Below are 56650 nucleotides of genomic sequence, written 5' to 3' on the forward strand. Positions count from 1 at the left end.
CGGCCCTCGTAGAAGTGCGTGCGGCCGAGGAAGACCAGGGCACGCTTCTCACCGATCCGGTACGAGCGGATCGTGCCGCCGTGCCCCTGCACGGCGGGCGCCGGGAAACCGGGCAGTTCGGTCACCGGGAACTCGGCTTCCGGAGCGCCGAGCGCATCGCCCGCAGGTGCCCAGCCGGAACCCATCACGAGGGCGACGTCGTGGGTCTCGGCGCCGGTCAGCTCGCGCAGGCGGGCGGCGGCGTCGGCGGCGGCGGCGTACGGGTCGCCCTGGGTGTTGTCCGGAATAACAGATGCGTTCACGCGGATGAGGGTAGCCGGTGATTCCCTACGCGCGTAGATGTCTACGCACGGAGTCTGCACACGCTTCCTCGTGCATTCACACGAAAGTGCTGGTCCGCCGGGTCAACAGGGGTGCTTGCGCAGTTCCATCACATAGTCGTGCGGCGCGCCCGCGGACTCCGCCGCGTCCGCGATCTCGCCCAGATAGCGGGCGGACGGCAGCCCGCCCTCGTACCCGTTCAGCACATACATCCAGGCCGGCTCCTCGCCGTCCAGGGTGTGCACACGCACCCGCATGCGCCGGTAGACATCGAGGCCGACGCCCTCCCACCGGTCCATGGAGTCCTCGTCCATCGGCGCCAGGTCGTACAGCGCGACGAAGACCTGGGAGCGCGGGGCCTCGACCAACGTGGCGAGTGCGCCCTCCCAGCCCATCTGCTCCCCGCCGAAGGTCAGTCGCCAGCCGTTGAGCCAGCCGGTGCCGCGCAGCGGGGAATGCGGTGCGCGGCGCGTCATCAGCCGCGCGTCGAGGTTGCCGGCGTACGCGGCGTAGAGCGACATGGGATCGAGGGTACGGGAGGTGGCGGGAGGAACGTCGATTCCAGCGCGGAAGACCTCGTACGAGGTTCCGTACGGGTTCCGCTGCCCGCCCCGGAGCCCCGTCGAGAACGCCCCGGCGTACACATGAAGGGCCCCGGGGCGAAGCACCTTGGCACGTGCGGGACAATGAAGTACGTACTGCATTCCCCGGGGCGACCCCCCGGACCCCCGGCCGGGGCAGCAGACGGCCGCGGGATGACACACGCGAGGCGGACTTTTCGTGACCCGGATCGTGATCATCGGCGGTGGACCCGGCGGGTACGAGGCGGCATTGGTGGGCGCCCAGCTCGGCGCGGAGGTGACCGTCGTCGACTGTGACGGCCTCGGCGGCGCGTCTGTGCTCACCGACTGCGTGCCCTCGAAGACCCTGATCGCGACGGCGGAGGTGATGACCACCTTCGACTCTTCGTACGAGGAGTTGGGGATCATCGTCGCCGACGACACGCCGCACAACGAGCAGGCGGCCCGGGTGGTCGGCGTCGACCTGGGCAAGGTCAACCGGCGCGTGAAGCGCCTGGCGCTCGCCCAGTCCCACGACATCACGGCCTCCGTCACCCGTGCGGGCGCGCGCGTGATGCGCGGCCGTGGCCGCCTCAAGGGCCTCCAGGCCGCCGACGGCTCCCGCACGGTCGTGGTGACCGCCGCCGACGGCACGGAGGAGACGCTCACCGCCGACGCCGTGCTGATCGCGACCGGTGGCCACCCGAGGGAGATTCCGGACGCGCTCCCCGACGGTGAGCGCATTCTGAACTGGACCCAGGTCTACGACCTCGACGAGCTCCCCGAGGAGCTCATCGTCGTCGGCTCCGGTGTGACGGGTGCCGAGTTCGCGGGCGCCTACCAGGCGCTCGGCTCGCGCGTGACCCTCGTCTCGTCCCGTGACCGGGTGCTGCCGGGCGAGGACCCGGACGCGGCCGCCGTGCTGGAGGACGTCTTCCGGCGCCGCGGCATGAACGTCATGGCCCGCTCGCGCGCCCAGGCGGCGAAGCGGGTCGGCGACCGGGTCGAGGTCACCCTCGCCGACGGCCGGGTCATTTCCGGTTCGCACTGTCTGATGGCGGTCGGCGCGATTGCGAACACCGCGGGCATGGGTCTGGAGGAGGCCGGGGTCCGGCTCAAGGAGTCCGGCCACATCCGGACCGACAAGGTCTCCCGCACCAGCGCCCCCGGTGTGTACGCGGCCGGTGACGTCACCGGGATCTTCGCCCTCGCCTCGGTCGCCGCCATGCAGGGCCGGATCGCGATGTACCACTTCCTCGGTGACGCGGTGGCGCCGCTGAACCTGAAGACGGTTTCCTCGAACGTCTTCACCGACCCCGAGATCGCCACCGTCGGCTACAGCCAGGCCGACGTCGACTCCGGCAAGATCGACGCCCGGGTGGTCAAGCTGCCGCTGCTGCGCAACCCGCGCGCCAAGATGCAGGGCATCCGCGACGGCTTCATCAAGATCTTCTGCCGGCCCGGCACCGGCATCGTGGTCGGCGGCTGCGTTGTCGCGCCGCGGGCGAGCGAGCTGATCCACCCCATCTCGATCGCGGTCGACAACAATCTGACGGTGGAACAGATCGCAAACGCTTTCACCGTGTATCCGTCTCTGTCGGGATCGATCGCGGAAGTGGCCCGTCAGTTGCACACCCGTAAGCTCACGGGCGAGGCATAGGGGCCTTCGGGATCCCGGCAATCCCCGGCAACTCCCGGCAATTCAGGCGGTCGAGTGACTGTTGGGCGATCAGTACCAAACAACAACAGGGCCGCTTATACCACTTGGCGGCCCCTTGTATGTACAACTTCTACTATTCGGCGCAAACTGCTGAAAACACTCGGGCGGTCACGTTACTGTCAGTTTTGTGTTCGCTGCAGAACGTCGTCAGTTGATCCTCGAAATGGTGCGTGCCAACGGGGCGGTATCGCTCCGTGAGCTCGCCCGCGTCGTCCAGACCTCCGAAGTGACCGTACGGCGGGACGTGCGGGCGCTGGAGGCAGAAGGACTCCTCGACCGCCGACACGGCGGTGCGGTTTTGCCGGGCGGTTTTACGCGGGAGTCCGGCTTTCCGCAGAAATCCCATCTCGCCACCGCCGAGAAGACGGCCATCGCCGACCTGGCCGCCGGTCTCGTCGAAGAGGGCGAAGCCATCGTCGTCGGTGCCGGTACGACCACGCAGGAGCTGGCCCGCCGGCTCGCGCGGATCCCCGGTCTGACCGTCGTCACCAACTCGCTGCTGGTCGCCCAGGCGTTGGCCCATGCCAACCGGGTGGAAGTGGTGATGACCGGCGGCACACTGCGCGGTTCCAACTACGCCCTGGTGGGCAGTGGGGCCGAGCAGTCTCTCCAGGGGCTGCGGGTGTCGCGCGCGTTTCTCTCCGGGAGCGGACTCACCGCGGAACGCGGCCTCTCCACGTCCAACATGCTCTCGGCGAGCGTGGACCGGGCGCTGGTGCAGGCCGCGGCGGAGGTGGTGGTCCTGGCCGACCACACCAAGCTCGGCTCCGACACCATGTTCCAGACGGTGCCGACGGATCTGATCACCCGCCTGGTGACGGACGAACCGCCCGGTCACGACGACCGTGCCGCCACCGAACTGCAGGCCCTGGCGGACCAGGGGGTGCAGATCGCGGTGGCCGGCGCGGGGAGCGGCCCCGCACCGGCCGATGCCCTCCCGCCGGGCCGCCAGGCCCGCCGGGACATGCCGCTGCCCGGGCAGCGGCGTACGCGCGGGGGTGGCCCCGGGGTGCCGGGCCCGCAGCAGCTGCGGAGCGCTGCGGCGCTGGCGGAACAGGGGCAGGGGGATCGGGGGAGAGTGGCGGATCTACGACGCCGGTAGGGGGCGGGGATTTTCCTTTCCCCTGCCCGCCGCCCGCACCCGGCCCTCAACCCCGCTCCGCATCAGGCCCCTTCAGTCCCTGTAGGGTCAGCATCAGCAGTCGGCCCGCCAACTCGGGGTCATCCGGCGACTGCTCCGCAGCCAGCGCGATCGCGTTCGTCAGCTGCATCAGGTCGTCGATGGACACATCCGCCCGCACGGCCCCGCTCGCCTGCGCCCGCGACAGCAGCACCGCCCCTGCCTCGCGCAGCGGGACATTGCACTGCGACAGCGCCGAAGTCTCGTCCCGTGACGTCGACATGAGCGCCTGGGCGAGCCCGCGGTACTCACCCGCATGGGTGATGATCGCGCCCAGCCACTCCACCAGACCACCGCACGGCTGCTCCGCCCCCGCGAGCTCGCGGGAACGGGTGATCAGAGAGGTCAGGGCCTCCTGGAAGACGGCGTTCATCAGTGCGTGCCGGTTCGGGAAGTGCCGGTACAGCGTGCCGATGCCCACGCCCGCGCGTCGCGCGATGTCCTCCAGGGACGCATCGGTGCCGTGTTCCGCGAAGGCGGTACGGGCCTCACTCAGCAGCCGGTCGTAATTGCGGCGCGCGTCGGCACGCATGGGCCGGGCCGGCGTCTGTGCCGTGCTCATCGCCATTGCGCAGTCCTCCCTCTTTCCGCCCCAGGGTCCAGGATGCCATTGCGTATCCGGAGGATGCCTTCGCATCGTTTCGGGGCGTCGCCGCAGGGCCCGAACGCGATCGCGCGCCGGGACTGTTCACCGACCGGCCCTGGTCCTGCCGCTCACCGCGAGGACGGCAGCCGCACCGCCCGCCGAGGAGCGACGCGCGCCGCCGACCCGACGACCGGGGCCCCTGCGGAGTCGTACGACTCCGCAGGGGCCCCGGTCGAACAACGGGTCCCGCTTCGATCAGTCCTTGATCTCGCAGATCGCGGCGCCGGAGGAGACCGAGCTGCCGACCTCGGCGGCGAGTGCCTTGATGGTGCCGGCGCGGTGCGCGTTCAGCGGCTGCTCCATCTTCATGGCCTCCAGGACGACGACGAGGTCGCCCTCCTGGACCTGCTGGCCCTCCTCGACGGCGATCTTGACGATGGTTCCCTGCATCGGGGACGCCAGGGTGTCACCGGAGGCCGCGGAGCCGGTCTTCTTCGCCGCGCGGCGCTTGGGCTTGGCGCCCGCCGCGAGTCCGGTACGGGCCAGGCTCATGCCCAGCGACGAGGGCAGCGACACTTCCAGACGCTTGCCGCCGACCTCGACGACGACGGTCTCGCGGCCGACCTCCTCCTCCGCCTCCACATCGGCGGTGGCGGTGAAGGGCTTGATCTCGTTGACGAACTCGGTTTCGATCCACCGGGTGTGGACCTGGAACGGGGCGCTGGTGAACGCCGGGTCGGCGACGACCGCACGGTGGAACGGAATGGCGGTGGCCATGCCCTCGACATTGAACTCGGCCAGCGCACGCGCCGCCCGCTGCAGCGCCTGCTCGCGGGTCGCACCGGTCACGATGAGCTTCGCCAGGAGTGAGTCCCAGGCGGGGCCGATGACGGAACCGGACTCCACGCCCGCGTCGAGGCGGACACCGGGGCCGGTCGGCGGGGCGAACGCGGTCACCGTGCCCGGAGCGGGCAGGAAGCCGCGGCCCGGGTCCTCGCCGTTGATCCGGAACTCGAAGGAGTGCCCGCGTACGGCCGGGTCGTCGTAGCCGAGCTTCTCGCCGTCGGCGATGCGGAACATCTCGCGTACGAGGTCGAGACCGGAGACCTCCTCGGTGACCGGGTGCTCGACCTGGAGGCGGGTGTTGACCTCCAGGAACGAGATGGTGCCGTCCGTGCCGACGAGGAACTCCACGGTGCCCGCACCGACGTAACCGGCCTCCTTGAGGATGGCCTTCGACGCCGCGTACAGCTCCGCGTTCTGCGCCTCGGAGAGGAACGGCGCGGGGGCCTCCTCGACCAGCTTCTGGTGGCGGCGCTGGAGCGAGCAGTCACGGGTGGAGACGACGACGACATTGCCGTGGGTGTCGGCCAGGCACTGCGTCTCGACGTGGCGCGGCTTGTCGAGGTAGCGCTCCACGAAGCACTCCCCGCGGCCGAACGCCGCGACGGCCTCACGGACCGCGGAGTCGTACAGCTCCGGGATCTCCTCCAGCGTGCGCGCCACCTTCAGCCCGCGACCGCCACCACCGAAGGCGGCCTTGATCGCGATCGGCAGCCCGTGCTGCTTCGCGAACGCCACGACCTCGGCGGAGCCCTCGACCGGGTCGGGCGTACCGGCCACCAGCGGAGCGCCGGCGCGCTGCGCGATGTGACGGGCGGCGACCTTGTCACCGAGGTCCCGGATCGCCTGCGGCGGCGGGCCGATCCACGTCAGACCAGCGTCGATGACGGCCTGGGCGAAGTCGGCGTTCTCCGACAGGAAGCCGTAACCCGGATGGATGGCGTCCGCTCCGGAGTCCTTGGCGGCCTGGAGCACCTTGCCCATGTCCAGATAGCTGGCGGCCGGTGTGTCACCGCCCAGAGCGAATGCCTCGTCGGCCGCGCGTACATGCAGAGCGTCGCGGTCCGGGTCGGCGTAGACGGCCACGCTCCCGATTCCGGCATCCCGGCATGCCCGAGCAACACGGACAGCAATTTCGCCACGGTTGGCGATGAGCACCTTGCGCACGATGGCTCCCTCCTTGAAACAAGCTGAGTTTAGGGACAACCGACACGGCCCTACGACCCGTCCCCAATGGTGAGCTTGCCCACACGGAGTGTGATTCGAGGCTTGCTCAAGTCGCGAAATCCCTTGTGGCACCACGGTACGCCGGGATTCATGACCGCACAGTAGCCACGAGGTGTGGTCCAGGTCTCTGTTCGCGCAAGTAGCCGCGCCTCGTGTTTCTTTGTCGAGTCCCCACTAATGGGCGAACGATTCTTTGCCCAATGCACCAAAGGCGCGACAAGGGGGGTGCGGAGAAAGCGCGCGGGCATGCGTCAGAGGTGCGGGTGGCGGCGAAGGCAGCCGCACCCTTGTTCGGAGCGTTACCCATTAGTAGGGTCCGCGCTATCGCACGTACTGCAGGTAACAGGGGGTGAGCACCGTGGTGCGCAGACCGGTGGCGTTCGTGGCCGCGATCGTGCTGTTCGTGGAAGCCGTGGGCATCGTGCTCATCAACGGCATCCTGGCGACGGTCGTCAAGAACCAGGACATGTCACTGGCCGGGCTGGAACCCGCCGCCATGTCCAACGGCACCTGGGCGATGGGCGGTGTCTTCGGCCTGTATCTGCTGCTGTGCGGGCTGGTCCTCCTGCTGGTCGGCATCCGCGACCGGGCCCCGGGCCGTATTGGCCGGATCGCCCTCATCACCTGCGCCGTGGCGCACGGGGTGCTGGGCGCGCTGACGGTGGGACTGGTCGGCTGGGCCGCGTTCGCGTGTCTGATGGTGGTGCTCGGGCTGATCGTGCTCACCCTGGTGGCGTACGGCCCCGAGGCCGGCCGACCCGTGGATGACGCCGAACCGAGCGCTCCGGCTCCGGCCTGACTCGGACGGGTCCGATTCAGGCGGCCGGACGGGGACAGTCAGGTTCAGGCGGCCGGACGGGGACGGCCCGGTTCAGGCGGCCGGACGAAGGCGGTCCGGCTCGCCCGACAGGCTCTCAGCTCAGACCCACAGTTCGGTGACGGAGATCCCCAGTTCGCCCAGCAGCCGGCGCAGCAGCGGCAGCGAGAGCCCGATGACATTGCCGTGGTCGCCCTCGATGGAGTCGACGAACGGTGCCGAGCGGCCGTCCAGAGTGAAGGCGCCCGCAACGTGGAGCGGCTCGCCCGAGGCCACGTAGGCGGCGATCTCGGCGTCCGTCGGTTCGCCGAAGCGTACGGTCGTGGAGGCGGTCGCCGAGGCCATGCGTCCCGTCGCCGCGTCGATCACGCTGTGGCCGGTCCGCAGCACACCGGACCGGCCGCGCATGGACTTCCAGCGGGCCATGGCCTCCTCGCCGTCGGCCGGCTTGCCGAGTGCCTCGCCGTCGAGTTCGAGCACGGAGTCGCACCCGATGACCAGGGCACCCGCCGCCTCCGGCCGACCGGCCACCGCGGCGGCCTTGGCCTCGGCGAGAACGAGCGCCAGCTCCGCCGGCGTCGGGGCGCTCAGCGCGTCCTCGTCGACCCCGCTGACGATCACCTCGGGCGCGAATCCGGCCTGCCGCAGCAGACCGAGACGGGCGGGGGAGGCGGAGGCGAGCACGAGACGGCGCTGATCAGTCATACGCGCCATCGTAGAAGGGCCTGGCCGGCATCCGACCCGTCCGGGCGCTTTTCAGCCCGTCCGGCGTTCGAGGACCGGGGTCCGGGGCCGAGCCCCGGTTACGGGAGGGGGCGGGCAGGGGAACAAGCCCCGCGCAGCAGCCCCCGCCCCACGCCGCACGCCTCACCGCGTCCCGAGCGCGAACATCGCGACCACCATCGCGAGCGCAAGCACCAGCCCTGCGCGCCGCATCATGTCCTGGGCATCGCGCAGTTCCTTCGGCGGCTTGTTCTCCGGGTCGGACCACAGCATGGGACCGATCCTGCTGCGGCGGCGGATACCGCGCCTGAGTACAGGTACTCAGGCGCGGTGGTGCCTACGGACCAGATCGCGCCCGGACGCGCCGGAGGCCCGGCCCCCTGGAACCACCAAGGGGCCTGAGCCTCCGAAAACGTGCGCGAACGGGCGGACGGGTGCACACGCGAACAGGTGTTTCTGCTGCTACCCGGGCCAGTACGTCCGCGCCCAGGCCCGCGGCCCCGGCAGCCGGCGTTCACGCCGGGCGATACGCTCCGGGTCGGACCACTGTCCGGGCAGCGCCGGCGCGCCGGACGACGCATCGGATGCCGTCGTCGTCGCCGCGGCGCGCGCCCGGACCACTGTCAGTGCGGCAGCCAGCTCCTCCGGGGTCGGGTTGCCCCGTACGACCTTGATCATGGCCAGGACCCTTTCTAGAGGGGGATGTTGCCGTGCTTCTTCGGGGGCAGCGACTCCCGCTTCGTACGCAGCTGGCGCAGCCCCTTCACGATGTGCGCGCGGGTGTCGGACGGCATGATCACCGCGTCGACGTAGCCGCGTTCGGCCGCGACGTACGGGTTGAGCAGCGTGTCCTCGTAGTCGGCGATCAGCTCGGCGCGGGTGGCCTCCTGGTCCTCGGCGGCGGCGATCGTACGGCGGTGCAGGATGTTCACGGCGCCCTGCGCCCCCATGACGGCGATCTGCGCGGTCGGCCAGGCGAGGTTGATGTCGGCGCCCAAGTGCTTGGAGCCCATGACGTCGTACGCGCCGCCGAAGGCCTTGCGGGTGATCACCGTGATCAGCGGGACGGTCGCTTCCGCGTAGGCGTAGATCAGCTTGGCGCCGCGGCGGATGATGCCGCCGTACTCCTGGTCGACGCCGGGCAGGAAGCCGGGGACGTCGACGAAGGTCAGGACGGGCACGTTGAAGGCGTCGCAGGTGCGGACGAACCGTGCCGCCTTCTCGCTCGCGTTGATGTCCAGGCAGCCCGCGAACTGCATCGGCTGGTTGGCGACGATGCCCACCGGGTAGCCCTCGACGCGCCCGAAGCCGGTCAGGATGTTCGGAGCGAACAGGGCCTGGGTCTCCAGGAACTCGCCGTCGTCCAGCACGTGCTCGATGGCGGTGTGCATGTCGTACGGCTGGTTCGCCGAGTCCGGGATGAGGGTGTCGAGCTCGCGGTCCTCGTCGGTCGTGGTGAGGTCCGCCTCCTCCGGGAAGGCCGGCGCTTCAGAAAGGTTGTTCGAGGGGAGGTACGACAGCAGCGACTTGACGTACTCGATGGCGTCCTTCTCGTCGCCCGCCATGTGATGGGCCACACCGGAGGTGGTGTTGTGGGTGCGGGCGCCGCCGAGCTGCTCGAAGCCGACGTCCTCGCCGGTGACGGTCTTGATGACGTCGGGGCCGGTGATGAACATGTGCGAGGTCTGGTCGACCATGATGGTGAAGTCGGTGATCGCGGGGGAGTAGACCGCGCCACCCGCGCACGGTCCGACGATCAGCGAGATCTGCGGGACGACGCCCGAGGCGTGCACATTGCGGCGGAAGATCTCGGCGAACAGACCGAGCGCCGCCACACCCTCCTGGATGCGGGCGCCGCCGCCGTCGTTGATGCCGATGACCGGGCAGCCGGTCTTCAGCGCGAAGTCCATCACCTTGACGATTTTCTCACCGTAGACCTCGCCGAGCGAGCCGCCGAAGATGGTGAAGTCCTGTGAGTACAGGCAGACGGGGCGGCCGTCGACCGTGCCGTAGCCGGTGACGACGCCGTCCCCGTAAGGGCGGCTCTTCTCGATACCGAAGTTGGTGGATCGGTGCCGGGCGAATTCGTCGAGCTCCACGAAGGAACCCTCGTCGAGCAGGAGGTCGATCCGCTCGCGGGCGGTCAACTTGCCCTTGGCATGCTGCTTCTCGACCGCGCGCTCGGAACCCGCGTGCGTCGCTTCGTCGACACGGCGCTGCAGGTCCGCGATCTTGCCCGCGGTGGTATGGATGTCGATCTCTTCCGGCTCGGACATCGGGTGGCGGCTCCCTGCCTGGTCAAGGGGACGACTGTGCTGCTGATCAGGTGCTGAGCACCTACTGATCCGTAGGGTATAGGCGTGGATACGGTTCGGCAGTGCGTCGTTTGCCACACCTAGTCTGGCTTGCATGACACCTTCGGATGCGCCACACAGTCGCTGGTCGGACCTGGACCGACCACCCCTGAACGTTCCCGCACTGCGCCGCGGGCTGCTGCGGCCGGGCGGAGTGTGGACCTCGCTCGATGTCGTGGAGACCACCGGGTCCACCAACGCCGATCTTGCCCGGCGTGCTGAGGCGGGGCTCGCCGAAGGCGCCGTGCTGGTCGCCGAGGAGCAGACCGCGGGCCGCGGCCGCCTCGACCGCACCTGGACGGCTCCTGCCCGTTCGGGCCTGTTCTTCTCCGTCTTCCTGACCCCGGGCGATGTGCCCGTCCAGCGGTGGGGCTGGCTGCCGCTGCTCACCGGCGTCGCGACGGCGACGGGTCTGGCTCGCGCGGCGGGCGTCGACACGGCCCTGAAGTGGCCCAACGACCTCCTCGTGACCGTGGAGGGCGAGGAACGCAAGGCGGGCGGCATCCTCGCCGAGCGCGCCGGGAACGGCGTTGTCGTGGGCATCGGCCTCAACGTCTCCCTGCGCGCCGAGGAACTCCCCGTCCCCGCGGCCGGCTCGCTGGCCCTGGCCGGAGCCGTTTCCACCGACCGGGAGACGCTGCTGCGGGCCGTACTGCGCTCGCTGGAGCACTGGTACGGCCAGTGGCGCGCGGCGGACGGCAACGCTGCGGCGAGCGGCCTCCAGGAGGCGTACGCGGCGGGCTGCGCGACGCTCGGCCGGACGGTACGGGCCCAGCTGCCCGGCGACCGCACGCTCACCGGCGAGGCCGTGGCGATCGACGGCGACGGCCGACTGGTGCTGTCCACCGACGACGGCCTCCAGGAACCCGTATCGGCGGGCGACATCGTGCACCTACGAGGGATCGAGGGCGGCCTGACCTGAGAGCCTGCCTGTCGGGTGACCTCCGACCGGGTGGACACGTACCGGGGGCATGGATCCATGCCTTCCCGGCAAGCACCCACCGGCTGAGACCGCCCACGCCCCCGGCCCACCGAGCGTTCCCGGACGACCGACGGACGTGAGCTACGGCACACCTGTCGTATCGTTGAGGCGATCCACCGACAGATCGGCAGGGCAGTGCGCAGGGAACGGGCAGGAGGCGGCTGGTGACCGTCGACGACACGACCTCCGGCGCGGGCGAGGAGCCCCCGTCGGGCCCCTCGGTCCACCCGACACCGCATCACGAAGTCGACCATACGGCGGAACCGACCGACGATCCCCTCGCGATCCGGCTGGAACAGCTGATCCTGGGCGCCGACCGTCGTTACACGCCGTTCCAGGCGGCCCGTACCGCCGGTGTCTCGATGGATCTGGCCTCCCGGTTCTGGCGGGCCATGGGCTTCGCCGACATCGGGCAGGCCAGGGCGCTCACCGAGGCCGATGTGCTGGCGCTGCGCCGGCTCGCCGGTCTTGTCGAGGCGGGGCTGCTCAGCGAGCCGATGGCGATCCAGGTGGCCCGGTCCACCGGGCAGACCACGGCCCGGCTCGCGGAGTGGCAGATCGACTCCTTCCTGGAGGGGCTGACCGAGCCGCCCGAGCCCGGAATGACCCGGACCGAGGTCACGTATCCGCTGATCGAGCTGCTCCTTCCGGAGCTGGAGGAGTTTCTGGTGTACGTGTGGCGGCGCCAGCTCGCCGCCGCCACCGGCCGGGTCGTGCAGGCCGCCGACGACGAGGAGATGGTCGACCGGCGTCTGGCCGTCGGCTTCGCCGACCTCGTCGGGTTCACCCGGCTGACCCGAAGGCTGGAGGAGGAGGAGCTCGGCGAGCTGGTCGAAACGTTCGAGACCACCTCGGCCGACCTGGTCGCCGCCCATGGCGGCCGGCTCATCAAGACCCTCGGTGACGAGGTCCTCTTCGCCGCCGACGACGCGGGCACCGCGGCCGAGATCGCGCTGCGCCTGATCGAGGCGATGACCCAGGACGAGACCATGCCCGAGCTGCGCGTCGGCATCGCGTTCGGCACGGTCGCCACCCGAATGGGCGATGTCTTCGGTACGACGGTGAACCTCGCCAGCCGGCTGACCTCGATAGCGCCGAAGGACGCCGTGCTGGTGGACGGGGCGTTCGCCAAGGAGTTGACCCGTACCGGCGACGCCCCGGCCTCCGAGGCGCAGGCGGCGCAGGAGGCCGCGGCAGCGGAGAAGGAGCGCCAGGAAGGCGTGGAGCCGGCGTACGTGCCGAAGTACCGCTATGGGCTGCAGCCGATGTGGCAGCGGCCGGTGCGCGGACTCGGCGTCGTGGAGCCCTGGCTGCTGGCGCGCCGGGGCGCATCCTGACCTCACCCGGGACCGCTGTCCTGGGCGCGCCATAGGATCCCTCCGGTAACGATCGTTAACCGGAGGGGTGCAGTCATGACCGTCACGTCCGAGCAGCGGTTCGGGGAATTCGTCGTCGTACGGGTCCACGAGGGGCAGGAACACGTCGCCGAGCTGGTCCTCGACCGGACCGAGGCAATGAACGCCGTGTCCACGGACATGGCCCGCTCGATCGCCGCCGCCTGCGCCGCGCTCGCCGCCGACCCGGACGTACGGGTCACCGTCCTGACCTCCAGCCATGAGCGGGCCTTCTGTGTGGGCGCGGACCTGAAGGAGCGGAACTCCTTCACCGACGCCGAGCTGCTGCGCCAGCGCCCCACCGCCCGCGCCGCGTACACCGGCGTACTCGAACTGCCGATGCCGACGATCGCGGCCGTGCACGGCTTCGCGCTCGGCGGCGGATTCGAGCTGGCCCTGTCCTGCGATCTGATCGTCGCCGACCGCACGGCCGTGGTGGGCCTGCCCGAGGTGTCGGTCGGTGTCATCCCGGGCGGTGGCGGTACGCAATTGCTGCCGCGGCGGATCGGCGCGGCGCGCGCCGCCGAGCTGGTCTTCACGGCCCGGCGGGTCGAGGCGGCCGAGGCGCGCGATTCGGGGCTGGTGGACGAGCTGGTGGAGGCGGGGCAGGACCGCGAGGCCGCGCTGGCGCTCGCGGGCCGGATCGCCGCCAACTCCCCGGTGGGGCTGCGGGCCGCCAAGCGGGCGCTGCGGCTCGGGCAGGGCCTCGATCTGCGGGCCGGTCTCGAAGTCGAGGACGCCGCCTGGCGGTCGGTGGCCTTCTCCGGCGACCGGGCCGAGGGTGTTGCCGCGTTCAACGAGAAGAGGAAGCCGAACTGGCCCGGCGAGTGACGTTGTGTGCCCAAAGGGACACGCAGCGAATCCTTTCGATGTCCCGAGCTGATCAGATCACCACAAAACTGCATAAGCTGTAGCGATGGGTGGTGATGATACGCGGCTGCGGGCTGTGGTTTCGCTTGCGCAGACGATGGCGGCGACGCACACCCCGCGGGGGTCGTGGCGAGCGGCTGCGCTGGGGGTGTGCGAGGCGCTGGGCGGCAGTTTCGCCGCGCTCTCCGTGTGGGAGCGCGGGCGCGGACAACTGCGCGTGCTGGTGAACGCGGGCGAACGGGCCGAAGGGGAGGAGGAGTTTCCCGAGGAGGAGACGTACCCGGTGTACCAGTTCCCGGAAATCACCGAGTTCCTGCACGAACGCTGGGCCGGTGGCGGTGAGCCGGACGCCTGGGTGGAGACCGCCGACGGCCCGGTGGACCGGGTGCCGGGCGGGGACGCGGAGGTGCGGGGGTACGGGGGTGTGTACCGCCGGCAGCGGGTGGCCGCCCTGCGTCGGCGCGGGCGGGGCTGCTGCGTGGTCGCGCCGATCGTGCTGCACGGGCGGGCCTGGGGCGAGCTGTATGTGGCCCGCCCGGTGGGGGAGCCGGTGTTCGGGCGGGAGGACGCGGACTTCGCGACCGTGCTGGCCGCGGTCGTCGCCGCGGGGATCTCCCAGACCGAGCGGCTCGAAGAGGTCCGCAAGCTCGCGTTCACCGATCCGCTGACCGGGCTGGCCAACCGCCGCGCCGTCGATGTGCGGCTCGACGAGGCGGTGGAGCAGCATCGGACGGACGGTTCCGTGGTCAGTCTGGTCGTCTGCGACCTCAACGGTCTGAAGCGGGTCAACGACACCCATGGTCATGCGGTCGGCGATCGTCTGCTGGAACGTTTCGGCTCGGTGCTGTCCCGCTGCGGCGCCATGCTGCCCGGCGCGCTCGCGGCCCGGCTCGGCGGCGATGAGTTCTGTCTGCTCGCGGTGGGTCCCGAGTCGGACGACGTGATCCGGGTGGCCACCGAACTCTGCGAACGGGCGGCCGAGTTGGAGCTCGGTGACGGGGTGGCCTGCGGTATCGCGTCGACCGGTGATCCGATCGGCCCGGTGGCATCGGCGCGGCGGCTGTTCCGGCTGGCGGACGCCGCCCAGTACCGGGCGAAGGCGGCCTGCTCCACGAAGCCGGTGGTGGCGGGGCGTGACGGCGAGGTGATCCGGCTGGCCGACGCCCCGCCCAGGTCCCCGCACGACCGCCGCCACCTGCGCGGCAGCAGCCCCTGACCGTGTGACCGGATCGGTAAGGGGTCCACCGTACGACCACTAGTGACATGAAGGGATTCAATCCGTACGCTTCTGAATATGGATATGCATACCGTCGTGGTGGGGACGTCCGGTACCACCGCCCAGGACGTCATCGCCGTGGCCCGCGGCAACGCTCGCGTCGAGCTTTCCGCGGCCGCCGTGAGCGCACTCGCCGCCGCCCGCGAGATCGTGGAAGCGCTCGCCGCCAAGCCCGAGCCGGTCTACGGCGTCTCCACCGGCTTCGGGGCGCTGGCCAGCCGGCACATCAGCCAGGATCTCCGCGCACAGCTCCAGCGCAACATCGTCCGCTCGCACGCCGCAGGCATGGGCCCGCGGGTCGAGCGCGAGGTCGTCCGCGCCCTGATGTTCCTGCGGCTGAAGACGGTCGCCTCCGGGCGCACCGGCGTACGCCCCGAGGTCGCGCAGACCATGGCCGACATCCTCAACGCGGGCATCACCCCCGTCGTCCACGAGTACGGCTCGCTCGGCTGCTCCGGCGACCTGGCCCCGCTCTCCCACTGCGCCCTGACGCTGATGGGTGAGGGCGACGCGGAGGGCCCCGACGGCACCGTGCGCCCCGCCGGTGAGCTGCTCGCCACCCATGGCATCACCCCGGTCGAGCTGCGCGAGAAGGAGGGCCTCGCCCTCCTCAACGGCACCGACGGCATGCTCGGCATGCTCGTCATGGCCCTGGCCGACCTGAAGAACCTCTACACCTCGGCCGACGTCACCGCCGCCCTCACCCTGGAGGCGCTGCTCGGCACGGACAAGGTGCTCGCCCCGGAGCTGCACGCCATCCGCCCGCACCCGGGCCAGGGCGTCAGTGCCGACAACATGCTGCGGGTGCTCGCCGGATCGGGCCTCACCGGTCACCATCAGGACGAAGCGCCCCGCGTGCAGGACGCCTACTCGGTGCGCTGCGCGCCCCAGGTCAACGGCGCCGGACGCGACACCCTCGACTACGCCGCGATCGTCGCGGACCGCGAGCTGGCCTCCGCCGTCGACAACCCCGTCGTGCTGCCCGACGGGCGGGTCGAGTCCAACGGGAACTTCCACGGCGCGCCCGTCGCGTACGTGCTCGACTTCCTGGCGATCGTCGCGGCCGACCTCGGTTCGATCACCGAGCGCCGTACCGACCGGCTGCTGGACAAGAACCGTTCGCACGGGCTGCCGCCGTTCCTCGCCGACGACGCCGGTGTCGACTCGGGCCTGATGATCGCCCAGTACACCCAGGCCGCCCTGGTCAGCGAGATGAAGCGACTCGCCGTCCCCGCGTCGGCCGACTCGATCCCGTCCTCCGCGATGCAGGAGGACCACGTCTCCATGGGCTGGTCGGCGGCGCGCAAGCTCCGTACCGCCGTCGACAACCTCACCCGCATCGTCGCCGTCGAGCTGTACGCGGCGACCCGTGCCATCGAACTGCGCGCTGCCCAGGGCCTCAGCCCCGCGCCCGCCTCGCGGGCCGCCATCGAGGCGCTGCGTGCGGCAGGCGTCGAGGGGCCGGGGCCGGACCGCTTCCTGTCGCCGGACCTGGCCGCGGCGGACGCGTTCGTCCGTGCGGGAAAGCTGGTCGCGGCGGTCGAGCCGGTGACCGGGGCGCTGGCCTAGAGCGTGGGATTCAGGCGGACAGGGCGTCGGCGCGGCGCATCGAGTAGGTGACGAAGGCCGCGCCGATGCCCAGGAACGCCGTGCCGCCGATCAGATACGGGGTGGTGTCGACGCCGACCCCGGTGTCGGCGAGCTTCGGACCGGTCGAGGTGTCCACGGCGGTGGTGACCTGTCTGCTCCGTGAGCCCGGTGCGCCGGCCGACTCGTCCGTCGCGTTGGCGGACGGGACGAACCACAGGGCGGCCAGCAACGTGCCCGCAGCGGTGGCGGTCAGAAGCGGGCGGCGAGCAGTGGCCACGGAATCGATCCTCCTTGTCACAGCCGTGAGTTAGGCGTGTACACCGATGCTAGTGAAAGCGGCGGGTCGCAGGAAAGCCGGGAGGGCGGGGAGCCTACGCTCCAGCACATGAGCACTGCTGAGACATCACGGTTTGTTCGACTTCGGGTCGAGATGGTGTTGGAGATCACGGACCCCGCCGCCCTCAGCGGTACCGCACTGGAGTCCATCGCCGCCGAATACGGGGAGCCGGGCGGCGAGTCCGCCGAGGAACGCATGCAGGCCGAGGCGGCCGTACGGGAGGACGACGCGGAAGCCCTCGCCTCCCTCGTCGATCCGTTCGACCTGATCAGCGAGGTGCCGGGGGTCGAGCTCGCCCAGGCGTCCTGGAGCAGCGAGACCGTCGAGTACGACCCGGACGACCCGGGCGGCTGGGACCTCGACGAGGAGGGCGACGGCGGCGTCCCGCACAATGGGGAGGACGACGACGAGCACAGCGGCGTGAGCGGCGGTGCGCAGCGGCGGGCCTAGCCAGGTGAAAAGCACTGGCCCGGCCCGCTTTCCGCGGGCCGGGCCAGTGCCGTGGTGCGTATCGGGTCGCGCATACGCGGTCGGCAGCGGGAACCACCGCTGCCGCGGATGCGTCGATGAGTGTTGTTCCCCACATCTTTCGTGGATGTGGAACGGAGGAGCCCTTCCATGGGTTCTAGGAACATTGACGGGTTTCGCCGGCTGGCGGCGACTCTGCTCGGGGTTTTGGGGATTCGGCAACGATGGAGAAGCGTGTGATGACGGACAGTAAGCGGCGCAGGCGTCTCATGGCCGCGTCCGCACTGCTCGGCGGCGTTCTGGTGCTCACTGCCTGCAGCGGCGGCGGGGACAAGAGCGGCAGCAGCGCCGAGAGCTCGACGAATTCGCAGGCGGCCGAGGTCGACAGGGCGGCCGCCCAGGACGCGTCGGAAGCGCAGATCACGATCTCGCCGAAGAACGGCGCGACCAACGCGAGCATCAACAACGACGCCAAGGTCACCGTTGCCAAGGGCACGCTGTCCCAGGTCGTCATGACCACGTCGGCCGGTGCGAGCGTCAAGGGCACGGTCGCCGCCGACGGCAAGAGCTGGAAGCCGGACGCCCAGCTGGAGCGCTCGACCACGTACAAGATCAATGCGACGGCCAAGGACGCCAAGGGCCGCGAGGCGCACGAGAACTCCTCGTTCACGACCGTTTCGCCCGCCAACAGCTTCATAGGCAACTTCACGCCCGAGGACGGCTCCACGGTCGGCGTCGGCATGCCGGTCTCGATCAACTTCGACAAGCCGATCACGGACAAGAAGGCCGTCCAGGACGCAATCACCGTGACGTCCAGCAGCGGTCAGGAAGTCGTCGGCCACTGGTTCAACTCGCAGCGTCTCGACCTGCGTCCCGAGGAGTACTGGCAGAGCGGTTCCACCGTCACGCTGAAGCTGGCGCTGGACGGCGTCGAGGGCGCGGACGGCGTCTACGGTGTGCAGGAGAAGACGGTCACCTTCAAGGTCGGCCGCAACCAGGTCTCGACGGTCGACGCCAACACGAAGATGATGACCGTCACCCAGGACGGCAAGACGATCAAGACCATCCCGATCTCTGCCGGCTCTCCCGAAAACCCCACCTACAACGGGGAGATGGTGATCTCCGAGAAGTTCGAGGAGACCCGGATGAACGGTGCGACGGTCGGCTTCACCGACGACGACGGCAAGGGCGAGTACGACATCAAGGACGTGCCGCACGCCATGCGGCTGTCCACCTCGGGCACCTTCATCCACGGCAACTACTGGGGCGCGCCGTTCGGCAGCGCCAACACCAGCCACGGCTGCGTCGGCCTCGCCGATGTGAAGGGCGCGAACGACCCCAACCAGCCCGGCGCCTGGTTCTACAACAACTCCTTGATCGGCGACGTGGTCATCGTCAAGAACTCCCCGGACAAGACCATCACTCCGGACAACGGCCTCAACGGCTGGAACATGAGCTGGGAGGAGTGGACGGCGGGCTCCGCGGTCTGACCCGCACGCACCACCTCCCCTCCCGCAGTCCCGAATTCCGCACGAAGGCGGCGGCACCCGGATCCCCTCGGATCCACGGTGCCGCCGCCTTCGGCGTTCGTACGTGTGCTCTCCTGCTGCCCCATACACCGCATTAGTCTCGCAGTCATGACCGCCGCCATCACCGCCATGATCACCGCAGTAGTCGGGGTGCTCGGCACCCTCTTCTCCCCGGTGCTCGCACAGCGTTTGACCGTACGCCAGCGCGCCGAAGAAGCCCGACTGGCCGATGAGCAGCGGAAGTTCGAAGAGCGACGTGCTCAGTACACGGCCATGAACCGGGCCTCCCGGCAGTTCCACACACTCCTCAAGGACGCTCTGCACCGCATCCGCGACGATGTCTACACCGAGCAGGAACGTGCCCAGCTCGAAGAGGCCCGCCTCGACCACCGCGACCGCTACGCCGAGGCTCAGATGATCGTCCCCGAACGGATACTCCAGGCCTCCCGCGACCTCAATCGGTTCCTCGCCGCAGGTGACGCCGCCATCAAACGCCTGGACCGGGGCCTCGCTCGTGACGGCGAAAGCGTCGAACGGGCCCTTGAGGGCCTGAGAGCGGCCGACCCCTGCCTCGACACGATGCGGGAACTGATGCGTCAGGACCTCGGCGTCACCGACTGAACCGTCCGGGCTGTGCCTGCCGGCAAGGAACACTCGGCCTGCTTCCATCAGCTCAAGACCGCGAATCGGTGCTATCCGGACAACGCTCGACTCGTCCATGCACGGTAGCAATGGAGCTCTGGGGTGGCCCTCGCCCTGGTCTCCTGCCTGGTGCTCGTAGGGGGTTCACGCCGCCTGGTCCTGTCCGGTGTCTTTGGCGCGCTGGCAACTATGGCCAGTCCAGTTGCCGGACTCTTCCTGTTGGTCGCGGGCGCGGGTTGGCTGCTGGATCGAGACGTGCGAAGAGCCGCCGTGCTGTGTGCCCTGCCCGCGGTCGTGGTCGGACTGGCCACCCTGCTGTTTCCCTTCAGCGGCGAGATGCCGATGGCGACGAGCGATGTCTGCGCTGAGCGTCGTCTCCGGCGTGGTCGTCCTCGCGTCCGGAGCGGGGCTGTGGATGCTGCGCCGCCCGGCCGAGTCGTAGACCCGGCTCAGAATACGGACGCGGTGAACGAGTCTCCGGGGCCATTGGGACAATCGATATGCCACAACGGTTCTGTACGTCGCTTTCGTGAGCCGCAGAGCGTGCGATGTCTGGGCGACGCCCTCAATGGGGAGGGGGACCGCTGGTGCCCCGGGACGGGGCACCCACGCGCGCGATGCCTACCCACGGAAGGTATGACCACATGAGTGTCATCGAGCCGCTGTACGCGGAGATTCTCCGCCGCAACCAGGGCGAGAAGGAATTCCACCAGGCGGTACGGGAGGTCCTGGAGACCCTCGACCCCGTCCTCGAACAGCGGCCGGAGTTCGTGGACGCCCGGATCATCGAGCGTGTCTGCGAGCCGGAGCGCCAGCTCATCTTCCGGGTGCCGTGGTCCGACGACTCCGGCGACATCCATGTGAACCGCGGCTTCCGCGTCGAGTTCAGCAGCTCGCTCGGACCGTACAAGGGCGGGCTGCGCTTCCACCCCTCGGTCAACCTCGGCATCGTGAAGTTCCTCGGCTTCGAGCAGATCTTCAAGAACGCGCTCACCGGCATGCCCATCGGCGGCGGCAAGGGCGGCGCGGACTTCGACCCCAAGGGCCGCTCGGACGCCGAGATCATGCGGTTCTGCCAGTCGTTCATGACCGAACTCCACCGTCACCTCGGCGAGTACACCGATGTCCCCGCCGGTGACATCGGTGTCGGCGGCCGGGAGATCGGCTACCTGTTCGGCCAGTACAAGCGGATCACCAACCGTTACGAGTCCGGCGTACTCACCGGAAAGGGCCTCGGCTGGGGCGGCGCCCAGGCGCGCACCGAGGCGACCGGCTACGGCTGCGTCCTGTTCACCGCCGAGATGCTCCGCAGTCGCGGTGAGTCCCTCGACGGCCAGCGCGTCGCCGTGTCGGGCTCGGGCAATGTCGCGATCTACGCGATCGAGAAGGCCCAGCAGCTCGGCGCGACCGTGGTGACCTGCTCCGACTCCAACGGGTACGTCGTGGACGAGAAGGGCATCGACCTCGCCCTGCTCAAGGAGATCAAGGAGGCCGGCCGCGGCCGCGTCTCCGACTACGCACAGCGCCGCGGCGAACACGTCACGTACGTCCCCGGCGCCGGTCTCTGGAACGTCCCCTGCGATGTGGCCCTGCCCTGCGCCACCCAGAACGAACTGCACGAGGCCGACGCCCTGGCCCTCGTACGCAACGGCGTGAAGGCGGTCGCCGAGGGCGCCAACATGCCCACCACCCCGGAGGCCGTACGCGTCCTCCAGGACGCGGGCGTCGCCTTCGCCCCCGGTAAGGCGGCCAACGCGGGCGGCGTGGCCACCAGCGCGCTGGAGATGCAGCAGAACGCCTCACGCGACTCCTGGACGTTCGCCCACACCGAGGAGCGGCTCGCGGCGATCATGCGCCACATCCACGACTCCTGCTACACCACCGCGGAGCGCTACGGCAGCCCCGGCAACTACGTGGTGGGCGCCAACATCGCCGGCTTCGAACTGGTCGCGGACGCGATGCTGGCGCAGGGTCTCATCTGACCCGGCCGGTCCGACACCGCCCGGCCGCCCCTTGCGGCCGGGCGCTGCGCGGCCACAGTAATTGCGCTCAACGCATGGAAAGATGAAGCCGTGTGGTCACGACTGCCATTAGGAGAGAAGCTCAGGGCTGAGCTGGGTTCGCCCCGACGAGCCCGCAGGTTGGGCAGCAGCCCGCGATCACGAGTATGGCGAGCCGAGCTGTCGGGCACACCCGTGGTGGTCAAGCAGCTCATCGACGGCCCGGAAGCAGCCGAGAGGTATGCGCGCGAGGTGGCTGCCCTGCAGCTCGCGTCCAGGGTCGACCCGCCCGTGGTGCCGATGCTCCTGGGCACCAATCCAGGCGAACGGGTGCTGGTCCTGGAGTACTTGGACCATCAGGAGCCGGGCGAGGACTGGATGGTGGACTACGCGGCGGCGCTGGCCCGGCTCCACGCCGCCCCCAGCGCTGACGCCGCGGGCAGTCTTCCGACCTGGTCGGGCCCGACCCAAGATGATGTCGACTCCTTCCTCCGGCTTGCCCAGACGCTCGGCGTGGTGGTGCCGGCCGGCGCTCGAACCGAGGTGGACGGCCTGGTGAACCGCCTGACCCGGGCGGAGGGCCATGCCCTGCTGCACGGCGATCCGTGTCCCGGCAACGACATGCACACCAGCACCGGCGTGCGGTTCATCGACTTCGAACAGGCCGCGTTGGGCAACGGGCTCGTGGAACTTGCCTACCTGCGCATCGGCTTCCCGACCTGCTGGTGTGCCACCGCTCCCGACCCCGACATGCTGGACGCGGCAGAGACCGCCTACCGCACGGCATGGCGCAACGCGATCGGCACCGAGGTCCAAGGCGATCTCACGGACGCGTGTGCCGGCTGGCTGCTACGGGGCGACGCCTTGGTCCAGCGAGCCCAGCGCGGGACCGTCGACCACCTGGGCAAAATCCCGAACCGCGACTGGAAGTGGGGCACCGCGACCGCCCGCCAGCGGCTAGTACACCGTCTCCGGATCGTCAGCCAGATGACCGCTGGGAGCAGCGAGCTGAAGGATCTCGGAAGGCTCGCCACGGCCATGCGCAAGAGCATGCTCACCCGTTGGTCCGAGCTTCAACCGCTGCCCTCGCAACGGCCATAGAGGACCTTCCGCCCGGCAGCCCGGCCAGCAGCACGAAACCTGAACCAGTTCTTGACAATATCTCACCGCAAGAACCAGGCCAGGCCCTTCCAGACCGCGCCTGTCAGGGACACGGACCAGCAGGGCCCGGGACCCACAATCTACCGGCCCGCCCCCACATCCCCGCCACAGACACTCCCGTCCGGACGCTTGCTGTCGCCCATCGCCCACGCGTCCGGCCCGATCTTCGCGAGGGTCACGCACGCCTCGCCGTCCGGGTGCGCCGCTCGTGTGCCGGGTCGGGGAGCAGGGCGCCGCTCACTCCCCCCCCCCGGGCGCTTCGGCGATGCCGATGGGGCAGGCTACGCCCGTCCCGCCGATGCCGCAGTAGCCGTTGATGTCGCGGTCGAGGTACTGCTGGTGGTACCCCTCCGCGGGCCAGAACGTGCGGCCCTCGGCCGGGAGGATCTCCGTGGTGATCTCGCCGTAGCCGGAGCCCGTCAGGACCTTCTGGTAGGCCTCGCGGGAGGCTGCCGCGGCCGCCGCCTGCTCGGGGGAATGGGTGTAGACCGCCGAGCGGTACTGCGTGCCCACGTCATTGCCCTGGCGGAAGCCCTGCGTCGGGTCGTGGGACTCCCAGAACAGCTTCAGCAGCTCGGCGTACGAGACGGTCTTCGGGTCGAAGACGACGCGGACCGCTTCCGTGTGGCCGGTCAGGCCCGAGCAGACCTCTTCGTATGCGGGGTTCTCCGTGTAGCCGCCCTGGTAGCCGACGAGCGTCGTCCAGACGCCGTCCCTCTGCCAGAACTTGCGCTCGGCGCCCCAGAAACAGCCCAGCGCGAAGTCCGCGACCTCCAGGCCCTCCGGGTACGGGCCCAGCAGCGGGTTGCCGAGGACCGTGTGGCGGGACGGGACGGTGAATTCGGGGGTGGGGCGGCCCTTCAGGGCCTCCTCGGGGGTGGGGAGCTGGGGGGTACGGCGTTGCAGGAACATGCGGGGGCTCCTCCTGGGGTCGGTTTGCCCTTGGTGCAACGCACCCGCAACGTCATGGATTCCGCACCCGGCTACCGCGGCAGCGTCGCCGGGCTGCCGCCGTTCGCCTCGTAGCCGGCCACCGCCAGCGCCCGGTAGACCGTGTACTCGGCGGCCGGGTCGGGGCTCTGGGTCCAGGGCAGCGCGCCCACATGGCCGTCGATGTGGACGAGCTGGTTCATCGCCTCCGACCAGCGCTCCATCCGGACCAGGAACAGCACCAGCAGATGGCGGACGTGCGCGAGCATCGGGTCGTCGGCCCGGGCCGCCTGCACCGCGAACAGGGCGCCCTCGACCGCCTTGGTCACCACCGCGCTCCGGTAGAAGCCCTGCACGAGATTGACCTCGGGCAGATGCTCGTACACCGCGAAGAGCGGCAGTGCGGCCAGCAGCGAGCCCTGCGGGGCGCGGGCGGCGGCCGTGGTGGCGAAGCGGTCTGCCTCCTCGCGGGAGCCGTGCCACTTCTCGCACCAGTAATGCAGCGCGGCGATGTGCGCGCCCATGTGGGCCGGGGCTCGGTCGATCACCTTCGCCCAGAGCTGATCGAACTCCTCGTGCGAGTAGCCGAGCCCACGGGCGACCGCCAGCTCGACGAGGTACGGAACGGGGTCGCCCGGCGCCAGCAGCGCCGCCTCCCCGCAGACCGTACGGGCCTCCTCCAGGATGATCCGGAAGTCGTCCGTCCCCGCGGTCGACGAACGCCACGCCTGCTGCACCAGGAACTCCGCGTGCACCGCCGCACCGCCCGCGTCCTTCGGTGCCTCGGCCCGCCACATACGCAGCCACGCACCACCGACACCGGGCTGCTGCGCCAGCTCCAGCGAGGCGGCACCGGCGAACGCCTGCACCCGCTGCCACCGCACCTCGTCCTCCTTGGGCGTACCGGCCAGCAGCTGCGAAGCCGCCCGCCAGTCCTGGGAGCGCTGCACGACATCGATCACATCGAGAAGATCCTGGTCCGGTCCGGGCAGCCGGATGTCCAGCTCCTCCTGGCGCACGAAGCCGTAGGTGTCCGGATCGGCGGCGTCCGGTGAACCGGGCGCGACCTGACGGATGCCGCCGCGGCGGCGCAGCACGAAGGGGCCGATTATCGCGGCGAGCATGCACAGTGCGATCAGGATCCAGAGAATCTCCATGCCCCCATTGTCACCGGACGGCCCGGAAGCCGGGTGAGCGCCCTCGTGACGAACTACGCTCGGGCCCCATGAGCGACCAGCACAGCTTCGAGACTCTCGCGATCCACGCGGGAAACACCGCCGATCCCCTCACCGGCGCCGTTGTTCCGCCCATTTACCAGGTGTCCACGTACAAGCAGGACGGTGTGGGCGGACTGCGCGGCGGCTACGAGTACAGCCGCAGCGCCAACCCGACCCGTACCGCCCTGGAGGACAACCTCGCGGCCCTGGAGGGCGGTCGCCGCGGACTCGCCTTCGCCTCCGGCCTCGCCGCCGAGGACTGCCTGCTCCGTACGCTGCTCACCCCCGGTGACCATGTGGTCATCCCGAACGACGCCTACGGCGGCACGTTCCGGCTGTTCGCGAAGGTCGTCTCGCGGTGGGGCGTGGAGTTCTCGGTCGCCGACACCTCGGACGTGGCGGCGGTGCGGGCGGCGATCACCCCGCGCACCAAGGCGATCTGGGTGGAGACCCCGTCCAACCCGCTGCTCGGTATCACCGACATCGCCGCGATCGCCGGTGTGGCCCGCGCGGCGGGTGCGCGACTGGTCGTCGACAACACCTTCGCCAGCCCCTACCTCCAGCAGCCCCTCGCCCTGGGCGCCGACGTCGTGGTGCACTCCACCACGAAGTACATGGGCGGCCACTCGGATGTCGTCGGCGGCGCACTGATCGTCAACGACCCCGAATTGGGCGAGGAGTTGGCGTACCACCAGAACGCCATGGGGGCGGTCGCCGGACCGTTCGACGCCTGGCTGGTGCTGCGCGGCATCAAGACCCTCGCGGTCCGCATGGACCGACACAGCGAGAACGCCACCAAGATCGCCGATCTGCTGACCCGGCACCCCAAGGTCACCCAGGTCCTCTACCCGGGGCTGCCCGGGCACCCGGGCCACGAGGTCGCCGCCAAGCAGATGAAGGCCTTCGGCGGCATGGTGTCCTTCCGGGTCGTGGGCGGCGAGGACGCGGCGGTCCAGATCTGCAACCGGGCGAAGCTGTTCACCCTCGGTGAGTCCCTGGGCGGCGTCGAGTCCCTCGTGGAGCACCCGGGCCGCATGACGCACGCCTCGGCGGCGGGCTCCCCGCTGGAGGTGCCGGCCGACCTCGTCCGGCTCTCCGTCGGCATCGAGTCCGCCGACGACCTGATGGCCGATCTGACGCAGGCGCTCGGATAGGGCCTTTCGACTGATCGGGGTCGGACTGATCGGCGTCGGACGGATCGGCGCCGGATTGATCGGTGTCGGACTGATCGGTGTCGGACGGATCGGTGTCGGACGGATCTGGGTCCGAAAGAGGCGGACGGACGGGCTTGATCGCTCAGGCCCGTCCGCCCGCCTCAACGTCAGGCGCTGGCCTTCTCGTCATCCAGTGATGCCCGGATCTGTTCGCGCAGTTCCGGGCTGTCGGTGTGCTCATGGACGGAGACGGCGTGCTCCGCCGCGGCCCGTACGACTTCCTCTTCCTCGCCCGAGATGGTGAGCGAGCAGTTCGTGACGCTCGGATACTTGCGGCAGTCAGCGACTTTCCTGGTCATCGCAGCCTCCTCGGCCGGTTTCCCCGGGACGCTCCGTTCCAGAATAGTTCGCCCAGGATCGGCCCTCACCAGCCGTCCAGCGGCGGTGTCGTCTCGGCGGGCGGCACCTGCCACGGCTGCGCCGCGACCGCCCACACCGCGAAGGCGACCACCGCGGCGAACGCCACCAGCAGCACCAGCCGACGGGCGATACGGCGCCGGTGCAGCAGCCGGCCGCCGCGCTCCGTCGCCCGCTGTGCCAGATCGGCGGGCACCTGCGGATGCGGACCGTCCAGCATGCGCCGGACCTCGTCCTCCCGGCTGCCGTTACGGCTCACGGTGCGACCCCCAGCGTCCGTTGCGGCCCGCACCGCGCCGTGGGCCGGCGGGTGCCGCGCATCGTGGCGACCGAACGGTTGCAGATCGCCTGGATCCGCTCCACCGGCAGCCCCAGCAGCGCCGCGGCCTGCTCCTCCGCGACACCCTCGTACAGCCGCAGCACGAGAACGAGACGCTCCTGCGGTGTCAGCCGGTCCAGCAGACCGCCGCGCGGCCGGTGGTGCCGCCAGACCTCATGGGCGAACCGGACGGCCAGCTCCCGTCGCGTGCGGTCGTACGGGTCCTCGCCACGCAGCCGTCCCCACTGTGCGTACGTGCGTGCCAGCGCGGCCGTGAGCATCCGCTGGGCCCGGGGGTTCGCTCCGGGCGGCTGCATGGGCTCGGCGGTGAGCAGTGTGGCCGTGTGCAGCAGTCGGCCGGCCGCGCCCGCCACGAAGGTCTCGAACTCCTGGGCGCGGCGCCGCTCCCGGCCCGCCTGGCGCTCTCGCACGGTCCTTATCCGAGCCGCTGCGGGGCCGCCCGGTCAAGAGGCGTGCGCCCGACAGCCTGCGCAGCACCGTCAGGCGTCGCCGCTCCTGCTAGCTGGCCGGGGGCACCTGGGGCGAGGTCTGGCGGGCGGCAAGTGCCAGATTGAACCGGGTGAGCAGCGTGCAGAACGTCTCGCGCTCCTCGGCCGTCCAGTCGCCCGTCACCTGTGTCATGAGCTCGCGCCGGGATGCGCGGACCTCGTCCAGCCGTGCCTGGCCGCGCGGCGACAGGTGGAGCACGACGGCCCGGCCGTCCTCCGGGTGCGAGGTGCGCTTGACCAGACCGGTGTCGACGAGCGGCGCTACCTGCCGGGTCACGGTCGAGGAGTCGATCCCCATGCCCGCGGCCAGTGCCTTGACGCCCATCGGGCCTTCCCGGTCCAGCCGGTTGAGCAGCAGATAGGCGGCCCGGTCCATGGAATTGCGCACCTGGCCGATACCGCCGAGGCGGGTCTGCTCGGCACGGCGGGCGAATACCGCGACCTGGTGCTGCAGCGAATCGAGGACGTGGTCGGAACCCGTGGGTTCGGGGGTGGCGCCCCCGGAAGGAGACGCAGCTGTCGTCATGTCCTGAGGGGGCATGGCCGGGGGCTCTCTTCGTGCGGTGTCGGATGGGTGGGGGACAGAGTACGCGGCCACGGGGCAACGCGTACCAGCGCTGCACAAACCTGTGGACAACGGCGCAGGACGGGACCGCGCAAGGAGTCCGATGCCCTGCCGAGCTGCGAGACTTACGTTATGAAGTTCCGCGCGCCCGGCCACTTTCCCCCGGTGATCCTCGACGACATCCGTGGGGCGCAGAAGATGCTCTCCGGTGTGGCCAGGGTGACCGCCATGGAAGGCAGCCGCCACCTGACCGAGCTGGTGGGCGCGCCGGTCCACTTCAAGTGCGAGAACCTGCAACGGACCGGTTCGTTCAAACTGCGTGGCGCGTATGTACGGATCGCGGGCCTGTCCCCGGTGGAGCGGGCGGCCGGAGTCGTAGCCGCGAGTGCCGGAAATCATGCGCAGGGTGTCGCACTCGCCTCTGCTCTGCTCGGCGTACGGTCGACGGTCTTCATGCCGGTCGGCGCGCCGCTGCCGAAGGTGGCCGCCACCCGCGAGTACGGGGCGCAGGTCCGGCTGCACGGCCATGTCGTCGACGAGACGCTGGCAGCCGCCCAGGAGTACGCGCAGGAGACCGGGGCGGTCTTCATCCACCCGTTCGACCACCCCGACATCATCGCCGGACAGGGCACGGTGGGCCTGGAGATCCTCGAACAGTGTCCCGAGGTGCGCACCATCGTCGTCGGGATCGGCGGCGGCGGTCTTGCCGCGGGCATCGCGGTGGCGGTCAAGGCGGTCCGGCCCGACGTACGGATCGTCGGCGTGCAGGCGGCGGGCGCGGCCTGCTATCCGCCGTCGCTCTCCGCAGGGCACCCGGTGTCGCTCGGCTCGCTGAACACGATGGCGGACGGCATCAAGGTGGGGCGCCCCGGCGATGTGCCGTTCGAGCTGGTCAGGGAGCTGGTCGATGAGGTTCGTACGGTCTCCGAGGACGAGCTGTCCAGTGCGCTGCTGCTCTGTCTGGAGCGCGCGAAGCTGGTGGTGGAACCGGCCGGTGCGAGCCCGGTCGCGGCGCTGCTGAGTGATCCGAAGTCGTTCCGGGGGCCGGTGGTCGCGCTGCTGTCGGGCGGCAATGTGGACCCGCTGCTGATGCAGCGCATCCTGACCCACGGCATGGTGGCGGCCGGCCGCTATCTGAGCCTGCGGCTGCGGCTGACGGACCGCCCCGGCGCGCTGGCCACGCTGCTGGCCGTGCTCTCGGTGGTCGACGCCAACGTTCTCGACATCGGCCATGTGCGGACCGATCCCCGGCTCGGGCTCACCGAAGTCGAGGTGGAGCTGCACCTGGAGACGAAGGGCCCGGAGCACTGCGAGGAGGTCTCGGCGGCGCTGCACGACGCGGGCTATCTGGTGATGAGCTGAGCCTGTGTGTCGCGAGGTATCGCGGTCCGGGCGTCGCTGCTCCGGTCGCTGCTGATCCCGGTGGCCTTCCGCACGCCGGCGGTGCGCAAGTACCGGCAGGTCGCGGTCCGAGGGAACGCGGCACATGCGGGGAGCCTCCGCACATGCGGGGAGCCTCCGGCCCGACGGGCCGGAGGCTCCCCGCATGTCCGGTGCGGGATCAGCCCGTGTAGGGCTTCGCCGCGAGGATCTTCACGGTGGCCGTCTTGCCGTTCGGCAGCTCGTAATCGGCGTCCTCGCCCATCTTCTTGCCGTTCACGCCGGTGCCGAGCGGCGACTGCGGGGAGTACGTCTCGATGCCCGAGCTTGCGTACTCGCGCGAGGCGAGCAGGAAGGTCATCGTGTCGTCCGGGTCGCCGTCGAAGGCGATCGTCACAACCATGCCGGGCTCGACCACGCCGTCGTCGGCAGGCGCCTCGCCGACCTTCGCGTGCTCCAGGAGCTGGGTGAGCTGGCGCACCCGCAGCTCCATCTTGCCCTGCTCCTCCTTGGCCGCGTGGTACCCGCCATTTTCTCGGAGGTCACCCTCCTCACGGGCCGCCGCGATCTTTACGGAGATTTCCGTGCGCGCGGGACCAGACAGGTACTCCAGCTCGGCCTTGAGCTGGTTGTACGCCTCCTGCGTGAGCCAGGTGACGTTTTCGCTGGTCTGGGTCACAGGGTGCTCCTCGTCGGTACTGGGAATACAAAGCATCGCCCTACCCGTAAGCATGTGCCTCCACGGGTGGGCGAAACCACGAGCCTAACAATTCCCCGGGAAAAGGGGGAGAAGATAAGCCGTCAGAACCGCGTATGTGCAGGTCAGCGGCTAAAACAACGGTTCAGTGTCGGCGTGCTGCGGTCACTGTGCCGCCCCGCCGTCCTCGGTGCAGCCCAGCAGCTCGGCGGTGGTCGCCCTGGACGTCGTACGCAACGACACGACGCGGTCGATACGGTCCGTGTGCTCGTCGAAGCGGAAGTCCTTGCGGGCCACGTCGCTGCCGTCCTCGTGCTGCGAGCGGAGCGTGCAGTAGCCCTTGGCGTCGGTGTCCTTGCGCACCTCCAGGTGCACATCGACCCGCTCGTCCGAGACGACCTTGAACTTGATCACCTCGGCGCTGATGCTCTGGCCGGTGATGTAGTCGTATCCGATCCAGCCGGTCATACCGAGCAGAGCGACGCCCAGCACCGAGCCGATGATCTTGAGCTTGCGGTCCGCGCGACGGTCCGCGGGGCGGCCGTAGCGGTTCTCCGGAAGCGCTTCGCGCACCGCAGTCATGATCGTTCCTCCCGTACCGGGGATCGAGGAATTTTCCACCCCCCGGTTCGGTCACTATAGAAGCCGCCTACCCGCCACCCGACCGCCACCCCGAACCGACGTCCCTTCGGGACGGCACCATCTAATTGCGACGAATCACTGAGGATCGAGCTTTGACTGAGCAGCTGCGACTGATGGCCGTTCACGCCCACCCCGACGACGAGTCGAGCAAGGGCGCGGCCACCATGGCCAAGTATGTGTCCGAGGGGGTGGACGTGCTGGTCGTGACCTGCACGGGAGGCGAGCGCGGCTCCATCCTCAACCCGAAGCTCCAGGGCGACGCGTACATCGAGGAGAACATCCACGAGGTGCGCAAGAAGGAGATGGACGAGGCCCGGGAGATCCTGGGTGTCGAGCAGGAGTGGCTCGGCTTCGTCGACTCGGGTCTGCCCGAGGGCGACCCGCTGCCGCCGCTGCCCGAGGGCTGCTTCGCGTTGGAGGACGAGGAGAAGGCCGCGGGGCGTCTCGTCCGCAGCATCCGTGCGTTCCGGCCGCAGGTCGTCACGACGTACGACGAGAACGGCGGGTACCCGCACCCCGACCACATCATGACCCACAAGATCACGATGATCGCGTTCGACGGTGCGGCGGACACCGAGACCTTCCCCGAGTCGGAGTTCGGTCCGGCCTGGCAGCCGCAGAAGCTCTACTACAACCAGGGCTTCAACCGGCCGCGCACGGTGGCGCTCCACGAGGCCCTGCTGGCCCGTGGCCTGGAGTCCCCGTACGGCGAGTGGCTCAAGCGCTGGAAGGAGTTCGAGCGCGTCGAACGCACGCTGACCACGCATGTTCCGTGTGCGGACTTCTTTGAGATCCGGGACAAGGCGCTGATCGCGCACGCGACGCAGATCGACCCCGACGGCGGCTGGTTCCGTGTGCCGATGGACGTCCAGAAGGAGGTCTGGCCGACCGAGGAGTACGAGCTGGCGAAGTCTCTCGTCGATACCTCCCTCCCCGAGAGCGACCTCTTCGCGGGCATCCGCGACAATGCCTGATATGTACGCGACTCAGGCACTGACCCATCTCGTCCCTCTTGCCCAGGAGCTCGACGAGGACAAGGTGACCCCCGGCGTTCTCGGCTTCCTCGTCTTCGCGGCGCTCGCCGGCGCCGTGTGGCTGCTGATGAAGTCCATGAACCGGCACATGGGCAAGGTCGACTTCGAGGAGGCCCCGGACCCGGAGGCGGCGCTTGGTGACGCCGCTGCCGCGGGAGCGGGGTCCGCGAAGCGGAAGTAAGGCGTAGGCGCGGGCGGGCACCGGGGCGTCCGGTGGCCGCCACGCGCTGGACGGGCCGGTCATGGCCGGCTCGCGCTGGACCAGCCAGTTGTGACCGGCTCGGCTCGAAGGCGTCCTCGATCGGCGGACCAGCCAGTTGTGACCGGCTCGGCTCGAAGGCGTCCTCGATCGGCGGACGGGCCGGTTGTGGCCCGCTCGGCTCGAAGGCGTCCTCGATCGGTGGACGGGCCGGTTGTGGTCGCCACGCGCTGGACGGGCCGGTCATGGCCGGGCCGGTACGCCCATCACCTCCCGGGCATGGCGTGTCGGCGTCATGCCCAGGCGCCACGCCTGCCAGCCGTCCTCCAGGTCCACGCCGCGGTTCAGCACCACTGTGAACGCCTCCGCGCAGTCCTCCAGCTTGCTGTCGCGCGTCGAACGGCCGACCCGGAGCAGATCGGCCAGTTCCTGCTGGGCCACCACCGTGCCCACCTCGCTGCCGCCCGCTGACGCGTACGGCAGCAGTGTGCAGCGCAGGAAGCGGGCCCAGTCCGCGCCCCGCGTGTCGCCGTACGAGTCGAACAGCCCGGTGGCCTCGTCGCACAGCTCGAGCGCCTGCGGGGCGCGGTTGTTGCCCGCGTCGATCAGGGCCAGCTCCAGGCACGTCCAGGCCTCCCCGTGGGGGACCCCGATGCGCTGGAAGTCGGCCCGGGCGTCGACCAGGAGCTGGCGGGCGAAGCCGGAATTGAGCAGGTTTCCGGTCTGGGCGGCCCGCTGGTCGCGGGTGACCCGGCCCGAGTGGTGCCGGGCGCACGCCAGCCCGTACGCGTCCCGCATCCGGGAGAACATCGTGCGGGCCCGCTCCAGCTGCCGCACCGCCTGATCGGTGTCGCCGCTCTCCTCCAGGGCCTGACCCAGGTAGTACAGCGTCCACGCCTCGCCGCGCGCGTCCTCGTTGTCGCGGTGGCGGGCCAGGGCCAGGTACAGCTCCTCGGCCGCCGGGCCCGGGTCGCCGTCCAGCAGCCGGGCGCGGGCCAGCTGGGTCAGCGCCCACGCCTCGCCGCGCTCGTCCCGGGTACGGCTGTACAGCTCCAGTGCCGTACGCAGCGCGTCCTCCGCCCGCTCCACATCGCCCATCCGCAGCAGGGTCTGGCCCAGCTGGAACTGGGTCCACGCCTCGCCGTGCAGCGACTCGCCCTCCCGGTGCAGGGCCAGCGCGGTGTCCAGGAGGGTCAGCGCCCGGGCCGGATGGGCACGGTCGCGTTCGACGGCGGCCAGGGCGTGCAGCGACCAGGCCCGGTCCCCGGCCTGCTCTTCGGAGGACTGCAGCTCGATCGCCTCGCGCAGCCGCGCCGCCGCCTCGGTCAGATTGCCCTGGTGGTGCAGGGTGATGCCGAGCGAGCAGAGCGCCAGCGCCGTACCCGAATCGTTCTGCGCCTCGCGGTACAGCCCGACGACCGACGACAGGGTGGAGCGCGCCTTGTCCAGCTCGCCGAGCTGACGCGCCGCGATGCCGGTACGCCACTGCACGGACCGCTCCAGCAGCCCCTTGTCCACGGCCTGCGTCAACTCGCTGATCTCGCCCAGCCGGTAGAGGTCGCCGCGCAGCAGACAGTAGTCGCACAACGCGCCCAGCAGATCCAGTACGGCCTGCTGGTCGACGCCCTCCGCGTGGCGCAGCGCCGAGGTGATGAAACTCGACTCGTCGTCCAGCCAGCGCAGCGCCGAGTCCAGCGAACCGAACCCGTGCGGGCCGAACTGGCCGACCCGGGTGGACATCTTGCCGTCCACCATGCGGATCACGGCACCGGCCAGCTCCGCGTAGTTCTGGATCAGCCGCTCCTGGGCCGCCGTACGGTCCGCCGCGGTCTCCTCGTCCCGCAGCCGGGCCAGGGCGAAGCCCCGCACGAGATCATGCAGCCGGTAGCGCGAGCCCCGCACATGGTCCAGGAGCCCGGCCCCGGCCAGGGCCCTCAGCAGCTGCTCGGCCTCCTGCTCCTCGGTCGAGAGCAGCGCGGCCGCCGCTGCGGCGCCGAGGCTGGCCCGCCCGGCCAGCGCGAGTCGGCGCAGCAGCCGCTGTGTCTGCTCGGGCTGGTCGGTGTAGCGCAGCCACAGCGCTCGCTCGACCGGTGCGACCGGGCCGTACGCGGCGAGGCCGGTGGCGAGAGCGCTCCGGGTCCGTGGACCGAGCGAGGAGCCCGCTATGCGCAGCGCCAGCGGCAGCCCGCCGCACAGCTCGGCGACGGTGTCCGTCGACCGGGAGTCGTACGGCCCCTGTTCCGCCGCCCCGGCCGCCTCGCGCAGCAGCTCCTCCGCGCCGGCCGCGTCCAGTGCGCCGACCGGCAGCTGATGGACCCGGGCCGGGATGTCGGCGGGCAGCTCCAGGGGCTCGCGGGCGGTGACGAGGACGAGGCTGTCGGAGCGCTCGGGAACCAGTGTGCGGACCTGGGCCGCGTCGGCGGCGTCGTCGAGGACGATCGTCACCGGGGTGCCGGTCAGATGCTGGTGGTACAGCTCGCTCAGCCGCCGCACCTGTTGCTCGGCGGAGGCTCTTCCCCGAGCGCTCGATCCCGCTCGGCCAGGGGAGCCCCCATCCCGGAACAGCAGCTGCTCGCGGGGCGCGCCCAGCCGGTTGAGCAGATGCAGCAGCGCGTCACGGGTCGGCAGCGGTGTCTCCCCGGCCACATCGCCGCGCAGGTCCACCACGCACGCGCCCCGGAACTGGTCCTTCAGGCTGTGCGCCGCCCGTACCGCGAGCGTGGTGCGTCCGGAGCCGGGCGTGCCGTGCAGGACGACGACGGTCGGCTTGGTCTCCGTCGACGCACGGGCCTCGCGCACCCACTGAGCGATCTGTGCCAGCTCGGCCCGCCGCCCGGCGAACGGCCCCTCGGTGGTGGGCAGATGGCCGAACGACTGATCGAGGAGTGCGCGCGTGCGGGCCGCTGCACTGCGGTCCTGGCCGCGCAGCGACGGGGCGGTCCGTGACTGCGCGGAAACCTTCTTCGTCGGTGTGCGCGACGATGCGGTGAGCATCCGCTGCTGGTCAAGGAACGGGCGGATGCCCCGTACCTCCAGTGCCGCCAGCCATTGCAGCCGCAGCTGTTCGGCGCCGCCCGGCTGCCCGAGCGCACCCGCCCGCCGGTGGGCGGCGGGCCAGTGCGATGCGGTGACCTTGGCGACGGTCGCCGTGGCCCCCGCGACCGCGACGACGGCGCCCGCGCCGAGGGCGGGCCCCGCCGCCGTACCGAACGCGATATCCGCACCGAAGGCGGCGACCGCGGCAACTCCGGTGACCAGCAGAGGAGTTCCCATGGCCGCTCGGTTGAACCGCTGCGACAGCGGCTGCTGTCCGGCCTCCGCCGCGTCCAGCGCTTGGAGATACGCGGCGTACTCGTCGCCCGCGCAGGCCGCCAGGGAATCGAGCGCGGCCCGCCCGCGCGCCATCAGCGCACCGGCGTCGGCCCGGCCGCCCGACTGTCGCACCTCTTCCTCCACGGCGCGTACCAACAGCCGTTCCGCTTCCGCCCGATGGCTGTCCCGCATGTGCGTCCCCCTCCGGATACGACGAATGCAACTGCCTCAGCCGGCATCGCCGCCCAGTGTCCTGCGTACGGCGCGGCAGCGCGAGAGTGCCCGCGCTGCCGCGCCGAGTGTGTGACGGACCCCGAATCGGGGGTGGCCTTTCTGCCTGCCGTGCGGCGAGCCCGTCGCCCCTCCGGCACCCCCGCCATGTCCCGGTCGCGAACCGTGGTGAGGCAGGGCCGCGCAGTCGCCGTACCGGCCGCGCGAGCACTGAGCCGGCACAGCCGGCAGCCCTTCGCCCCGTTCGTGTGCTGCCCCCGTGGCACATGGGCGGGGCTTCGGTGGGTGCGCAAGGATGGGGGTATGCCCAACCGACTCGCGCAGGCCACGTCCCCGTACCTCCTCCAGCACGCGGGCAACCCCGTTGACTGGTGGCCATGGGAGACCGACGCGTTCGAAGAAGCCCGGCGGCGCGACGTCCCCGTGTTCTTGAGCGTCGGCTACAGCGCCTGCCACTGGTGTCACGTCATGGCAGACGAGTCCTTCGAGGACGACGACACCGCCGCGTACATGAACGAGCACTTCGTGTCCGTCAAGGTGGACCGTGAAGAGCGTCCCGACGTGGACGCCGTCTATATGGAGGCCGTGCAGGCCGCCACTGGGCAGGGCGGCTGGCCCATGTCCGTGTTCATGACGCCGGACGGGGAGCCCTTCTACTTCGGCACCTACTTCCCGCCCGGGGCTCGCCACGGCATGCCGTCCTTCCGCCAGGTGCTTGAAGGTGTGCACAACACCTGGACGAGCCGACGGGACGAGGTGGGAGAAGTCGCGGGGAAGATCACTCGGGACCTTGCCGGGCGGGAGCTGAGCACCGGGGATGCCGGGACGCCCACCGAGGAGACTCAGGTCCTGGCCCTTCTCCAACTGACCAGGGACGTCGATCCCGCGAGCGGCTGGTTCAAGGGAGACACCAAGTTCCCGCCGTCGATGGTGATCGAGTTCCTGTTGCGCCACCACGCGCGCGCCGGTTCCGTGGCGGCTCTGGAGATGGCAGAAGGGCTGTGCGGCGCGATGGCTCGTTCGAGCCTGTACGACCAGGTGGGAGGCGGGTTCCACCGGTACGTACTCACGCCGAGGACTGGTGGGCCTTTGGTACCCCACTTCGAGAAGATGCTCTACGACAACGCGCTGCTCTGTCGCGTGTACGCACACCTGTGGCGGTCGACGGGCTCGGAACTGGCCCGCCGCATCGCTCTGGAGACGGCCGACTTCATGGTGCGCGAGCTGCGCACGCCGGAGGGCGGTTTCGCCTCCGCTCTCGACGCCGACAGCGACGGCGGGACCGGCCGGCATGCCGAGGGCGCGTACTACGTATGGACGCCCGAACAGCTGAGGGAGGTCCTCGGCGATCAGGACGCGGCTTTCGCCGCCGAGTACCTCGGGGTGACGGAGGAGGGCACATTCGAGGAGGGCACCTCGGTCCTCCGGCTCGCGCGGGCGGGCGCCGTGGTGGACGCGGACCGGGTCGCCGACGTACGGGCCGAGCTGCTGGCCGCCCGCGAGCTGCGCCCGCGTCCCGGCCGGGACGACAAGGTGGTCGCCGCCTGGAACGGCCTGGCGATCGCCGCGCTCGCCGAGACAGGGGCGTACTTCGACCGGCCCGATCTCGTCGAGCGTGCCACCGAGGCCGCGGATCTGCTGGTACGGGTCCACATGGGCGACGTCGCCCGGCTGGCCCGTACGTCGAAGGACGGGCGGACCGGCGGGCACGCCGGGGTCCTGGAGGACTACGGCGATGTCGCGGAGGGTTTCCTCGCCCTGGCCGCGGTCACCGGCGAAGGCGTTTGGCTGGAGTTCGCCGGCTTCCTGCTCGACATCGTGCTCCAGCACTTCACCGGCGAGGGCGGGCAGCTGTACGACACGGCGGACGACGCCGAGAAGCTCATCCGCCGTCCGCAGGACCCCACCGACAGCGCGACCCCGGCAGGCTGGACGGCGGCGGCCGGTGCGCTGCTCTCGTACGCCGCATACACCGGCTCGGAGGCCCATCGCACCGCAGCGGAGGGGGCGTTGGGCGTGGTGAAGGCGCTCGGCTCGCGGGTACCGCGGTTCATCGGCTGGGGGCTCGCGGTCGCCGAGGCGCTGCTCGACGGGCCGCGCGAGGTCGCGGTCGCCGGGCCGGTCGGCGGCGAACTGCACCGTACGGCGCTGCTGGGGCGGGCGCCCGGTGCGGTGGTGGCGGCGGGGGAGACGGCGGGGACGGAGTTCCCGCTGCTGGCGGACCGGCCGATGGTGGGCGGGGCGCCGACGGCGTATGTGTGCAGGCACTTCGTCTGCGATGTGCCGACGACGGACCGGGAGGCACTGGCGCGGAACCTCGGATCGGGCCCGTCCGACGACTGAGGACGGAGCCGTCCGGGGACTGAGGGTGAAGCCGTCCGGGGGCTGAGGGCGGAGCCGTCCGGGGACTGAGGGTGAAGCCCCGGCTACAGCGTCAGCCCGCCTTCGAGCGTGTCCAGCGCCTGGTTGATCAGCGCGATCAGGTCGCCCTCCTGACCGTGCTCGCCCCAGTACAGCGTCACCTCGCGCAGCGCCCCCAGCACCGCCGCGATGAACACCCTGACCTCCAGGTCGTCGGGGCTGCGGCCGCTGCGGTCGGCGAGTGCCTGGGCCAGCACCTTCGCCGTGTCCGACATGGTCTCCGTCATCCGTGCCCGGATGGCGGGGACCTCCACCATCAGCCGGGTGCGCTGCCGCAGTTCCTCCTCCTCGCTCGCGAGGAACGCCGTCAGCGCCTCGGCCATGATGAACCGCAGCGACTCCAGCGGAGGTTCGTCAGCCGGCCGGTTGCGCAGCTCGGCCTCCATGATCGGGTCGTACTCGTCCGTGAGGACGATGTCCTCCTTGGTCGCGAAGTACCGGAAGACGGTGCTCGGCGACACCTCGGCCGCCTCCGCGATCTGCTCGATCGTCGTCGCGTCGTACCCCTGCTCGGAGATCAGCCGGTACGTCGCCCGACGGATCGCGATCCTGGTCTTGAGCTTCTTCCGCTCGCGCAGCCCCATCGTGGGAGGCGTTCCAGGGGCGGAAACGGAAGGGGTACGAGAGGTGGCGGCCATGGTCGCCATTGTCAGGCATCGACGGGCGCCGGCACCCCGAGAGCTTCGGGAACGGTCGCCGAGCGATCCGGCCCGGGGCATCGGCGCGGCGAGGCGACGACGTAGGCGTCGGCCATCCACTGCTGCTCATCGGTGGTGGCACCGAGCTGTTCGGCCGTGATCGGCAGCGCCTCGTCGAGGATCGTCGTGTCGAATCCGAGGACGAGCCCGCTCGCGACCAGCGGGCAGCCAAGTGAAATCAACTCTCAAAAGATGGTTGGTTTCACTTGGCTGCCCCTGTCCGGGCCCGACATGGTGGATGGCCGCGGCTTTCAAGCCACGGCCATTGCGGGGGAGGGGCGGAAGGGGGCGCGCAGCTGTGATTGCGCTCAGCCGTAGTTGTAGGCCACCAGCGAGATGCCGACGTAGTGCACGACGAAGGCCGCCAGGGTGAGTGAGTGGAAGACCTCGTGGAAGCCGAACCACCGCGGTGACGGGTTGGGCCGCTTGATGCCGTAGATGACACCGCCGGCGCTGTAGAGCAGCCCGCCGACGACGATCAGCACCAGCACCGCGATCCCGCCGGTCCGCATGAAGTCCGGCAGGAAGAAGACCGCGGCCCAGCCCATCGCCAGGTAGCAGGGCGTGTAGAGCCAGCGCGGGGCGCCGACCCAGAACACCCGGAAGGCTATGCCCGCCGCCGCTGCCGCCCAGACGGCCCACAGGAGCGGCGTCCCGGTGGCCTCGGGGAGCAGGAGCAGGGTCAGCGGGGTGTAGGTGCCCGCGATGATCAGAAAAATATTCGCGTGGTCGAGCCGGCGGAGCACCGCCTCGCCGCGCGGACCCCAGGTGCCGCGGTGGTAGAGCGCGCTCACGCCGAACAGCAGGCACGCGGTGAGGATGTAGATGCCGCAGGCGATCCGGCCGCGGACGCTGTCCGTCAGTGCGATCAGCACGATCCCCGCGACGATCACGGCGGGGAACATTCCGGCGTGCAGCCAGCCACGCATCCGTGGCTTCACCGGGGCGGTGTCGGACTCGGCTGTTTCCAGCCCGGCTGGCTCGGGCGCGGCGGCGGCAGTCATCCCCGCATCGTACCTACGCCACCGTAGGTAGCAGCCATGAGTGGCAATGCTCACGTGGGCGCTCCCCTGGACATATGGGCAGATCGGTCGGATGATCAAATGAGTGCGGTCGGCACCGGATGAGCGCCAACGAGATTCGAAGGGGTCGAAGCATCCGGGTCGCAGCCCCCACGGGGCAACTACCAAACAGACACCCTCATCAAGGAGCGATCGTGGCGCGCGACATCGCGGCTCCCCTCACTGCCCCCACCAACCACCAGGAGCTCGTTTCCTGGGTGAACGAGATCGCAGCCATCACCGAGCCGGACCGGGTGGTGTGGTGCGACGGCTCCGAGGCCGAGTACGAGCGCCTGTGCGAGGAACTCGTGGCCAAGGGCACGTTCACGAAGCTGGACGAGATCAAGCGCCCGAACTCCTACTACGCCGCGTCCGACCCGAGCGACGTCGCCCGCGTCGAGGACCGTACGTTCATCTGCTCCGAGAAGGAGGAGGACGCGGGCCCGACGAACCACTGGAAGGCCCCCGCCGAGATGCGGGCCATCTTTACCGGGGAAGAGGGAAACAGCGTCACCGGTGAGAAGGGTGTCTTCCGCGGCTCCATGCGTGGTCGCACGATGTACGTCGTGCCGTTCTGCATGGGCCCCGTCGGCTCCCCGCTCTCCGCGATCGGCGTCGAGATCACCGACTCCGCGTACGTCGCCGTCTCGATGCGCACCATGACGCGCATGGGACAGGCCGTCCTCGACGAGCTCGGCACCGACGGATTCTTCGTCAAGGCCGTCCACACGCTGGGCGCACCCCTGGAAGAGGGCCAGGAAGACGTTCCGTGGCCGTGCAACTCCACCAAGTACATCTCGCACTTCCCCGAGGACCGCGAGATCTGGTCGTACGGCTCCGGCTACGGCGGCAACGCCCTGCTCGGCAAGAAGTGCTACGCGCTGCGCATCGCCTCCGTCATGGCGCGCGACGAGGGCTGGCTCGCCGAGCACATGCTGATCCTCAAGCTCACGCCGCCGCAGGGTGAGGCGAAGTACGTCGCGGCCGCGTTCCCGAGCGCCTGCGGGAAGACCAACCTCGCCATGCTGGAGCCCACGATCTCCGGCTGGACCGTCGAGACCATCGGCGACGACATCGCCTGGATGCGGTTCGGCGAGGACGGCCGCCTCTACGCGATCAACCCCGAGGCCGGTTTCTTCGGCGTCGCGCCCGGCACCGGCGAGCACACCAACGCCAACGCCATGAAGACCATGTGGGGCAACTCCGTCTTCACCAACGTCGCGCTCACCGACGACGGCGACGTCTGGTGGGAGGGCATGACGGAGACCGCTCCGTCCCACCTCACCGACTGGAAGGGCAACGACTGGACGCCCGCGTCCGAGACGCCGGCCGCCCACCCCAACGCCCGCTTCACCGTCCCGGCCGGGCAGTGCCCGATCATCGCGCCCGAGTGGGAGGACCCGAAGGGCGTGCCGATCTCGGCCATTCTCTTCGGTGGCCGCCGTGCCTCGGCCGTACCGCTGGTCACCGAGTCCTTCAACTGGCAGCACGGCGTCTTCCTCGGAGCCAACGTGGCCTCCGAGAAGACCGCCGCCGCCGAGGGCAAGGTCGGCGAGCTGCGCCGCGACCCGTTCGCCATGCTGCCGTTCTGCGGCTACAACATGGGCGACTACATGAACCACTGGATCAAGGTCGGCGCGGACAAGCCGGACCAGTCGAAGCTTCCGAAGATCTACTACGTGAACTGGTTCCGCAAGAACGACGCGGGCAAGTTCGTGTGGCCCGGCTTCGGCGAGAACAGCCGCGTACTGAAGTGGATCGTCGAGCGCCTGGAGGGCAAGGCCGAGGGCGTCGAGACGCCGATCGGCATCCTGCCGGCCAAGGGCGCCCTGGACACTGACGGCCTGGACCTCTCCGAATCCGACCTGGACTTCCTGCTCAACGTCGACAAGGAAGTCTGGCGCGAGGAGGCGGGGCTGATCCCCGAGCACCTCAACACCTTCGGTGACCACGCGCCGAAGGAACTGTGGGACGAGTACCGCGCGCTGGTCCAGCGCCTGGGCTGACGCCCCCGGGCGTACCCCGTGCGGGTGCGCCCCCACACACCCCGCGGCCGGGTCTCCGGACATCCGCCCTGACCTGTGGGGTCAACGACCCGCCGCGGTACGGCCCCCGGAATCCCCTTACGGTTCCGGGGGTCGCCCTTTCCCGCCCCTTTTATAAAGAACGTCCAAGCATCGCCGTATCCTTGCGCACGACATCTCCACAAGGCTTTGATGATCCTTCACATCGCCTCCGATCGGTCGACCGGAGGCCAACCGGGCCTGTGGGGGACTCAGTTGAACAAGATCCGGCACCATGGACGCATCGCGGCGACACTGGCCGCGCTGACACTCACCACCGCGGGACTCACCGCCCTCGCGCCGCCCGTAGCCCGCGCGGCCGACGGCCCCGTGGTCGGCGACACCGTGGCAAAGCTGCCGATCGCTTCGTACTCGGCCATGGTCGTCGACTCTGTGCACGAACGGGTCTACATCACGGACGACCGCAGGGACCGGGTCGCGAACCAGGTTCACGTCTACAACTTCGAGGGGCAGAAGGTCGGTTCGCTGCCCACCGGTACCGCGCCGTCCGGGATGGCCCTCAGCACGGACAGCGGGACGCTCTATGTCGCGCAGTCCTCGGGGATCCTCGCGTTCGACACCGTGACACAGGAGCGCACCGGCTTCGCCTTCACCACCGCCGACGTGGGCTGCCCGCGCGATGTCGCCTTCGCCGGCGGCAAGGATTGGCACACCGGGACGCCGACCTACTCCGACTGCGACACGTACCGGACCTGGCTGTACGGCACGAACGCCACCCAGGCCGTCAACACCGGCTGGAACGCCGCGGGCCGGCTGCGGCTGGCGAGCGGCCCCGAGGCGCCCGACCGTTTGGTCATGGCGCAGTCCCGCAGCGCGGGGGAGCCGAACCCGTTCCTCACCACGTTCGACGCGAGCGGCGACACCCTTGTGCGCGGCCCGGAGCGCCGGTTCGCGGACAGTGAGGGCCTGGGCGCGCTCGACATGAAGGACATCGCGCAGTCCGCCGACGGCCGGCGCATAGCCGTCGCCGACGCCGCCTATGGCGCCGGCACCCGGCTCCTGGACGCCGCCGACCTGTCCGACGCGGCGACCGCGTACCAGCCGCTGCCCGATGGGGCCAAGGCGTCCGCGGTCGCCTTCGGCGGCGATGGCAAGTACATCGCGCGGGGCGCCGCCGCGACCGGGTCCACGGCCGACCTGCTGGTGCAGCCCGCGGACCCGGCGGACGGTACGGCTCCGCTGGAGTTCGCCTTCGAAGGCGCGCTCGACGGGGACCGGATCGCACCGCGCGGGCTCGGCTGGTCGAAGGACGGGTCGCGCCTGTTCGCCGTCACCGCCAACACGTCCGGCAACGAGTACTGGCTGCATGTCATCCAGCCCCCCGCCGCCCAGTACGACTCCCGCTTCACCGGTGCTCTCTCCACCACCCCGGGGCAGCCGGTCGTCGGCGAACCCCTCGGTATCCGGGGCCGGTTGGAGCTCGACGGGACCGCGCCCACCGAGCCGGTCCGGGTGTCGGCCGTACGGCACGACGCGAACGGCGACCGCGAGCTGGCTCCCGTCGAGGTCGACGCCGACGGTTCGTTCACCGTTCTCGACGTCCCGTCACTGGTCGGCGACGCCACGTACACCGTCTCCTTCACCGGCGATGTCACCCACCGCCCGGCCGAGGACGTCGCCCTCACCGTTGCGGTTGCCAAGGCCCCGACCACCATCACGCTCACGGCTCCCGCGGAAGCGACGAAGAGCGAGGGCCTCACGATCAACGGCACTCTGACCGGTCAGGGGCGTGCGCTTCCCGCCGGCATCACCCTCTCCGTACAGCGCACCGACAAAAGCGGCACCGGCACGCTGACCTCGGCCGCCGTCGCGGCCGACGGCACCTTCACGATCAACGACCTGCCCCGGGCCGCCGGCCAGGTGACGTACGAGGTCGGCTACTCGGGCGACGACCTGCACAGCGCATCGACGGCGTCGGCGACGGTACGCGTCCGCAACTAGTGCCCTCGCGGCAAGCTTGGCCCCGTCGTGCCGCCCAGCGCGTACGCTCGCGGCGTTGGCCAAAAGCCCGGCGAGTATGAACGGATGGCGCCCGGTCCACGTGTCCCGGTGGCCCGTGGACCGGGGCCGTCAGAGGGCGCCGACCAGTCGTGCCGGAGCGGCGGGGGCGGTGGCAGCGGCGACCGCCGCCGCGTGGGCGTCCATGCGCTCGGCCGTGAGAATCGCGACGGCCGTGTCGGCGCGGGACGCGGCCACCACCAGTGCGCGACCCGCGAGGGCATGCGCACGGCGGTGCAGCGTGAGTGCCGGTGCATCGGTTCGACCGGCGTGCCGGGCGGGCGGTGCACCACGCAGCCTGGTCACCTGCTCGGCGATGCGGTCGCCCGCCTCGCCGAGGTCCAGCTCGTCGGTGACCGAGAGAAGGGCGGCCAGGTGTCCGGCGAGCTGGATGTCCAGCTCTTCCTCGCGGGAACGGTGCGGGAAGTCGTCGGCGTGGTCAGCCGGTGTGTGGACCGATTTGGTGCGGATCGGTTCGTACATGGATGGCCTCCTGATGTTGCTGTGCCACCATCCTAGCTTGGATTTAGTCTAAAGTTGTCTATGGTCGACCGGGGTGCGGCCGCCCGTTAAGGCTGGGCGTATCCGTCCAGGAAGTTCGCGATCCGGGTCACCGCGTCCGTCAGATCCTCGGTCGAGGGCAGCGTAACGACGCGGAAGTGATCGGGCTCCGGCCAGTTGAACCCCGTACCGTGCACGACCATGATCTTCTCGGCCCGCAGCAGGTCGAGGACCATCTGCCGGTCGTCCTTGATCTTGTAGACCTTGGGGTCGAGGCGCGGGAAGAGATACAGCGCCCCCTTCGGCTTCACACAGGTCACGCCCGGAATCCGCGTCAGCAGGTCGTACGCGACGTCCCGCTGCTCCAGGATCCGCCCGCCCGGCAGCACCAGATCATTGATCGACTGCCGCCCGCCGAGCGCGGTGGCCACGGCGTGCTGCGACGGCATATTGGCGCAGAGCCGCATATTGGCGAGGATCGTCAGCCCTTCGATGTACGAGGAGGCGTGCGTCTTCGGACCGCAGACCGCCAGCCACCCCGAGCGGTACCCGGCCACCCGGTAGTTCTTGGAGAGCCCGTTGAAGGTGAGCACCATCAGATCGGGCGCGATCGTCGCGGTCGGGGTGTGGGTCGCGCCGTCGTACAGGATCCGGTCGTAGATCTCGTCGGAGCAGACGACCAGATTGTGGCGCCGGGCGATCTCCGTCAGCCCGCGCAGCATCTCGTCGTCGTACACCGCGCCCGTCGGATTGTTCGGGTTGATGATCACGAGCGCCTTGGTGCGGTCGGTGATCTTCCGCTCGATGTCGGCGAGGTCCGGCATCCAGTCGGCCTGCTCATCGCACCGGTAGTGCACGGCCGTACCGCCGGCCAGCGACACCGAGGCGGTCCACAGCGGATAGTCCGGGGCTGGTACGAGGACCTCGTCGCCGTCGTCGAGCAGCGCCTGCATCGACATCTGGATCAGCTCGGAGACGCCGTTGCCCAGATAGATGTCCTCGACGTCGAGGTCGATCCCCTTGGTCTGGTAGTGCTGCATCACCGCCCGCCGCGCGGACAGCAGCCCCTTCGCGTCGCCGTAGCCGTGCGCCCCGGAGAGGTTGCGCAGTATGTCCTCAAGAATCTCGGGCGGGCACTCGAACCCGAACGCGGCAGGGTTGCCGGTGTTCAGCTTGAGGATGCGGTGACCGGCTGCTTCCAGCCGCATCGCCTCCTCGAGCACGGGTCCCCGGATTTCGTAACAGACGTTGGCGAGCTTCGTGGACTGGATGACCTGCATGTCCGGGAGCTTACGACCGCGCTGCGCGCGCCGCCCGACCTTTCCCCTCCGGTTGCCCCACCTGGGTAACCTCCCCGTCTTCCATAGCCATGCCCCCACCGGTCCGGCACCGAGGGAACGCCAGGCGGTGACGGCGACGGGGCTTCGAAAGCGGCGGGACAGGGGCGTGACGGACACGGGCGGGTGAGATGCGCCACGACGCGGGAGGCGGGCGGGGCAGGTGGGGTTACTCGCCCTTGTCCTCGGCGAGGGTGTGCGCGACCAGGGCGTTGGCGTGGCCGTGTCCCAGGCCGTGCTCGGACTTGAGCCAGCCGACGATCTCCATGTGCTTGGCCAGCGGCGAGGACCGGATCAGGTCCTTCCAATCCGCGACCGGACGGCCGTACTTCTTCTCGATCGAGGGGAAATAGCTGGCGGGACCCTTCACGGCATCAGTCTGTCAGTCGGGTATGACAGTCACCCCATCAGAAATCGCACGACGTGCCGGGCGCCCCCGCCGTAAGGCTGAAGAAGGTGTGGCACTGCCTGGCCCGCTTCGGCGCACCGCCGCGCCCGACCCGACCGCACCGGGCACAGGATGTCGGGCCCACGGGGGTGCGTGGTTCCTAGCGTGGGTGCTCGTAAGGGAAGGAGGCCGAGGTGCTGGAGAAGCTGAACCAGGCCATGGAGTACATCGAGGGCCGTCTCGATCAGCGGATCGAGGCGGCCGAGCTGGCGCGGATCGCCATGACGTCGGAGTACCACTTCCGGCGGATGTTCTCCGCGCTGGCCGGGATGCCGCTGTCGGAGTACGTACGGCGCAGGCGGCTGACGCTCGCGGGCGCCGAAGTGCTCCACGGGGAGCGGACCTTGCTGGAGGTCGCCGTGCGCCACGGCTACTCCTCGGGGGAGGCGTTCGCGCGGGCGTTCCGTGCCATGCACGGCGTCGGTCCCGGCGAGGCCCGGCGGGCCGGTGCGGCTTTGCTGTCCCAGCCCCGGATGTCCTTCCGTCTCGTGGTCGAAGGGAGCAGCAGCATGGAGTACCGGATCGTGACGAAGGACGAGTTCCGGGTGGTCGGCAGGAAGGCGCGGGTCCCCCTGGTGCACGAGGGGGTCAACCCGGCCATCGCCGAGTTCGTCCGGGGCATCGACAAGGAGACCGTGGCGCGCATCGCGGCGCTGTCCGACCAGCAGCCGGAGGGCATCGTCCAGGTCAGTGACAACCTCGCGGAGAGCCGCGCGGAGGGGACCGAACTCGACTACTACCACGCCGTGGTGACCGGTGCGCACGCGCCGGACGACCTGGACGTGCTGGTGGTCGCGGCCGGTACATGGGCGGTCTTCGAGAACTCCGGGCCCTTCCCGGAGGCGCTCCAGTACCTGTGGCGGGACGTGTTCACCCAGTGGTTCCCGTCCAATCCGTACCTGAGCAGGCCCGGTCCCGAGATCCTGCGTGTCGGGCCGTCGCCGGTCGCGGGGGAGGCCTCGGCCGAGCTGTGGATCCCGGTGGAGCCGGACGCCGTCTGACCGGCCCCGGGTCCGGACGGCTTGAAACCGCCCCTTGTGGGGGTCCCCTCAGTGCGCCAGCATGCGCATGTCAAGTCTGACGAAACTTCGTTGGGCGGGGGCCATCAGGACCCTGCCCAAGTCACTTGAGGGGACCCCCACATGAAGAAGCCTCTCGTCGGTGCGCTGTTCGCCGTCCTGCTCCTCGGGGCAGGTGTCGCGCCCGCAACCGCGGCAACCGGCCACGAAGCGACGGCGCCCACCGCGGTCAAGGAGAAGGTCAGGCCCAAGGCGGTCAACTTCGCCGGGACCGTGGCGCTCAGCAACTGTTCCGGCTCCGTCGTCCGTACGCCCGACTCCCAGCCCTCCGACCCCGCGCTTGTGCTCTCCAACGGGCACTGCATGGAGACGGGATTCCCGGGCCCCGGTGAGGTCGTGTTCGACCAGCCGTCCACCCGGAGCTTCACCCTGCTGAATGCCTCGGGCAGTGGTGTCGGCACCCTGCGGGCGAGCAAGATCGCGTACGGGACGATGACCGACACCGACATATCGGTGTACCAACTCACCCGCACCTACGCCCAGATCGAGAGCAGCTACGGCATCAAGGCGCTGGAGCTCAACGCCGCGCATCCGGTCCAGGGCACCGCGATCACGGTGGTCTCCGGCTACTGGAAGCGCACGTACGCCTGCAATGTGGACGGTTTCGTCTACCGCCTCAAGGAGGGCGAGTGGACCTGGAAGGACTCGGTCCGCTACACCTCCGCCTGCCGGACCATCGGCGGTACGTCCGGCTCCCCGGTGATCGACAACGCGACCGGCAAGGTCGTCGCCGTCAACAACACCGGAAACGAGGACGGTCAGCGGTGCACGGACAACAACCCGTGCGAGGTCGACGAGAGCGGCAATGTGACGGTGCGCCAGGGCATCAACTATGCCCAGCAGACCTACGGGATCGTGCCGTGCATCGGTACCGGCAACAAGTTCGACCTCGACCGGCCGGGGTGTGCCCTGCCCAAGCCGTGAGTTCGTGAGCCACAGCGCCGCCGCGATGCCGACCGCGCATCGCGGCGGCGACGCACTCGTGGGGTCACGGCGCGTCCGTGCGCCGGGCCGCAGTTGAGTTCAGCGGCTACTGGCGGGCGAGCCTCACCCAGGACGACGCCCCGACCGAGGAGGACCTGGCCTGGGCGAAGGAGAGGGCGGCGGAGGGCCGGGACCGGGCCTAGCCTCGCCGGTATTGGCCAGGAAGCAACAGCAGCGGGTGGAAGCCGAAGCCGCCCTATAGCTCCGGTACACGGGCTGCTGCGGGAAGCCGGTCCTCAGTGGCCGCGGGGTGCTCCGTCATCGACCGGCTGGACGATGCGGGAGGGAGAACGTTCGGTGGTCGCGTCGTCGAGCTGGTCGTCGGGGGTTCGGACTCGCCCGGGAGGTGGCTGAGTGCTGTGTCCCCGTCGGAGTCCGTGCACGAGCTGCCGTCGGCGGTGTGGTGTTTCCTCTTGGTGAGCAGGTCCGGGACCCACTGTGCCGGTTCCATCGGGAACACACCCTCCTATCTGGACCTTTTGACGGGGGTGCTGCGGGACGCACGCCCGGGTGTCCGGGGTGCGTCCCGCTCGCGATCGACGGGATCAGATCCGGTCGGCGGCGATCAGCAGGTACTGGAAGCTGCCGTTCTTGTACGCGGTCAGGAACGTGTCCTCGATGCCGGTGCCCAGGGAGGACTTGGCGCGCAGCTCCCAGTACGGGATGGTCGCCGCGGTGAGGTCCACCACGCTGATCGGTACGAGCCGGTTGTTCGCCATCTCCTTGAAATAGGCGGAGCGGGGGGGGATGTCGCAGATGTAGTGGGCGTTGATCGTCGAGACCTCGCGGGAGGGCAGCCCGTACGTGTCGTTGTAGCAGCCGGTGATGGTGACGTACCGGCCGCCGCGTGCGAGGAGGCGGGCGTATTCGCCGAACAGTGTCGACAGGTCGACGTACATCGTGGACTCGTTGTTCCAGATGGCGCGGAACGAGCCGGTCTCGAAGCCGGTGTCGAGCATGTTTTTGAGGTGGTAGCGCACCTTGTCGTCCACGCCGTGCTTCTTGGCCTGGGCATTGGCAAAGGCCACCTGGGTCTCTGAGATGGAGATCCCGTCGACGTGGCAGTCGAACCGCTTGTTGGCGACCAGGCTGCCGCCGCCCCGGCCACAGCCGGAGTCCAGCAGGCGGTCGTTGGGGGTGATGGCACCGAGGTGGTCGGCCAGGAAGTCGGCCTGCGCGCTCTCCAGGCGGTGCAGTTCGGCGATGACGCGCTCGTCGCGGGTGTCCTGGGGGCCCTCCAGGACCGACCAGCCGACGTCGCCGATGCCGTAGTGGTGGTGGTAAAAGCCGTCGACCTCGCCCAGCCGGAGGTTGACGGGGTTCTTCTCGCGGTTCCAGTAGTCGGCCACCGACTCCTGGTAGTGGCTGATGGCCGGGGCTGTTGCCACGCCGGCGCGGTGGGCTGTGGTGGTCATGCGGTTGCCTTCTCTCACCAGTAGTTGGGCAGGGAGTAGCGGTAGGTGTTGGTGTGGTGCCATTCGTGGTTGCCGGCGACCCAGGCGGCGAGGCCGGTGGTGTAACGGGCCAGGGCCGGGTCCTGGGCGGCCAGGGTGGAGGATTCGTCCTCGAAGGCGTGCATGATCTCGTTGTGGACGTCGACGGCCTTCAGGTAGGCGTCCTTCAGACCGCGGCGCTCCTCGGCGGCGATCACCACCGGGAGGTTCAGGTGGTGCTCGTCGATGGCCATCTCCTTGGTGAAGGAGTACAGGTCGTTGACGAGCGTGGCGGCGTTGCAGGCCAGCGCGGTGACGCGCTGGACCTCCGGGCGGGAGTAGAGCGGCTCGGGCAGTTCGTAGCCGTCCATGGCGTCCACGATGGACAGGCAGGGGCGGAAGTTGTTGAACTGCCGCATCACCAGGTACTTCCACACCGGTGGGGTGGTACGGGTCTGCGCCCAGGCGCCCTCGGCGAGATACCCCAGGTGCAGGCGCGCGACGTCGTGGATGAACCGGGTGACCTGGCTGGGAGTGGCGATGTCTCGGAAGGAGCGGATCGCATCGGCGTAGGAGCGCAGCGGAGCGTCCGCACCCAACCCCTCGTGCCACTGCTGCTGGTAGCCGTCCGCGGTGTGCAGGGGGTCCAGGGCACTCTGCGCGATGATGAGCCGGCCGCCCAGGCCGACGGGAGATCCGCCGTAGTCCTCGCAGTAGCAGTCATCAACGACGTTCTCCGCGACCAGCAGTTTGCCCGCGACGACGAGACGCTCCAGGTCGGCCGCCGCCGGGTGCTGCAGGACGACCGCACGGCCGACCTGGAATCCGGCGAAGTCCCCCGCCCATTCAGGGGGAAACAGGGCGAGCTCACGAGCCCAGGCTTCGAGTCGCCGGTCCACCTCGGCGACCTTGGCCGGGTCGGCCGGCACGGCGGGCGGGCAGTGCAGGCCCGGAATCGGGTCACCGGCGCGGGGCCGGGCCGCGGGGGCGGACCGGCTTTGGCCTGCGGGCGGCGGAAGAAGATCCCTGGCCGCTGATGTGCCCAAGCCGGTCGGGCCGCCGGGAAGCCACGCCGCCGCCTGGTTCGCCGGGGTGGCGGCGCGCACGGCCGTCGGCTCCGGCGGCGGGGCGAACAGATCCCGTTGCCCGGGACGTGCCGGGTCGGACAGGAAGGCGCGCACCGGGCCCGCCACCTCACGGATGGCGGAGGCGGCGAACGACGGGGACAGAAACGACACCGTCTCAGCCCTCCTCCACTAGCCGAACCCTGTGCTCAGTCACGGGGTCGCACCTCGACGTTTTCGAGAACACCGATCGCATCCGGGACGAGGACGGCGGCGGAGTAGTAGGTGCTGACGAGGTAGGAGATGATCGCCTTCTCGTCGATTCCCATGAACCGGACGTTGAGTCCGGGCTCGACCTCGTCGGGCAGACCGGTCTGGTAGAGGCCGATGACGCCCTCGTTGTCCTCGCCGGTACGCATGGCGATGATCGACGAGGTCTGGTGTTCCGAGATCGGGATCTTGCCGCACGGCAGGATCGGCACGCCCCGCCATGCGGGGATGTGGTGGCCGTCGACATCGGTGCTGCTGATGGAGAGGCCCCGCTTGTTGCACTCCTTGCCGAAGGCGGCGATGGCGCGCGGGTGGGCGAAGATGTACTTGGTCCCACGGCGCATGCTCAGCAGGTCGTCGAGGTCGTCCGGGGTGGGTGGGCCGGAGTGGGTCGGGATGCGCTGGTCGAAGTCGGTGTTGTGGAGCAGCCCGAACTCGGGGTTGTTGACCAGCTCCTTCTCCTGACGCTCGCGCAGCGCCTCGATGACGAGCCGCAACTGCTGCTGCGTCTGGTTCATCGGCTGGTTGTAGAGGTCGGCGACCCGGCTGTGCACCTTCAGCACCGTCTGCGCCACACTCAACTCGTACTCACGCGGGTGGAGTTCGTAGTCCGCAAATGTGGTCGGCAGGGTCGGCTCGCCCTTGTGGCTGGACAGGAACTCGATCGCGGCCTCACCGGCCTTGTTCGTCGGCCTCTGCGCGTCGGCGCTGCGCTTGTGAACGTGCGACCGCAGCGCCTCGTACTGGTCGGCGACCGTTTTGTACGCGCTGTGCGGCAGCGCCAGGAGCGTCGTCGCGGTCACCGCACGGGCCGTGGAACCCCACTTGCCGTCCGCCCCCGCCAGCACGTTGCCGCCGAAGCTGTCACCGTCCGACAGCCGGCCCATGATGGCCTCGCCCTCGTACTTCGCGGGCCTGACCTCGTCCACCCTGCCGTGCACGATCAGGTAGACGTGATCGGCCTTCCGGCCCTCCTGCACGATGACCTGGCCGGGCTCGAACTCCTTCTGGACGAACTTGTCGGCCAGCGCGCCCAACGCCGGGCCGTCGTAGAACCCACGCAGCAAGGGCAGCTCGGCCAGCTCCTGCGGGATGACACGAACCTTGGAGCCGTTCTTCTCGAACGTCACCTTCCCGTCCCCGACCGTGAGCGACAGGCGCCGGTTGACCCGGTAGGCACCGCCGGGAACGTTGACCCACGGCAGCTTCCGCAGCAGCCACCGCGAGCTGATCCCCTGCATCTGGGGTTCGGACTTGGTGGTGGTCGCGAGATTCCGCGCCGCCGCAGTGCCGAGGCTGAGCTGCTCCTGTGCTTGTTCCTGTGCTTGCCCTTGCGCCTTCGTTTCTTCTGACGGGCGTGTCTCGACAGTCATCGACTACCTCTCCCAATTCATGAGATGACCCGCCTGGCTCCAGCAGGGCAGACTTCACCAACAGCAAGCGGGGTTACGTACCGTAGACATTGGTAACGCGTCGTGATGAATAGGTGCGGCAGGCGCGCCTGTGCTCCAGAGGAGAGGGGAACTTCGCGACCCCTGGCACCGGACTTCGCTCGCCGATGCGGCCCGGTCCGGCCCGGTCCGGCCTGGTCCGGATGGGAGTCTTGACTTCTTTGGCCGCGCCCCCGTGGCGCTGCCATGGTTCGAAGTCCGGGTGCACGCCCGTCAGTTCGCGATTGGCGTCCCGCATACATGCCGCGACGAGGGTGTCGGCGAAGTGGCCGCGGACGGGCTCCAGCCGCGGCCTGCCGCGCAGGTCGAACACGCGCGGCCCCCACAAGTGCCCTCCCCTCGCCCCAGGTGCGGGTAGGTGTCGAGGGAAATGTCCGCGCCCGCGTCGAGGGCGCCGTCGAGCAGGGCGAGGAGCTGAGGCGTCCTGCCCTTGTTCACGCCGAAGTTCATGGCGGCGTGGGTGAAGGCGTGGGGATCAGAAGAACGTGCGGATGTAATCCGTGACCGTGCCGTCCGCCTCCACCAGCGGAATCAGCTGCCACTTGTCGAAGCTCGTGCACGGGTGCGACAGACCCATCCCCACCCAGTCACCCACCTCCAGCTCGGCGCCCGGCTCCGTACGCAACCACGTGTGCTGGTCCGACAGGCCGCTGACCGTGAGACCCGTCGCGGGCCGGACCGTGCCGTCGCGGCCGGACCGAACGACCTGCGCCTGCGGGAGGTCGAGGTCGTACGCCGCATCCCGCTTGCCCGCGTTGAGAAACGCCTGCTCGGGGGAGGGTCGGGAGACAACCTGCGCCCACAGCCGGAAGGCGGGCTGCAGGGCCCCCTCCTCCGGGACGCGGTTGAACGGGGTGAGGTGGCGGTAGTGACCGTCGTCGTGCGAGACGTACGCCCCCGAGCGCAGCAGCTTGAGCACCGGGCCGGAGAGTTCCGGGATCTGGGCGAACACGTCCGCCACCGCGTCGAACCACGCACTGCCGCCCGCGCTGATCACGATCCCCTCGTCGGCCGCCGACGCCGCGAACCGGCCCGCGCGGTCGAAGTCGACGGCCAGCGCGACGAGTCGGCGCAGCCACTCCCGTACCCGCTCGCCCGATGCGTCCGGCACCTCGCCCTCGTATCCGGCTACGCCCACCAGACGCAGGGTCCCGGTCGCGGCTACCGCGTCGGCGACCGCCGCGCACTCGGCCTCGGTACGGGCACCGGTGCGCGCACCCTCGCCCGCGCCCAGCTCCACGACGACGTCCACGGGGCGGGGAGCCCCCGCCGCCCGCAGCGCCTCGTCCATCAACTCCACGCCGCGCACCGAGTCGACGTAACAGATGAAGCGGAAGTCCGGATCGGAGTCCAGCTCAGCGGCGAGCCAGCGCAGGGCCACGGCGTCGACGAGCTCGTTGGCGAGGAAGATCCGCCGGATCCCGTACGCCCGGTAGACCCGTGCCTGGTGCGGCACGGCCGCGGTGATGCCCCAGGCGCCGTGCTCCAGCTGGCGGGCGAAGAGTTGCGGGGACATGGAGGTCTTGCCGTGCGGGGCGAAGGCGAGCCCGTGGTGCTCCGCGTACGTCTCCAGGAGGGCGAGGTTGTGCTCGACCGACTCGGCGGACAGGGCGAGCACCGGGGTGGTGAAACCGCCCGTGAAGAGATTGCGTCGCTCGGCGGCGAGGGCGCCGACGGTCAGGCCCTCCGCGTCGGGCGGGAGGGCCTTGAAGCGGTGGTCGACCAGCTCGTCGGCAAGTCCGGCCACAGGATGCGTGTCCAGTCGGCCGTGACTCCGTTCGGCATGCCACGCACGGTCGGCGGCCAAGGGGGCCTCCTCGATCGAAGTGTTCGTTGCGTCATGCGCAACAGTCATTGCGCATATCGCTCAACGCTGTCTAACATCCGAGCCGACGCCTGGTCAATGCCGAGAGCCGACGGCCGAGAGCCGAGAGCCGACAGCCGGCGCCGCCCCTCCCTGAACCGCTGCCCCGGCACATCCGCCGAATCACCGAATCCGCCGACCCCGCGAGGAGCCCCGAGTGTCCGCAATCCCGGCCAGGACCGCCGACGCCGCCACGGCCGCCGAAGTCGTGTGCCTCGGCGAGTCCATGGTGACGTTCCTGCCGTCGCAGCCCGGACGCCTCGCCGACGTACCCTCCTTCGGCCGCGGTATCGGCGGCGCCGAGTCCAATGTCGCCTGCGCGCTGGCCGCCGCCGGACACCGGGCGGCCTGGGTCAGCCGGGTCGGCGCGGACGGCTTCGGTGACCATCTCGTCGAGGCGATCGTCGGCTACGGGGTCGACACCTCCGGCGTGCGGCGCGATCCGTCGCGGCCCACGGGGATCTACTTCCGTACGGCGACGGACCGGGCCACCGAGGTGCACGAGGTCGCGTACTACCGGGCCGGGTCCGCCGCGTCCGCGATGTCCCCGCAGAACATTCCGTACGAGACGCTGCCCGCGACCCGGGTCCTGCACCTGTCCGGCATCACCGCGGCGCTCTCCGCCGACTGCCTGGCCCTGCTCCACGAGCTGACCGCCCCCCGGCCCGGTCGCCCGCTGATCTCCTTCGACGTCAACCACCGGCCGGGCCTGTGGCGCGACGCCGACGCGGCCCCCGATGTGCTCCTCGACCTGGCCCGCCGCTCCGACCTGGTCTTCGTCGGCGAGGACGAGGCGGAGGAGGCATGGGGGGTGACCGGCGCGGAGGCGATCCGCACGGCGCTGCCGGAGCCGTCCGTCCTGGTCGTGAAGCGGGGCGCGGAGGGCGCGACGGTCTTCTCGGGCACCGGCGACGTCACCACCGTCCCCGCCCTCCGCGTCGACGTCGTCGCCCCCGTCGGTGCCGGTGACGCCTTTGCCGCCGGGTTCCTCTCCGCCACCCTCCGCGGCCTCCCCGTACGCGACCGCGTCCGGCACGGCCACCTCATGGCCGCCGCCGTCCTCACCGTCGCCGGCGACCTCACCGATCCTCCGGCTCGCGCTTACGCCGACGCCCTTGCCGCACTGGACGACGACGCCTGGGGGAGACTTCGTCTCGGCCCCGGGTGGACGGGGGACGACCAGGAGGTACGTACGACATGAGTCAGACCGTCGACCGGGCGCTGAGTATTCTGCCGCTGCTCGCCCAGGGGCCCGCCGACCTCGGCCAGGTCGCCGAGCGGCTCGGCGTCCACAAGTCCACGGCGCTGCGTCTGCTCCGTACGCTCCATGAGCACGGACTCGTCTACCGCCAGCAGGACCAGCGCTACCGCCTCGGCGCCCGCCTCTTCGCGCTCGCGCAGGAGGCCGTCGAGAACCTCGACGTACGGGAGATCGCCCACCCCCACCTCGTCGAACTCAACGAGAGCTGCGGCCACACCGTGCATCTCGCGGTGTACGAGGAGCACGAGGTCCTCTACATCGACAAGGTCGAGAGCCGCTACCCGGTCAGGATGTACTCGCGGATCGGGAAGCCCGTCGCGATCACCGTCGCCGCCGTGGCGAAGCTGCTCCTCGCCGACCTCACCGAGCCCGAGCGGCGCGCCATCGCCGAGAAGCTCGACTACCCCATGTACACGTCCCGTTCGACCCCGAACGCCGGTGCCTTCCTCAAGGAGCTCGCCGTCGTCCGTGAACAGGGCTGGGCCGCCGACCTCGGCGGCCACGAGGAGTCCATCAACTGCATCGGCGCCCCCATCCGGGGTGCGGACGGGCGGGTCGTCGCCGCGATGTCGGTCTCCGCACCCAATGTCGTCGTCACGGCCGAGGAACTCCTCACCCTGCTCCCCCTGGTGCGCCGCACCGCCGACACCATCAGCCGGGAGTACTCCGGCACCAACCAAGCCAAGAAAGCCTGAACGGCCATGACCGAGAAGATCGCTCTCAAGGCGGCCCCCGCCGCCCGTACGACGGTCTACGTCGGCCTCCCCAAGGGCCTGCTCATCGAGATCGACGCGCTCGCGGTGCCCGGCTGATCCACTTGCTGCACCCGTTCCACCGCACCACCGTGCACGGCACGGCGCCCCGCAGTCCCCGTCCGCCCCGTCATCCACCCGCGAACGCCCCTCGCGCGCTCCGCAACGGCCTCGGTCCCCCGAGGAATTGACGTTTTGTTGACCTCGTGTGCCCCTCGTGCGGGTGATGTGGTGAAAGTGCTCGGACAGTGACGACCCGGCGCCCGTCGGAGGGGCGTCCGCAGGTTCCGCATCCGGTCTGACGTGCGGAGATGAATTCCGGGTCGCAGGTAATCGCAGGGTGGATTCGTAACCCTCCGCAGTGGTACGGGGGTTAACGATTCTCGATTTGATCCGATTTAGCACGGGGCCGTTACGTGGGCGACTCGCACACGTTGCCGTACTGGCCTCCGAAAAGTGTTCTCTACCAGGTAGGACGTGGATAAAGTGCTGAAGCAGATCCGCGGAGCAGGAGCGATTGCGGCCTACGTCATGACCGGCGTTTGGCCGGAGCCGAAACGGGGAAGAGCGTGCCGACCGCAATAGCAGTGACCAGTGCTGATTTGGTACTACCTCCGACCGACCAGCAGACGCCGACAGCCGCCCTGCTGCAGGCTCCCGACGCCCAGGCGTTGGAGATGGCCATCGGCGACATGCATGTGCTGCTCGAACAGCACGGGTACGTCGTCGCCGTCTACCCGACCAGCATCGCGCCCGCC

Annotated in this window: 52 protein-coding genes and 4 pseudogenes (2 of these 56 only partly in view); 28 read left to right on the forward strand and 28 right to left on the reverse strand. The window is 69.9% G+C overall.

Annotated elements, in window-relative coordinates; all coding sequences use genetic code 11:
* Positions 1-302, reverse strand: partial view of a purine-nucleoside phosphorylase gene (locus ACZ3IC_RS02490; RefSeq protein ID WP_467411739.1) — the 5' end (the start) only. 523 nt of this gene lie to the left of the window's left edge; the window shows 302 of its 825 coding nt (coding positions 1-302); it begins with the start codon at positions 300-302; its stop codon lies off the left edge, out of view.
* Positions 303-404: 102 nt separating this feature from the next.
* Positions 405-842, reverse strand: a complete 438-nt coding sequence (locus tag ACZ3IC_RS02495; protein WP_467411740.1) for a gamma-glutamylcyclotransferase family protein — start codon at positions 840-842, stop codon at positions 405-407.
* Between the two features lie 259 nt (positions 843-1101).
* Here ACZ3IC_RS02495 and ACZ3IC_RS02500 point away from each other — a divergent pair, with 259 nt between their 5' ends.
* The gene (locus ACZ3IC_RS02500; protein ID WP_467411742.1) at positions 1102-2541 is read left to right on the forward strand and encodes an NAD(P)H-quinone dehydrogenase; all 1440 of its coding nucleotides are present in this window, start codon (positions 1102-1104) and stop codon (positions 2539-2541) included.
* Between the two features lie 187 nt (positions 2542-2728).
* Positions 2729-3703, forward strand: a complete 975-nt coding sequence (locus tag ACZ3IC_RS02505) for a DeoR/GlpR family DNA-binding transcription regulator (protein WP_467411743.1) — start codon at positions 2729-2731, stop codon at positions 3701-3703.
* A gap of 46 nt (positions 3704-3749) precedes the next feature.
* Here the strand turns inward: ACZ3IC_RS02505 and ACZ3IC_RS02510 are convergent, their stop codons facing one another.
* Positions 3750-4349 (reverse strand): TetR/AcrR family transcriptional regulator, encoded by a 600-nt coding sequence (locus tag ACZ3IC_RS02510; protein WP_467411744.1) that lies wholly within the window; start codon positions 4347-4349, stop codon positions 3750-3752.
* A 273-nt stretch (positions 4350-4622) separates the two neighbouring features.
* Positions 4623-6377 (reverse strand): acetyl/propionyl/methylcrotonyl-CoA carboxylase subunit alpha, encoded by a 1755-nt coding sequence (locus tag ACZ3IC_RS02515; RefSeq protein ID WP_467411746.1) that lies wholly within the window; start codon positions 6375-6377, stop codon positions 4623-4625.
* Positions 6378-6786: 409 nt separating this feature from the next.
* On the opposite strand from ACZ3IC_RS02515, the gene ACZ3IC_RS02520 reads away from it, so the two are divergent.
* Positions 6787-7236, forward strand: coding sequence for a hypothetical protein (locus tag ACZ3IC_RS02520; RefSeq protein WP_467411748.1), 450 nt, complete (start codon positions 6787-6789; stop codon positions 7234-7236).
* A gap of 120 nt (positions 7237-7356) precedes the next feature.
* Here ACZ3IC_RS02520 and ACZ3IC_RS02525 read toward each other — a convergent pair whose 3' ends face one another.
* The 4 genes from ACZ3IC_RS02525 to ACZ3IC_RS02540 all read right to left on the reverse strand — a co-directional run bounded on the left by ACZ3IC_RS02525 (position 7357) and on the right by ACZ3IC_RS02540 (position 10253).
* The gene (locus ACZ3IC_RS02525) at positions 7357-7968 is read right to left on the reverse strand and encodes a Maf family protein (RefSeq protein ID WP_467411749.1); all 612 of its coding nucleotides are present in this window, start codon (positions 7966-7968) and stop codon (positions 7357-7359) included.
* 153 nt (positions 7969-8121) lie between these two features.
* Positions 8122-8250, reverse strand: coding sequence for a morphogenic membrane protein MmpB (gene mmpB, locus ACZ3IC_RS02530; RefSeq protein ID WP_467411752.1), 129 nt, complete (start codon positions 8248-8250; stop codon positions 8122-8124).
* A gap of 189 nt (positions 8251-8439) precedes the next feature.
* A complete protein-coding gene (locus ACZ3IC_RS02535) occupies positions 8440-8655 on the reverse strand; it encodes an acyl-CoA carboxylase subunit epsilon (RefSeq protein ID WP_467411753.1) in 216 nt (71 codons plus the stop codon).
* Between the two features lie 14 nt (positions 8656-8669).
* Positions 8670-10253, reverse strand: coding sequence for an acyl-CoA carboxylase subunit beta (locus ACZ3IC_RS02540; protein ID WP_467411755.1), 1584 nt, complete (start codon positions 10251-10253; stop codon positions 8670-8672).
* A 133-nt stretch (positions 10254-10386) separates the two neighbouring features.
* Between ACZ3IC_RS02540 and ACZ3IC_RS02545 the strand changes: the two genes are divergently transcribed.
* The 5 genes from ACZ3IC_RS02545 (at position 10387) to hutH (ending at position 16422) form a co-directional block, all read left to right on the forward strand.
* Entirely contained in the window at positions 10387-11253 is an 867-nt protein-coding gene (locus tag ACZ3IC_RS02545) for a biotin--[acetyl-CoA-carboxylase] ligase (RefSeq protein ID WP_467411757.1), read from the forward strand.
* 224 nt (positions 11254-11477) lie between these two features.
* Positions 11478-12650 (forward strand): adenylate/guanylate cyclase domain-containing protein, encoded by a 1173-nt coding sequence (locus ACZ3IC_RS02550; protein WP_467411758.1) that lies wholly within the window; start codon positions 11478-11480, stop codon positions 12648-12650.
* A 75-nt stretch (positions 12651-12725) separates the two neighbouring features.
* Positions 12726-13538 (forward strand): enoyl-CoA hydratase/isomerase family protein, encoded by an 813-nt coding sequence (locus tag ACZ3IC_RS02555; RefSeq protein WP_467411759.1) that lies wholly within the window; start codon positions 12726-12728, stop codon positions 13536-13538.
* Positions 13539-13623: 85 nt separating this feature from the next.
* The gene (locus ACZ3IC_RS02560) at positions 13624-14793 is read left to right on the forward strand and encodes a GGDEF domain-containing protein (RefSeq protein ID WP_467411761.1); all 1170 of its coding nucleotides are present in this window, start codon (positions 13624-13626) and stop codon (positions 14791-14793) included.
* Positions 14794-14871: 78 nt separating this feature from the next.
* The gene (gene hutH, locus ACZ3IC_RS02565) at positions 14872-16422 is read left to right on the forward strand and encodes a histidine ammonia-lyase (protein ID WP_467411763.1); all 1551 of its coding nucleotides are present in this window, start codon (positions 14872-14874) and stop codon (positions 16420-16422) included.
* Between the two features lie 10 nt (positions 16423-16432).
* On the opposite strand, the gene ACZ3IC_RS02570 is transcribed toward hutH, so the two are convergent.
* Entirely contained in the window at positions 16433-16720 is a 288-nt protein-coding gene (locus tag ACZ3IC_RS02570; RefSeq protein WP_467411764.1) for a hypothetical protein, read from the reverse strand.
* A 108-nt stretch (positions 16721-16828) separates the two neighbouring features.
* Between ACZ3IC_RS02570 and ACZ3IC_RS02575 the strand changes: the two genes are divergently transcribed.
* The 6 genes and pseudogenes from ACZ3IC_RS02575 to ACZ3IC_RS02600 all read left to right on the forward strand — a co-directional run bounded on the left by ACZ3IC_RS02575 (position 16829) and on the right by ACZ3IC_RS02600 (position 22520).
* A complete protein-coding gene (locus ACZ3IC_RS02575; RefSeq protein WP_467411766.1) occupies positions 16829-17230 on the forward strand; it encodes a hypothetical protein in 402 nt (133 codons plus the stop codon).
* 242 nt (positions 17231-17472) lie between these two features.
* The gene (locus tag ACZ3IC_RS02580) at positions 17473-18738 is read left to right on the forward strand and encodes a L,D-transpeptidase (protein WP_467411767.1); all 1266 of its coding nucleotides are present in this window, start codon (positions 17473-17475) and stop codon (positions 18736-18738) included.
* Positions 18739-18885: 147 nt separating this feature from the next.
* Positions 18886-19398, forward strand: a complete 513-nt coding sequence (locus tag ACZ3IC_RS02585) for a hypothetical protein (protein ID WP_467411768.1) — start codon at positions 18886-18888, stop codon at positions 19396-19398.
* Between the two features lie 120 nt (positions 19399-19518).
* Positions 19519-19767 (forward strand): annotated as a pseudogene (locus ACZ3IC_RS02590) (hypothetical protein); the annotation flags it as partial.
* Between the two features lie 296 nt (positions 19768-20063).
* Complete coding sequence (gene gdhA / locus ACZ3IC_RS02595) at positions 20064-21401, forward strand: NADP-specific glutamate dehydrogenase (RefSeq protein ID WP_467411770.1); 1338 nt, start codon at positions 20064-20066, stop codon at positions 21399-21401.
* 90 nt (positions 21402-21491) lie between these two features.
* Positions 21492-22520 carry a phosphotransferase family protein gene (locus tag ACZ3IC_RS02600; protein ID WP_467411771.1) on the forward strand — a complete coding sequence of 343 codons (1029 nt, stop codon included), beginning with the start codon at positions 21492-21494 and terminating at the stop codon, positions 22518-22520.
* Between the two features lie 297 nt (positions 22521-22817).
* On the opposite strand, the gene msrA is transcribed toward ACZ3IC_RS02600, so the two are convergent.
* Both msrA and ACZ3IC_RS02610 read right to left on the reverse strand, forming a co-directional pair.
* Positions 22818-23492, reverse strand: coding sequence for a peptide-methionine (S)-S-oxide reductase MsrA (gene msrA / locus ACZ3IC_RS02605; protein ID WP_467411772.1), 675 nt, complete (start codon positions 23490-23492; stop codon positions 22818-22820).
* 71 nt (positions 23493-23563) lie between these two features.
* Positions 23564-24667, reverse strand: a complete 1104-nt coding sequence (locus ACZ3IC_RS02610; protein WP_467411774.1) for a hypothetical protein — start codon at positions 24665-24667, stop codon at positions 23564-23566.
* 68 nt (positions 24668-24735) lie between these two features.
* Here ACZ3IC_RS02610 and ACZ3IC_RS02615 point away from each other — a divergent pair, with 68 nt between their 5' ends.
* On the forward strand, positions 24736-25881 hold the full coding sequence (locus ACZ3IC_RS02615; protein WP_467411775.1) for a cystathionine gamma-synthase: 1146 nt from the start codon (positions 24736-24738) through the stop codon (positions 25879-25881).
* A gap of 167 nt (positions 25882-26048) precedes the next feature.
* Here ACZ3IC_RS02615 and ACZ3IC_RS02620 read toward each other — a convergent pair whose 3' ends face one another.
* The 4 genes from ACZ3IC_RS02620 to ACZ3IC_RS02635 form a co-directional block, all read right to left on the reverse strand.
* Complete coding sequence (locus tag ACZ3IC_RS02620) at positions 26049-26240, reverse strand: DUF1059 domain-containing protein (protein ID WP_467411777.1); 192 nt, start codon at positions 26238-26240, stop codon at positions 26049-26051.
* A gap of 65 nt (positions 26241-26305) precedes the next feature.
* Positions 26306-26557 carry a hypothetical protein gene (locus ACZ3IC_RS02625; RefSeq protein ID WP_467411779.1) on the reverse strand — a complete coding sequence of 84 codons (252 nt, stop codon included), beginning with the start codon at positions 26555-26557 and terminating at the stop codon, positions 26306-26308.
* Positions 26554-27048 (reverse strand): sigma factor-like helix-turn-helix DNA-binding protein, encoded by a 495-nt coding sequence (locus tag ACZ3IC_RS02630; protein WP_467411780.1) that lies wholly within the window; start codon positions 27046-27048, stop codon positions 26554-26556. The genes ACZ3IC_RS02625 and ACZ3IC_RS02630 overlap by 4 nt, the downstream gene beginning before the upstream one ends.
* An 88-nt stretch (positions 27049-27136) precedes the next feature.
* Positions 27137-27667: a MarR family winged helix-turn-helix transcriptional regulator gene (locus tag ACZ3IC_RS02635; RefSeq protein WP_467411782.1), complete on the reverse strand. Its 531-nt coding sequence runs from the start codon at positions 27665-27667 to the stop codon at positions 27137-27139.
* A gap of 156 nt (positions 27668-27823) precedes the next feature.
* Between ACZ3IC_RS02635 and ilvA the strand changes: the two genes are divergently transcribed.
* On the forward strand, positions 27824-29053 hold the full coding sequence (gene ilvA, locus ACZ3IC_RS02640) for a threonine ammonia-lyase (protein WP_467411784.1): 1230 nt from the start codon (positions 27824-27826) through the stop codon (positions 29051-29053).
* 199 nt (positions 29054-29252) lie between these two features.
* Here the strand turns inward: ilvA and greA are convergent, their stop codons facing one another.
* Entirely contained in the window at positions 29253-29750 is a 498-nt protein-coding gene (gene greA / locus ACZ3IC_RS02645) for a transcription elongation factor GreA (protein WP_467411786.1), read from the reverse strand.
* A gap of 183 nt (positions 29751-29933) precedes the next feature.
* Entirely contained in the window at positions 29934-30350 is a 417-nt protein-coding gene (locus tag ACZ3IC_RS02650) for a DUF4307 domain-containing protein (RefSeq protein ID WP_467411787.1), read from the reverse strand.
* Between the two features lie 152 nt (positions 30351-30502).
* On the opposite strand from ACZ3IC_RS02650, the gene mca reads away from it, so the two are divergent.
* A complete protein-coding gene (mca, locus tag ACZ3IC_RS02655) occupies positions 30503-31384 on the forward strand; it encodes a mycothiol conjugate amidase Mca (protein ID WP_467411789.1) in 882 nt (293 codons plus the stop codon).
* A 1-nt stretch (position 31385) separates the two neighbouring features.
* Positions 31386-31625 carry a hypothetical protein gene (locus tag ACZ3IC_RS02660; protein ID WP_467411791.1) on the forward strand — a complete coding sequence of 80 codons (240 nt, stop codon included), beginning with the start codon at positions 31386-31388 and terminating at the stop codon, positions 31623-31625.
* 261 nt (positions 31626-31886) lie between these two features.
* Here ACZ3IC_RS02660 and ACZ3IC_RS02665 read toward each other — a convergent pair whose 3' ends face one another.
* Complete coding sequence (locus ACZ3IC_RS02665) at positions 31887-35147, reverse strand: tetratricopeptide repeat protein (RefSeq protein WP_467411793.1); 3261 nt, start codon at positions 35145-35147, stop codon at positions 31887-31889.
* Positions 35148-35489: 342 nt separating this feature from the next.
* Between ACZ3IC_RS02665 and ACZ3IC_RS02670 the strand changes: the two genes are divergently transcribed.
* Positions 35490-37529 carry a thioredoxin domain-containing protein gene (locus tag ACZ3IC_RS02670; protein WP_467411796.1) on the forward strand — a complete coding sequence of 680 codons (2040 nt, stop codon included), beginning with the start codon at positions 35490-35492 and terminating at the stop codon, positions 37527-37529.
* Positions 37530-37612: 83 nt separating this feature from the next.
* Here ACZ3IC_RS02670 and ACZ3IC_RS02675 read toward each other — a convergent pair whose 3' ends face one another.
* From ACZ3IC_RS02675 to trhA, 3 genes and pseudogenes are all read right to left on the reverse strand, one after another.
* Positions 37613-38245, reverse strand: a complete 633-nt coding sequence (locus tag ACZ3IC_RS02675; RefSeq protein ID WP_467412113.1) for a TetR/AcrR family transcriptional regulator — start codon at positions 38243-38245, stop codon at positions 37613-37615.
* 51 nt (positions 38246-38296) lie between these two features.
* Positions 38297-38487, reverse strand: a pseudogene (locus ACZ3IC_RS02680) (MFS transporter); the annotation flags it as partial.
* Positions 38488-38613: 126 nt separating this feature from the next.
* The gene (trhA, locus tag ACZ3IC_RS02685; protein WP_467411797.1) at positions 38614-39309 is read right to left on the reverse strand and encodes a PAQR family membrane homeostasis protein TrhA; all 696 of its coding nucleotides are present in this window, start codon (positions 39307-39309) and stop codon (positions 38614-38616) included.
* Positions 39310-39521: 212 nt separating this feature from the next.
* On the opposite strand from trhA, the gene ACZ3IC_RS02690 reads away from it, so the two are divergent.
* Together ACZ3IC_RS02690 and ACZ3IC_RS02695 are read left to right on the forward strand one after the other, a co-directional pair.
* Positions 39522-41372 carry a phosphoenolpyruvate carboxykinase (GTP) gene (locus ACZ3IC_RS02690; RefSeq protein ID WP_467411800.1) on the forward strand — a complete coding sequence of 617 codons (1851 nt, stop codon included), beginning with the start codon at positions 39522-39524 and terminating at the stop codon, positions 41370-41372.
* Between the two features lie 273 nt (positions 41373-41645).
* On the forward strand, positions 41646-43391 hold the full coding sequence (locus ACZ3IC_RS02695; RefSeq protein ID WP_467411801.1) for an Ig-like domain repeat protein: 1746 nt from the start codon (positions 41646-41648) through the stop codon (positions 43389-43391).
* Positions 43392-43520: 129 nt separating this feature from the next.
* Here the strand turns inward: ACZ3IC_RS02695 and ACZ3IC_RS02700 are convergent, their stop codons facing one another.
* The 3 genes from ACZ3IC_RS02700 to ACZ3IC_RS02710 all read right to left on the reverse strand — a co-directional run bounded on the left by ACZ3IC_RS02700 (position 43521) and on the right by ACZ3IC_RS02710 (position 45656).
* Positions 43521-43931, reverse strand: a complete 411-nt coding sequence (locus ACZ3IC_RS02700; RefSeq protein WP_467411803.1) for an SCO4983 family protein — start codon at positions 43929-43931, stop codon at positions 43521-43523.
* A gap of 86 nt (positions 43932-44017) precedes the next feature.
* Positions 44018-45229, reverse strand: coding sequence for a pyridoxal phosphate-dependent aminotransferase (locus tag ACZ3IC_RS02705; RefSeq protein ID WP_467411805.1), 1212 nt, complete (start codon positions 45227-45229; stop codon positions 44018-44020).
* A 226-nt stretch (positions 45230-45455) separates the two neighbouring features.
* Positions 45456-45656 carry a DUF4287 domain-containing protein gene (locus tag ACZ3IC_RS02710; RefSeq protein ID WP_467411807.1) on the reverse strand — a complete coding sequence of 67 codons (201 nt, stop codon included), beginning with the start codon at positions 45654-45656 and terminating at the stop codon, positions 45456-45458.
* 212 nt (positions 45657-45868) lie between these two features.
* Here ACZ3IC_RS02710 and ACZ3IC_RS02715 point away from each other — a divergent pair, with 212 nt between their 5' ends.
* From ACZ3IC_RS02715 to ACZ3IC_RS02725, 3 genes and pseudogenes are all read left to right on the forward strand, one after another.
* Positions 45869-46735, forward strand: coding sequence for an AraC family transcriptional regulator (locus ACZ3IC_RS02715; protein ID WP_467411809.1), 867 nt, complete (start codon positions 45869-45871; stop codon positions 46733-46735).
* 141 nt (positions 46736-46876) lie between these two features.
* Positions 46877-47737, forward strand: a complete 861-nt coding sequence (locus ACZ3IC_RS02720) for a S1 family peptidase (RefSeq protein WP_467411810.1) — start codon at positions 46877-46879, stop codon at positions 47735-47737.
* Between the two features lie 83 nt (positions 47738-47820).
* A pseudogene (locus ACZ3IC_RS02725) lies at positions 47821-47940 on the forward strand (siderophore-interacting protein); the annotation flags it as partial.
* Positions 47941-48342: 402 nt separating this feature from the next.
* Here ACZ3IC_RS02725 and ACZ3IC_RS02730 read toward each other — a convergent pair.
* The 4 genes from ACZ3IC_RS02730 to ACZ3IC_RS02745 form a co-directional block, all read right to left on the reverse strand.
* Positions 48343-49212, reverse strand: a complete 870-nt coding sequence (locus tag ACZ3IC_RS02730; RefSeq protein ID WP_467411813.1) for a geranyl diphosphate 2-C-methyltransferase — start codon at positions 49210-49212, stop codon at positions 48343-48345.
* A 14-nt stretch (positions 49213-49226) separates the two neighbouring features.
* Positions 49227-50276 (reverse strand): family 2 encapsulin nanocompartment cargo protein terpene cyclase, encoded by a 1050-nt coding sequence (locus tag ACZ3IC_RS02735; RefSeq protein ID WP_467412116.1) that lies wholly within the window; start codon positions 50274-50276, stop codon positions 49227-49229.
* Between the two features lie 227 nt (positions 50277-50503).
* Entirely contained in the window at positions 50504-51937 is a 1434-nt protein-coding gene (locus ACZ3IC_RS02740) for a family 2B encapsulin nanocompartment shell protein (RefSeq protein WP_467411814.1), read from the reverse strand.
* A 553-nt stretch (positions 51938-52490) separates the two neighbouring features.
* A complete protein-coding gene (locus ACZ3IC_RS02745; protein ID WP_467411815.1) occupies positions 52491-53870 on the reverse strand; it encodes an amino acid deaminase in 1380 nt (459 codons plus the stop codon).
* Positions 53871-54036: 166 nt separating this feature from the next.
* On the opposite strand from ACZ3IC_RS02745, the gene ACZ3IC_RS02750 reads away from it, so the two are divergent.
* The 4 genes and pseudogenes from ACZ3IC_RS02750 to ACZ3IC_RS02765 all read left to right on the forward strand — a co-directional run.
* Positions 54037-55080, forward strand: coding sequence for a sugar kinase (locus tag ACZ3IC_RS02750; RefSeq protein WP_467411817.1), 1044 nt, complete (start codon positions 54037-54039; stop codon positions 55078-55080).
* Positions 55077-55835: an IclR family transcriptional regulator gene (locus ACZ3IC_RS02755; RefSeq protein WP_467411818.1), complete on the forward strand. Its 759-nt coding sequence runs from the start codon at positions 55077-55079 to the stop codon at positions 55833-55835. Before ACZ3IC_RS02750 ends, ACZ3IC_RS02755 begins: the two co-directional genes overlap by 4 nt.
* Before the next feature lie 24 nt (positions 55836-55859).
* Positions 55860-55952: pseudogene (locus ACZ3IC_RS02760) on the forward strand (RidA family protein); the annotation flags it as partial.
* Between the two features lie 527 nt (positions 55953-56479).
* Positions 56480-56650 carry the 5' end (the start) of a hypothetical protein gene (locus ACZ3IC_RS02765; protein WP_467411821.1) on the forward strand. The gene runs 696 nt beyond the window's last position, so the window shows 171 of its 867 coding nt (coding positions 1-171); its start codon is at positions 56480-56482; the stop codon falls past the right edge of the window.

It is taken from the genome of Streptomyces sp. NPDC002958 (assembly GCF_055563255.1).

Excerpts from the sequence above, each read along its gene's own strand:
- ACZ3IC_RS02495 (WP_467411740.1), bottom strand. The coding sequence starts at position 842 with ATGTCGCTCTACGCCGCGTACGCCGGCAACCTCGACGCGCGGCTGATG.
- ACZ3IC_RS02510 (WP_467411744.1), bottom strand. The coding sequence starts at position 4,349 with ATGGCGATGAGCACGGCACAGACGCCGGCCCGGCCCATGCGTGCCGAC.
- ACZ3IC_RS02525 (WP_467411749.1), bottom strand. The coding sequence starts at position 7,968 with ATGGCGCGTATGACTGATCAGCGCCGTCTCGTGCTCGCCTCCGCCTCC.
- mmpB (WP_467411752.1), bottom strand. The coding sequence starts at position 8,250 with ATGCTGTGGTCCGACCCGGAGAACAAGCCGCCGAAGGAACTGCGCGAT.
- ACZ3IC_RS02535 (WP_467411753.1), bottom strand. The coding sequence starts at position 8,655 with ATGATCAAGGTCGTACGGGGCAACCCGACCCCGGAGGAGCTGGCTGCC.
- ACZ3IC_RS02540 (WP_467411755.1), bottom strand. The coding sequence starts at position 10,253 with ATGTCCGAGCCGGAAGAGATCGACATCCATACCACCGCGGGCAAGATC.
- ACZ3IC_RS02545 (WP_467411757.1), top strand. The coding sequence starts at position 10,387 with ATGACACCTTCGGATGCGCCACACAGTCGCTGGTCGGACCTGGACCGA.
- ACZ3IC_RS02555 (WP_467411759.1), top strand. The coding sequence starts at position 12,726 with ATGACCGTCACGTCCGAGCAGCGGTTCGGGGAATTCGTCGTCGTACGG.
- ACZ3IC_RS02560 (WP_467411761.1), top strand. The coding sequence starts at position 13,624 with ATGGGTGGTGATGATACGCGGCTGCGGGCTGTGGTTTCGCTTGCGCAG.
- hutH (WP_467411763.1), top strand. The coding sequence starts at position 14,872 with ATGGATATGCATACCGTCGTGGTGGGGACGTCCGGTACCACCGCCCAG.
- ACZ3IC_RS02575 (WP_467411766.1), top strand. The coding sequence starts at position 16,829 with ATGAGCACTGCTGAGACATCACGGTTTGTTCGACTTCGGGTCGAGATG.
- ACZ3IC_RS02580 (WP_467411767.1), top strand. The coding sequence starts at position 17,473 with ATGGAGAAGCGTGTGATGACGGACAGTAAGCGGCGCAGGCGTCTCATG.
- ACZ3IC_RS02585 (WP_467411768.1), top strand. The coding sequence starts at position 18,886 with ATGACCGCCGCCATCACCGCCATGATCACCGCAGTAGTCGGGGTGCTC.
- gdhA (WP_467411770.1), top strand. The coding sequence starts at position 20,064 with ATGAGTGTCATCGAGCCGCTGTACGCGGAGATTCTCCGCCGCAACCAG.
- msrA (WP_467411772.1), bottom strand. The coding sequence starts at position 23,492 with ATGTTCCTGCAACGCCGTACCCCCCAGCTCCCCACCCCCGAGGAGGCC.
- ACZ3IC_RS02610 (WP_467411774.1), bottom strand. The coding sequence starts at position 24,667 with ATGGAGATTCTCTGGATCCTGATCGCACTGTGCATGCTCGCCGCGATA.
- ACZ3IC_RS02615 (WP_467411775.1), top strand. The coding sequence starts at position 24,736 with ATGAGCGACCAGCACAGCTTCGAGACTCTCGCGATCCACGCGGGAAAC.
- ACZ3IC_RS02620 (WP_467411777.1), bottom strand. The coding sequence starts at position 26,240 with ATGACCAGGAAAGTCGCTGACTGCCGCAAGTATCCGAGCGTCACGAAC.
- ACZ3IC_RS02635 (WP_467411782.1), bottom strand. The coding sequence starts at position 27,667 with ATGCCCCCTCAGGACATGACGACAGCTGCGTCTCCTTCCGGGGGCGCC.
- ilvA (WP_467411784.1), top strand. The coding sequence starts at position 27,824 with ATGAAGTTCCGCGCGCCCGGCCACTTTCCCCCGGTGATCCTCGACGAC.
- ACZ3IC_RS02650 (WP_467411787.1), bottom strand. The coding sequence starts at position 30,350 with ATGACTGCGGTGCGCGAAGCGCTTCCGGAGAACCGCTACGGCCGCCCC.
- ACZ3IC_RS02660 (WP_467411791.1), top strand. The coding sequence starts at position 31,386 with ATGTACGCGACTCAGGCACTGACCCATCTCGTCCCTCTTGCCCAGGAG.
- ACZ3IC_RS02665 (WP_467411793.1), bottom strand. The coding sequence starts at position 35,147 with ATGCGGGACAGCCATCGGGCGGAAGCGGAACGGCTGTTGGTACGCGCC.
- ACZ3IC_RS02670 (WP_467411796.1), top strand. The coding sequence starts at position 35,490 with ATGCCCAACCGACTCGCGCAGGCCACGTCCCCGTACCTCCTCCAGCAC.
- ACZ3IC_RS02675 (WP_467412113.1), bottom strand. The coding sequence starts at position 38,245 with ATGGCCGCCACCTCTCGTACCCCTTCCGTTTCCGCCCCTGGAACGCCT.
- trhA (WP_467411797.1), bottom strand. The coding sequence starts at position 39,309 with ATGACTGCCGCCGCCGCGCCCGAGCCAGCCGGGCTGGAAACAGCCGAG.
- ACZ3IC_RS02700 (WP_467411803.1), bottom strand. The coding sequence starts at position 43,931 with ATGTACGAACCGATCCGCACCAAATCGGTCCACACACCGGCTGACCAC.
- ACZ3IC_RS02705 (WP_467411805.1), bottom strand. The coding sequence starts at position 45,229 with ATGCAGGTCATCCAGTCCACGAAGCTCGCCAACGTCTGTTACGAAATC.
- ACZ3IC_RS02720 (WP_467411810.1), top strand. The coding sequence starts at position 46,877 with ATGAAGAAGCCTCTCGTCGGTGCGCTGTTCGCCGTCCTGCTCCTCGGG.
- ACZ3IC_RS02730 (WP_467411813.1), bottom strand. The coding sequence starts at position 49,212 with ATGACCACCACAGCCCACCGCGCCGGCGTGGCAACAGCCCCGGCCATC.
- ACZ3IC_RS02740 (WP_467411814.1), bottom strand. The coding sequence starts at position 51,937 with ATGACTGTCGAGACACGCCCGTCAGAAGAAACGAAGGCGCAAGGGCAA.
- ACZ3IC_RS02745 (WP_467411815.1), bottom strand. The coding sequence starts at position 53,870 with ATGACTGTTGCGCATGACGCAACGAACACTTCGATCGAGGAGGCCCCC.
- ACZ3IC_RS02755 (WP_467411818.1), top strand. The coding sequence starts at position 55,077 with ATGAGTCAGACCGTCGACCGGGCGCTGAGTATTCTGCCGCTGCTCGCC.